Consider the following 57,671-nt stretch of genomic DNA (forward strand, 5'->3'; position numbering starts at 1 on the left):
GACAACCACCGCAATGACTGTGAATAATCCAGCCCAAGTCATACGACAACTGACAATAACAAGTACGACAGGGCCCTTTGATGACAACCACACACACTGTCCAAACCCCCTTCAATCGCCTTCTCCTCACCGGTGCTGCTGGCGGTCTGGGGAAGGTGCTACGCGAAACCCTCAAGCCCTACGCCAGGGTGCTGCGACTTTCAGATATCGCCGCAATGGCTCCTGCTGCCGACAGCCGCGAGGAAGTGTTCATCTGCGACCTTGCCGACAAACAGGCCGTCCACCAGCTGGTTGAAGGGGTAGACGCCATCCTGCACTTTGGCGGTGTCTCGGTGGAGCGCCCGTTCGAAGAGATCCTCGGCCCCAATATCAGCGGCATTTTCCATATCTACGAAGCGGCACGCCGGCATGGCGTCAAACGGGTGATTTTCGCCAGTTCCAACCATGTCATCGGGTTCTACAAACAGGACCAGACCCTGGATGCCCACTCCCCGCGCCGGCCTGACAGTTACTACGGGCTGTCCAAGTCTTATGGCGAAGACATGGCCACCTTCTACTTCGATCGCTATGGCATCGAAACCGTCAGCATCCGCATCGGCTCCTCGTTCCCTGAGCCGCAAAACCGCCGGATGATGAGCACCTGGCTGAGCTTTGCTGACCTTACACAGCTGCTCGAGCGCTCGCTGTACACGCCGGATGTCGGCCACACCGTGGTCTATGGCGCCTCCAACAACCTCAATGTTTGGTGGGACAACCGCTATGCCGCCCACCTGGGTTTTGAGCCCAGAGACACCTCTGAAGTGTTTCGCGACAAGATCGAAGCTCAGCCGATGCCTGCGGCCAATGACCCGAGCATGGTTTACCAGGGCGGTGCCTTCGTGGCTGCCGGCCCGTTTGGCGACGAATAAATACGCCCCTGCCACCAAAACAAGATCACAGAGGTCGAGGCATCATGACAGCTGAACTGATTCTCGATGCACGTAATGCCACCGGCGAAAGCCCGGTCTGGAGCATCGCGGAGCAGGCACTTTACTGGGTGGATATCCCGGCAAAACGCTTGCATCGCTGGAGCCCCGCCGATGGTAAAGAGCACAGTTGGCAAGCCTCGCAAATGCTCGCCTGCATTGCTCAGACAGGTCATGGTAGTTGGATCGCCGCGATGGAAAACGGTCTGTTCGCTATCACCCCTCACGCCGATGGCAGCCTCGACAGTCGTTTGCTGGCCAGCGTGACCCATGCCCTGCCAGGCATGCGCTTCAATGATGGCCGCTGCGACCGCCAGGGCCGCTTCTGGGCGGGCACCATGGTGATGAACATGGCCGCCGGCGCCCCGGTGGGCGCCATGTACCGCTACAACGCAGGCCAGACCGAGCTGCTCAAGGCGCAACTGCAGGGCTTGATCGTGCCCAACGGCCTGGCGTTCAGCCCCGATGGCAAAACCCTGTACCTGTCGGACTCACACCCGGACGTGCAAAAAATCTGGGCTTTTGACTACGACACCGACACGGGTACACCTCACAACCGTCGCCTGTTTGTGGACATGGGCGAGCACCCGGGTCGCCCCGATGGCGCCGCCGTGGATGCCGAGGGCTGCTACTGGATTTGCGGCAACGATGCCGGGCTGATCCATCGCTTTACCCCGCAAGGCAAGCTCGACCGCTCCCTGACCGTACCCGTGAAAAAACCGGCGATGTGCGCTTTTGGCGGCGCTGATCTGGACACCCTGTTTGTGACCTCGATCCGCCCTGCAGGCGATCTCGCCGACCAGCCGTTGGCAGGAGGCGTGTTTGCCCTCCGCCCCGGGGTCAAGGGCTTGCCGGAGCCACTACTGAATAACTGACAACCGATCCAACACCTTGAAATAACAAAAACAATATTTGGAGTGACCCATGGATTTCAAACGCACCCTGCTGATTGCTGCTCTCCCCCTGGCCTTCTGCCTCTCAGGCGTGGCCCAGGCCGAAATCAAGATCAAGTTCGCCGAGGTTCATCCCACTGGCTATCCGCCGGTGCTGGCCGAACAGGAAATGGGCAAAAAGCTTCAGGAACAGAGCAACGGCGATATTTCTTTCAAGATGTTTGCTGGTGGCGTACTGGGTTCAGAGAAAGAAGTAGTCGAACAATTGCAGTCCGGCGCGGTGCAGATGACCCGGGTCAGCCTCGGCATCCTTGGTCCGGTAGTACCGGAAACCAATGCCTTCAACCTGCCGTTCGTGTTCCGCGACCAGGCCCATATGCGCAAGATCATCGACGGCGAAATCGGCCAGGAGATGCTGGATAAAATCACCAACTCCGACTTCAATATGGTCGCGCTGGCCTGGATGGATGGCGGCACACGCAACCTGTACACAAAAAAACCGGTACGTGAGATTGCCGACCTCAAAGGCATGAAAATCCGCGTACAAGGCAACCCGGTGTTTATCGACACCATCAACGACATGGGCGGTAATGGCATCGCCATGGCCACCGGCGAGATTTTCAGCGCCCTGCAGACCGGCGTGATCGATGGCGCAGAGAACAACCCGCCGACCTTCCTTGAGCACAACCACTACCAGAACGCCAAGTACTTCACCTGGACCGACCACCTGATCCTCCCCGAGCCGATCGTGATCGCCAAGACCACCTGGGCCAAACTCAGCCCCGAGCAACAAGCCCTGGTGCAAAAACTGGCCCGTGAAGCGCAAATGGAAGAGCGAGTGATCTGGGACAAAAAATCCGCAGAGAGCGAAACCAAACTCAAAACTGCCGGCGTGGAATTCATCACCCTCACCCCGGAGCAGAAAAAAGCCTTCTACGACGCCACCCAGCCGGTTCGCGACAAGTACGGTGCCAACTACAAAGATCTGATCTCGCGCATCGAAGCCGTCCAATAAGCCAGTCCGATAACGCCGCCGCAACGGGCGCAAGCCCGTTTGCCGCGTAGTGGTGAGCCCCATGAAAAATACCGTACTGCGCTTTAATGACTTGCTGTACAGGGCCTGCATCGGGATCGCCGGTTTGTCGGTGCTGACCATGACCTTGATCATCCCCTGGGGCATTTTTGCCCGCTACGTGCTGGGCAGCGGCTCCAGCTGGCCCGAGCCCACCGCCATTCTGCTGATGGTGGTGTTTACCTTCTTTGGCGCTGCCGCCAGCTACCGTGCCGGTGCCCATATGGCAGTGGCGATGGCGGTCGAGCGCATGCCGGCCCATGTCCGCAAACTGGCCGCGGTGCTGGTGCAAATCCTGATGGTCATCGTCTGCCTGTTCATGACGGTCAAGGGCTTCAAACTGTGCGCGACCACCTGGAACCAGTTTCTTGGCGAAATGCCGGGTTTGCGCGTAGGCATCTCCTATCTGCCTATCCCGCTGGGCGGCATCGTGACCCTGATCTTCGTCCTGGAAAAACTCTTCCTGGGTGACCAAAGCCACCGCCGTGCCGTGCGGTTCGACATTGTAGAAGCCAGCGAAGAGGCCGTATAAATGGACGCTTTCGTATTGTTGGGCAGTTTTATCGCCCTGATCCTTATCGGCATGCCGGTCGCCTACGCGCTGGGCCTGTCGGCACTCGTCGGCGCCTGGTGGATCGATATCCCGTTCGATGCCCTGATGATTCAAGTCGCTGGCGGGGTTAACAAGTTCTCGCTGCTGGCCATCCCGTTTTTTGTCCTGGCCGGTGCCATCATGGCCGAAGGCGGCATGTCACGTCGGCTGGTGGCCTTTGCCGGGGTACTGGTAGGGTTTGTGCGCGGCGGCCTGTCGCTGGTCAATATCGTCGCCTCGACCTTCTTTGGCGCGATTTCCGGCTCTTCCGTCGCCGACACCGCTTCCGTGGGCTCGGTACTGATTCCGGAAATGGAGCGCGCCGGTTACCCCCGTGAGTTCTCCACGGCGGTAACGGTCAGCGGCTCGGTACAGGCTTTGCTCACCCCGCCCAGCCACAACTCGGTGCTGTACTCGCTGGCAGCGGGCGGCACGGTATCGATCGCTTCGCTGTTTATGGCCGGGATCATGCCGGGGTTGTTGCTCAGCGCAGTGATGATGGGCCTGTGCATGATCTTTGCGCGCAGACGTAACTACCCCAAGGGTGAAGTGATCCCGCTGCGCACCGCGCTGAAAATCGCCGGTGAAGCGATGTGGGGCCTGATGGCCATGGTCATCATCCTTGGCGGCATCCTCACTGGCGTCTTCACTGCCACCGAATCGGCGGCGGTCGCGGTGGTGTGGTCGTTCTTCGTCACCATGTTCATTTACCGCGACTACAAGTGGCGTGATCTGCCCAAGCTGATGCATCGGGCGGTGCGTACCATTTCCATCGTGATGATCCTGATCGGCTTTGCTGCCAGCTTCGGTTACATCCTGACGCTGATGGAAATCCCGATGAAGATCACCACCGCGTTCCTGACCCTGTCGGATAACCGCTACGTGATCCTGATGTGCATCAACGTCATGTTGTTGTTGCTGGGCACGGTGATGGACATGGCGCCGCTGATCCTTATCCTCACCCCGATCCTGCTGCCGGTGATTATCGGTATCGGTGTCGACCCGGTACATTTTGGCATGATCATGCTGGTCAACCTGGGCATCGGCCTGATCACACCGCCGGTGGGCGCGGTGCTGTTCGTGGGTGCAGCCGTGGGCAAGGTCACCATCGAAAACACCGTTAAAGCGCTGCTGCCATTCTACCTGGCACTGTTTATGGTGCTGATGCTGGTGACCTACGTTCCGGCCATCTCGCTGTGGTTGCCAAACCTGGTGCTGTAACCCCGCCTTACCCCTGTGGGAGCGAGCAAGCCCGCTCCCACAGGGATATTAAAGCGGCTCTATTTCCAGCCAAGGAGGCTGGTTGCTTATGTCTGCTCCTGCGTTGTTCCCCCGCCATATCGCAGTATTGATTCTGGTACTGCTGGCCTGCGCTTTTGCGGGCAATCATATCGCCGCCCGGATTGCCTTCGACCACGACACCGGTTTGCTGCTGGCGATTCTATGTCGTGCTGGCGTGACCTTGCTGGTATTGACCGGCCTGGTGCTATGGCAACGCGAGCGCCCTCGGCTAACCCCCGCCAACTGGCGTTGGCAATTGCTGTTGGGATTGCTGATCGCAGCACAAAGCTTCTGCATTTATTCAGCCGTGGCCCGTATCCCCGTGGCCCTGGCATTGTTGATCGGCAATATGGCACCGATCCTGCTGGTACTGCTGACCTGGGCCCTGGGCGGTGCGGCACCCACCCTGCGGGCGGCACTGCTGATGGGGCTGATCATGTGCGGCCTGGTGTTTGCCCTCGACGTGCCCGAACGTTTGTCCAGCCAGCACAGTACCGAGGCACAGTGGCTCGAAGGCATCCTCTTCGGCTTTGCTGCCGCTTGCGTGTTTGCCTGTGCGCTATGGATCACCGATCACAAACTCTCGAGCCTGCGCGGTACGGTGCGTAGCATGCTGACCATGCTTATCGTATTTTGTGCGGCAGCCCTGGCCGGAGTCAGCGGGGTGCTGCCGGGCGGGGTGTCGCTGCCCTCCTCGTCTACCGGCTGGACAGCCCTGGCCTTTCTGGTTGCGCTTTACGGGCTGGGCTTCTGCCTGTTGTTTATCTGCATGACGCGGCTGAACATGGCCCGCAACGCACCGGTAATGAACGTCGAACCGGTGGCGAGCCTGCTGTTTGGCTGGCTGATTCTTGACCAGTTGCTCAGCAGCGGCCAGATCATCGGCGGCCTGATTGTGGTCGCGGGCATTGTGATGCTGACCTGGCCGCGCAAAGCATAGATCCAGATCAATAGCCGGGAGCAAGGGCTCGACTACCATCGCGCCTTTTTTGCGAACGAACTGACTATGCGCCTTGCTCCGCCCGAACTCCTCGCCCCTGCCGGCACCCTGAAAAATATGCGCTATGCCTTCGCGTATGGCGCCGACGCGGTGTATGCGGGCCAACCACGCTACAGCTTGCGCGTGCGCAACAACGAATTCGACCACACCAACCTGGCCATTGGCATCGCCGAAGCCCAGGCTCAGGGCAAACGTTTTTACGTGGTGGTCAATATCGCCCCGCACAACGCCAAGCTGCGTACCTTTCTCAAGGATCTGGAGCCGGTAATTGCCATGGCACCGGATGCGCTGATCATGTCCGACCCGGGCCTGATCATGCTGGTGCGCAAAAACTTCCCCCATGTGCCGATTCACTTGTCGGTTCAGGCCAATACCGTGAACTGGGCCAGTGTTGAATTCTGGCGCCAGCAAGGCCTGAGCCGCATCATCCTGTCCCGGGAGTTGTCGCTGGAAGAGATCGAAGAAATCCGTCAGCAAGTACCCGATATGGAGCTGGAGATTTTCGTACATGGCGCGCTATGCATGGCCTACTCCGGGCGCTGCCTGTTATCTGGCTACATGAATAAGCGAGATGCCAACCAGGGCAGCTGCACCAATGCCTGCCGCTGGAAGTACGAGGCCAGACCGGGTACAGAAAACGAGCTGGGCAATATCGTCAATGTGGTCGAGCCAACCCTGGGCGTGGGTGCGCCGACTGACGAAGTGTTTGTGCTGAACGAAGCCAACCGTGCCGATGAACCGATGACCGCGTTCGAGGACGAACACGGTACTTACATCATGAACTCCAAGGATCTGCGTGCTGTACAGCATGTGGCGCGGCTGGCGGAAATGGGCGTGCATTCGCTGAAGATCGAGGGCCGCACCAAGTCGCACTTTTACTGCGCGCGCGCCACTCAGGTGTATCGCAAGGCGATTGATGATGCAGTGGCGGGTCGTGAATTTGATCGCAGCCTGATGACCGATCTGGAGTCCCTGGCCCAGCGCGGCTATACCGAAGGGTTCTTGCGCCGCCATGTACACGATGAATACCAGAACTACCTGCATGGCAGCTCACTGTCCCATCGTCAGCAGTTTGTCGGGGAATTGACCGGCGAACGACGCAATGGCCTGGCCGAAGTCAAAGTGAAAAACCGATTTGCTTTGGGCGATCATCTGGAGCTGATGACACCCCATGGCAACTATCACTTTGATCTGGAGCGGCTGCTTAACAGTGCAGGCTTGCCGACCCAGGTGGCGCCGGGTGATGGCCACACCGTGTACCTGCCGATCCCCGAACAGGTGGACTTGAACTACGGGTTGTTGATGCGGGATTTGACGGTGAGCGAGGTGATGGAACGTTCGGCGTGACCACTGTGGGAGCGGGCTTGCTCGCGATAGCATCGCCCGGTGTTGTCTGACAGACCGAGCCGTCAGCATCGCGAGCAAGCCCGCTCCCACAGACTGTCGTGATTGCGATTAATCGCGAAACACTTCATCCAGCAAGTTATGCATGGCGGTGAACGCCCGACCCGCAGTTTTGGCGTCGTACATCATCTTGCCCGGCACATTGGCGTGGGGGTCAGTGAACGAATGCACTGCGCCGCCATAGCTGGTCAGTTGCCAGTCCACACCCGCCGCGTTCATCTCCGCCTCAAACGCTGGTAGCTGCTCGCTTGGCACCAACGGGTCAGACGCGCCGTGCAACACCAGCACCGAGCCCTTGATGCTCTGGGCATCGATAGGGTTAGGTGTGTCCAGCGTGCCGTGGAATGACACCGCAGCTTGCAACGGTGCACCACTGCGTGCCAGTTCCAGTGAACAGCACCCGCCAAAACAGAAACCAAAGGTTGCCAGCTTGTTGCTGTCGACCTGGGCCAGGCCCTGATTTTTCAGCATGTCATACGCTGCCCACATACGCTTGCGCAGCAAGGCACGGTCATTCTTGAGCGGCATCATCGCCGCACCGGCCTCGTCGGCGTTGCCGGGCCGGGTGCCCTGGCCATACAAATCGGCGATCAGTACCACATAACCCTGTTCTGCCACCGACTTGGCAATCTCTTCGGCGCCTGCGCTGATGCCCATCCAGTTGGGCGCCATCAGCAAACCCGGCAACGGGTCTTCACGGCTCGGATCAAAGGCCAAACGGCCTTCGTAAGGTTGGCCGTCGATTTGATAAGCCACAGAGCTGACCGAAATGGATTTCATCAAAAACTCCTGAATTTGAAACAAAAAAAACCCGCCGAAGCGGGTTTTTATAGCGCGGTTAGACCGACAACTCTACTAACAATTTGTTTAGCCGACGGACATAAGCCGCAGGGTCTTTCAAACTGTCACCGGCTGCCAGGGCTGCCTGATCGAAGAGGATGTGCGACAGGTCGCCAAAACGCTCTTCACTCTGCTCTGCATCGAGTTTCTCGATCAGCGGGTGAGCCGGGTTGAACTCGAAGATAGGCTTGGACTCAGGCACTTTTTGACCGCTGGCTTCGAGGATCTGACGCATTTGCATGCCCAGATCCTGCTCACCAATGGCAAGAATCGCCGGGGAATCAGTCAGACGATGCGACACGCGCACTTCGCTGACGCTCTCGCCCAAGGCAGCCTTGATGCGCTCAACCAGACCTTCTTTGGCCTTGGCCACTTCTTCTGCCGCTTTCTTGTCCTCTTCCGAGTCCAGATTGCCCAGGTCGAGGTCACCACGGGCCACGTCGACAAAGCTCTTGCCGTCGAAGTCGCTGAGGTAGCTCATCAGCCACTCGTCGATGCGGTCGGTCAGCAGCAGGACTTCGATGCCTTTTTTGCGGAAGACTTCGAGGTGCGGGCTGTTTTTAACCTGCGCGTAGGTTTCGCCGGTCAGGTAGTAAATCTTGTCCTGACCTTCCTTGGCGCGGGCCAGGTAGTCGGTCAAGGAAACATTCTGTTCGCCGTCGTCGCCGTGGGTCGAAGCAAAACGCAGCAGACCGGCGATTTTTTCTTTGTTGGCGAAATCTTCGGCCGGACCTTCTTTCATCACCTGCCCGAAGTTTTTCCAGAAGCCCTGATATTTCTCAGGCTCGTTCTTCGCCAGTTTTTCCAGCATGTCGAGTACACGCTTGGTCAGCGCCGTCTTCATCGAGTCGATGATCGGGTCTTTTTGCAGGATTTCCCGCGACACGTTCAGCGACAGGTCGTTGGAGTCGATCACGCCCTTGATAAAGCGCAGGTACAGCGGCAGGAACGACTCGGCCTGATCCATCACGAAGACACGCTGCACATACAGCTTCAGGCCTTTAGGCGCTTCACGCTGGTACAGATCAAACGGTGCACGGGCCGGAACGTAGAGCAGCGAGCTGTATTCAAGCTTGCCCTCAACCTTGTTGTGGCTCCAGGCCAGCGGGTTCTCGTAGTCATGGGCAATGTGCTTGTAGAACTCCTGATATTCCTCGTCCTTTACTTCAGTACGAGGACGGGTCCACAGAGCACTTGCCCGGTTGACGGTTTCCCATTCCAGTGCAGGCGCTTCTTCGCCTTCGGCAACGGTCTGCTCTTTAGGCAGTTCGATAGGCAGGGCGATATGGTCGGAGTACTTCTTGATGATGTTGCGCAGGCGCCAGCCGTCAGCGAATTCGGATTCGCCAGGCTTGAGGTGCAGCACGATTTTGGTGCCGCGGTCGGCCTTCTCGACGGTGGCCACTTCAAACTCGCCTTCGCCCTTCGAAGACCAGTGCACGCCCTCGCTTGCCGGGGTACCGGCACGGCGGCTGTACACGTCAACCTTGTCGGCAACGATAAAGGCCGAGTAGAAACCCACGCCGAACTGACCGATCAGGTGCGAATCTTTTTTCTGGTCGCCGGTGAGGTTTTTCATGAAGTCGGCAGTGCCGGACTTGGCGATCGTACCCAGGTGGGTGATCACGTCATCGCGGTTCATGCCGATACCGTTGTCTTCGAGGGTGACGGTGTTGGCGTCTTTGTCGAAGCTCACACGGATTTTAAGCTCGGCACCGCCCTCCAGCAGATCTGGCTTGGACAGTGCTTCAAAACGTAATTTGTCGACAGCATCAGAGGCGTTCGAGATCAGTTCGCGAAGGAAGATTTCCTTGTTGGAGTACAGCGAATGGATCATGAGGTGCAGCAGTTGCTTGACCTCGGTCTGGAAGCCCAGGGTTTCTTTTTGAGTTTCCACGCTCATTGTTATCAAACTCCGATTGGATGGCAGTGGCCACGCCCGTAAGGGTTAGCGGCGGGATGTGATGAAAGTTGGGGCCAATGATGCAAATTTCAAGGGCCGAACCAGTGGCTCAAGTTTTTTACCAATATTTCCGCCCGCGCTGCTTTACTTATATATGTGTTCGAGCATGGAACTTAAGCCATCAGCCCATGCTCAAACGCCCCGTAGATCTACTCATAAGGAGAAACACCCCATGCGTAATACTTTTGCTGTTGCCTTGATGCTGGCTGCTTCGCTTGGCCTGGCTGCCTGCGACAAAAAATCCGAAGACAAAGCCCAGGACGCTGCCCAGCATTCTGAGCAAGCGCAAGAAAAAATGTCTGAAGCACAAGACAAAGTAAACGACGCGGCCAAAGAGAACGCCGAAGCTGCAAAAGCACAAGCCGAGTCCAATAAAGCCGCTGCTGAAGAAGCCGGCCAGACTGCTCCGGTTGCACCTGCGGCAACTACAGAAAGCAAGTAACACGACTTTCTGCGATATAAAACCAAGCCCGCCAAGTGCGGGCTTTGTTGTATCTGAACGTTAATGGCTAGTGTTTGCATGCTTGAACACACGCCCATTAAAAAAGCCCTGCATCCATTAAGATGCAGGGCTTTTTTATTGACTCGGCAACGCTTTTGGCGAACCGGGTAATTACGCCATTGCTTCAACTCGTTTGCCCAGCAGACGGTCGCAGATAACTGCGCCCAGCAGGGTCACAAGACTAGGCACCAGCCACGCCAGGCCCTGCTCGCTAAATGGCATATTGGCCAATTGGGCCGGAATCCACTCACCCAGGCCAGCACCTTTAAGCGCGTCGATCGAGCCAAAGAAGAACGACACCAGCATGACCGGACCAACGATCCGGCTCTGGGCATTCCACAGGCCTTTGCAGAAACTCAGCGCCACCAACACGATGCAAGGCGGGTAGATCGCCGTCAGCAACGGGATGGAAAACGCAATCAACTGGGTCAAGCCAAGGTTCGACACGGCCAGCGAAAACAGCGCAAGGATGATCACCAGCGTCTTGTAAGACAGTGGCAGCACAGTACTGAAGTATTCAGCGCAGGCACAGGTCAGGCCAACGGCCGTTACCAGGCAAGCCAGTGCAATCAGTACGGCAAGGAAACCGCTGCCCAGCGAACCGAAGGTGTGTTGTACATAGGCGTGCAGTACCGCCGCACCATTGGTTGCACCCGCCGCCACTTCATGGCTGCCCGCACCCAGGCGGAACAGGCTGATGTAGACCAGCGCCAGGCCGACACCGGCGATCAGGCCGGCAATGATGGCGTAGCGGGTAATCAGCTTGGGTGATTCAACACCACGGGAACGGATGGCATTCACGATCACGATACCGAACACCAGCGCACCCAGGGTATCCATGGTCAAGTAGCCATTGATAAAACCCTGGGAGAACGGTGCGGCCACGTACTCGGGGGTCGCGACGCCAACATCACCTGCAGGCAAGGCAACGGCAGCAATGCCGAGAATGGCCAGGGCGATGATCTTCAACGGAGCAAGGAAGCGCCCTACCGTGTCCAGCAGGCGACCCGGGTACAACGACACGAAAAACACGATCAGGAAGTACACCGAGCTGTACAGAAACAGCGCCAGTGGGCTTTCACCGGTCAAAGGTGCCAGGCCGACTTCAAAGGATACGGTGGCGGTACGCGGGGTCGCGAACAACGGGCCAACAGCCAGATAGGCCACGGCTGCCAACAAGCCCCCGGCGATCTTGCCGATCGGGCTGCTCAGTGCGTCCATGCCGCCACCGACCTTGGCCAGGGCAATAACGGTGACTACCGGCAGACCGACTGCGGTGATCAGGAAGCCCAATGCAGCCATCCAGACGTTAGGTCCGGCCTGCAGGCCAACGATTGGCGGGAAAATGATGTTGCCTGCCCCAACGAACAGGGCAAAAGTCATAAACCCAAGTGCCAGGATGTCCTGGCCTTTCAATACTTTCATTACGGAAATACCACACTACTGAATCGGGATTTAGAGGGGAATTTCCCGTGCGGATGTGGGAAATGCTGTCGATCCGTATAAGACCAACCCTTCTAGCGCGTGGCTTCCTTTTGGGATGCACACGCAGAACTGCGGAATGCTGGCAAGATTACCGAGTTTTTTCCTACAGCGCACTGTTAGAGGGCGGACTGTCCGATGAACGAACGCAGTTGTCGCCTGGACGACATCGAAAAATGCTTTGGTGTGGTTTTGCCTGCCCTGGATAGCTCAAAACCGCACGTTGTGGGAGCGGGCTTGCCCGCGATGGTAACGACGCGATTTATCTGAATGACCGCGGCGCCTGCATCGCGAGCAAGCCCGCTCCCACAAGGGTTTTGCTTGACCCCAAACGCACAAAGGCCACCCGAAGGTGGCCTTTGCCTGGTAGAGCAGTCAGTTAAGCGCGAGGCTTACTTCATTGCCCAGCCAGTCAGCTCGGACAGAGCCTTGCCGATGTCTGCCAGCGAACGCACGGTTTTTACGCCTGCGTCTTCCAGGGCAGCAAACTTCTCGTCTGCAGTACCCTTGCCGCCAGAGATGATTGCGCCTGCGTGGCCCATGCGCTTGCCTGGAGGGGCAGTCACACCAGCGATGTAGGAAACAACCGGCTTGGTCACGTTTGCCTTGATGTAGGCAGCCGCTTCTTCTTCAGCCGAACCGCCGATCTCACCGATCATAACGATCGCTTCGGTCTTCGGGTCTTCCTGGAACAGCTTCAGGATGTCGATGAAGTTGGAACCAGGGATCGGGTCACCACCGATGCCTACGCAAGTCGACTGGCCGAAACCGGCGTCAGTGGTTTGCTTTACAGCTTCGTAAGTCAGGGTGCCGGAACGCGACACGATGCCTACTTTGCCTGGCAAGTGAATGTGACCTGGCATGATGCCGATCTTGCATTCGCCTGGCGTGATAACGCCCGGGCAGTTAGGGCCGATCAGGGTAACACCCAGTTCGTCGCACTTAACTTTGCAGTCCAGCATGTCCAGGGTAGGAATGCCTTCAGTGATGCACACGATCAGCTTGATGCCGCCGAACGCTGCTTCAAGGATCGAGTCCTTGCAGAAAGGAGCCGGTACGTAGATAACGCTGGCGGTTGCGCCAGTTGCTTCTACGGCTTCTTTCACGGTGTTGAAAACAGGCAGGTCCAGGTGAGTGGTGCCGCCTTTGCCCGGAGTAACGCCACCAACCATCTTGGTGCCGTATTCGATGGCTTGCTGGGTGTGGAAGCTGCCCTGCGAACCGGTGATGCCCTGGCAGATAACTTTGGTGTCTTTATTGATCAGGACGCTCATTACTTGCCCTCCGCAGCTTTAACAACTTGTTGAGCAGCGTCGGTCAAGCTGGTAGCAGCGATGATGTTCAAACCGCTTTCTGCCAGTACTTTAGCGCCCAGATCAGCGTTGTTGCCTTCAAGGCGCACAACTACCGGGATTTTCACGCCGACTTCTTTCACTGCACCGATGATGCCTTCGGCAATCATGTCGCAACGAACGATGCCGCCGAAGATGTTAACCAGCACTGCTGCGACATTGCTGTCGGACAGGATGATTTTGAACGCTTCGGTAACGCGTTCTTTGGTAGCACCACCGCCAACGTCGAGGAAGTTGGCTGGCTTGCCGCCATGCAGGTTAACGATGTCCATGGTGCCCATGGCCAGACCAGCGCCGTTAACCATGCAGCCGATGTTGCCTTCCAGCGCTACGTAGTTCAGTTCGAACTTGGCAGCGTGCGCTTCGCGCGGATCGTCTTGCGACGGATCGTGGAAAGTTTTCAGCTTAGGCTGACGGTACATGGCGTTTGCGTCGATGTTGATTTTGGCATCGAGGCAGTGCAGATCGCCGTCAGTCTTGATAACCAGCGGGTTCACTTCCAGCAGGGCCAGATCGTGATCCTTGAACAGTTTGGCCAGACCTACGAAGATCTTGGCGAACTGAGCAACTTGCTTGCCTTCCAGACCCAGCTGGAAAGCCAACTCGCGACCCTGGAATGGCTGTGCGCCAACCAGTGGATCGATCGTTGCTTTCAGAATTTTTTCTGGAGTGTCGTGAGCGATTTTCTCGATGTCCACGCCACCTTCGGTGGAAGCCATGAACACGATACGACGGCTCGAACGGTCAACGACAGCGCCCAGGTACAGCTCTTTAGCGATATCAGTGCACGACTCAACCAGGATCTTGGTGACCGGCTGACCATTGGCGTCAGTCTGGTAAGTCACCAGACGCTTGCCCAACCACTGTTGTGCGAATGCTTTAGCGTCTTCTTTGCTGCGAACCAGCTTAACGCCGCCCGCTTTACCGCGACCACCTGCGTGAACCTGGGCTTTTACAACCCATTCGGTCCCACCGATTTTGTCGCAAGCTTCTGCGGCTGCTTCCGGGGTGTCTACTGCATAACCCTTGGATACTGGCAGGCCGTATTCAGCGAACAGCTGCTTACCCTGATACTCGTGAAGATTCATGCTTTTTACCGTCTTCGTTAGGTACTGCGCATTCGGCGCTGCACTACTATTAGTGCCGCACCACCTGTGACTGCTGCTTGTGCTGTTTCAACAAACCCGACATCCGCTTGAGCGGAGCCGGGCCCGGTTAAAACAAGACAAGACTGCGTCCGGCGGAAGTTCCGCGGTGAGGCTTGCTAGCAAGGCTCACGACGGGCAAACCGCCGTGGTTTCTTATTGTCTGGTCTTAACGTTTCTTACGGTTGGCAATGTGGATGGCGCCGCCATTCACAGCCAGTGCTGCTTCGTGCAAGGCTTCGGACAGGGTCGGATGGGAGAAAACCATCATGCCCAGATCTTCAGCGCTGGTGCCGAATTCCATACCGATCGCGCCCTGCTGTACCAGCTCTGCAGCGCTCGGGCCAATCACGTGGACGCCCAGTACGCGGTCAGTTTTGGCATCAGCAATGACTTTGACAAAGCCACCGGTGTCGTTTGCTGCCATGGCACGGCCACTGGCGGCGAACGGGAAGGTGCCGACGTTAACCTCAACGCCTTCAGCTTTCAAGGCCTGCTCGGTTTTACCAACCCACGCGATCTCCGGGTGAGTGTAAATAACCGATGGAATCAGGTCGTAGTTCATCTCGGTCTTGTGACCTTTGATGCGCTCGACAACCATGATGCCTTCTTCGGAAGCCTTGTGTGCCAGCATCATGCCGCGAACCACGTCACCAATGGCGAATACGCCCGGTACGCTGGTTGCGCAATGATCGTCAACAAACACGAAACCGCGCTCGTCGATGGTCACGCCGCTGTCAGCTGCCAGCAACTCGGTAGTCACCGGACGGCGACCCACGGCTACGATCAGCTTGTCGAAGGTGATGGTCTGTTCGCCGTTGGCGTCGGTGTAGGTCACAACGACTTCTTCGCCGTTAACCTTGGAACCGGTAACGCGAGCGCCCAGCTTGATGTCCAGACCTTGTTTGGTCAGGGTTTTGTAGGCTTCTTTCGAAACGGCAGCGTCAGCAGCCATCAAGAAGGTGTCCAGGGCTTCCAGAACAGTCACTTCAGCGCCCAGACGGGACCATACCGAACCCAGTTCCAGACCGATCACGCCAGCGCCGATAACGCCCAGACGTTTTGGCACGGACTGGAATTCCAGGGCGCCGGTCGAATCAACGATCACGTTGTTGTCGACTGGAGCAGGTGGAATGTCGATCGGACGCGAGCCCGAAGCCAGAATCACGTTCTCGGCTTCGATGATTTCAACGCTGCCGTCTGGCTTGGTCAGCTCAACACGCTTGCCGGCCAGCAGTTTGCCGTGGCCTTGCAGGGAAGTAACGCCGTTGGCCTTGAACAGGGTCGCAACGCCGGAAGTCAGACCTTTAACGATGTTGGCTTTACGGCCAACCATCGCAGCAACGTCCATCTTCACTTCACCGGTGGTGATGCCGTGGATGGCGAATGCATCCTTGGCTTCGTGGTACTTCCAGGAGCTGTCCAGCAGCGCCTTGGATGGAATGCAGCCAACGTTCAGGCAAGTACCGCCCAGCGCCAGTTTGCCTTCCTTGTCGGTGTATTTTTCGATGCAAGCAGTCGAAAGGCCCAGTTGCGCGGCCTTGATGGCTGCAACATAGCCGCCAGGGCCCGCACCAATCACTACAACGTCAAATTTCTGAGACATGAAAATAGATCCTCTATTAGCTACAAGCTGTCAGCAGCAAACTGCAAGCCAAAGCCAGACTGCTTTTTCCCGCAGCCTGGCACCTGAAACTTGCAGCAGCTTCTATTAGATATCCAGCAGCAGACGAGCCGGGTCTTCCAGCAGGTTTTTGATTGCTACCAGGAAACTTACAGCTTCTTTGCCATCGATCAAGCGGTGATCGTAAGACAGAGCCAAATACATCATCGGACGGATAACTACCTGACCGTTGACTGCCATTGGACGCTGAAGGATGTTGTGCATGCCCAGGATCGCGGCTTGCGGCGGGTTAACGATCGGGGTCGACATCATCGAACCGAAAGTACCACCGTTGGTGATAGTGAAAGTACCACCGGTCATTTCGTCGATCGACAGTTTGCCGTCACGGGCTTTTTTACCGTAGGCAGCGATGCCGCCTTCGATTTCAGCCAGGCTCATCAGTTCGGCGTTACGCAGAACCGGAACCACCAGACCACGGTCGCTGGAAACAGCTACACCGATGTCGGCGAAGCCGTGGTAAACGATGTCGGAACCGTCGATCGAGGCGTTAACGGCCGGGAAGCGTTTCAGTGCTTCGGTAGCTGCTTTCACGAAGAACGACATGAAGCCCAGGCGTACGCCGTTGTGGGACTTCTCGAACAGATCCTTGTACTTCGAACGCAGTGCCATGATTTCAGTCATGTCCACTTCGTTGAAAGTGGTCAGCATCGCCATGTTCGACTGAGCTTCAACCAGACGCTTGGCCACGGTGGCACGAACGCGGGTCATCGGAACGCGTTTTTCTACGCGGTCGCCAGCAGCGAATACCGGAGCGGCAGCGGCAGGTGCAGCGGCCTTGGCCGGCGCAGCAGCAGGAGCGGCTTTTTTGGCAGCTACCGCAGCAACTACGTCTTCCTTGGTCACACGACCGCCTTTGCCAGTACCGGCAACGGAAGCGATGTTGATACCGTTTTCTTCAGCGATCTTGCGTGCAGCCGGAGCAGCAACAGGATCGTCTTCGCCATCGGCAGCAGGAGCAGCAGCCTGGGCGGCCGGTGCAGCGGCAGCAGCAGGAGCGGCAGCAGCAGCGCCGCCTTCAACGATGGAGCCCAGCACTTCGTCGGACAGAACGGTGTCGCCTTCGTTCTTGACGATAGCGCCCAGCACGCCGTCAGCAGTGGCCAGTACTTCCAGCACTACCTTGTCGGTTTCGATGTCGACAATCAGGTCGTCGCGCTTTACAGCGTCGCCCGGTTGTTTGTGCCAGGTGGCAACGGTGCCATCGGCAACCGATTCCGGAAATGTTGGGGCTTTGATCTCGATAGCCATGTTCTTTGGTTCCTTAAATTCGGTTTCAGTGCGCGAAGGCGTTAAACAGTGAACGCGTCTTGCAACAGTTTTGCCTGTTGCTCAGCGTGCATCGATGCGTAACCACAAGCAGGTGCAGCAGAAGCGTCACGGCCCGCGTACTCGAGTACGAGCGACTTGTCGTGACCGCTGATGATGCGGCGCATGTGATGCTGGCTGCAGTACCAGGCACCCTGGTTCATCGGCTCTTCCTGACACCAGACAATATGCTTGGCGTTTTTGTACGGAGCCAGGACTTCAATCAAGTCGTCCTCAGGGAACGGGTACAGCTGCTCAAGACGCACGATAGCGATGTCATCACGACCTTCGGCACGGCGTTTTTCCAACAGGTCGTAGTAGACCTTGCCGCTACACAGCACGATACGACCGACGTTCGCCGGATCCTGCGCATCGATTTCCGGAATAACGGTCTGGAACGAACCTTCGGCCAGATCTTCCAGGGTCGAGATTGCCAGTTTGTGACGCAGCAACGACTTCGGTGTCAGGACGATCAGCGGCTTGCGCAGCGGACGGATAACCTGACGGCGCAACAGATGGTAGATCTGTGCCGGAGTGGTCGGTACGCACACCTGAATGTTGTGCTCGGCACACAATTGCAGGTAACGCTCAAGACGTGCAGAGGAGTGCTCCGGGCCCTGACCTTCATAACCGTGTGGCAGCAGCATGGTCAGACCGCACAGACGGCCCCACTTGTGCTCACCGCTGGTGATGAACTGGTCGATTACAACCTGGGCGCCGTTGGCGAAGTCGCCGAACTGGGCTTCCCAGATCACCAGCGCGTTAGGCGTGGTGGTGGAATAGCCGTATTCGAACGCCAGGACCGCTTCCTCGGACAGCAGCGAGTCGTACAGGTCAAAGCGAGGCTGACCTTCGAACAGGTGCTTCAGGGGAATATAGGTGCCAGCATCTTTCTGGTTGTGCAACACGGCGTGACGGTGCGAGAACGTACCGCGACCAATGTCCTGACCGGTCATGCGAATCGGGTGACCTTCGAACTGCAGGGTTGCATATGCCATGGTTTCGGCATAACCCCAGTTGATCGGCAGGCCGCCGGCTTGCATTTTTTGACGATCTTCGTAGATCTTCGCAACCTGGCGCTGAACCACAAAGCCTTCTGGAATTTCCAGCAGCTTGGCAGACAGTTCTTGCAGGGTTTTCAGATCGAAACGGGTGTCGTGACGCGCAGTCCAGGCGTGGCCCAGATACGGACGCCAGTCCACGAACAGCTCTTTGTTCGGTTCCTTGACCAGACTTTTCACAACATGCAGGCCGTTGTCCAGCGCGTTGCGGTATTCGTCGATCTTGGCCTGAACGCGTTCTGCGTCCACCACTTTCTCTTGTGTCAGGCGCTCGGCATACAGCTCACGGGTGGTGCGCTGCTTGGCGATCTGCTGATACATCAGCGGCTGGGTACCGTTTGGTTCATCGGCCTCGTTGTGACCGCGACGGCGGTAGCAGAACAGGTCGATCACGACGTCACGCTTGAACTGCATGCGGTAGTCGATAGCCAGCTGAGTCACGAACAATACGGCTTCCGGATCATCACCATTGACATGGAGGATCGGCGCCTGAATCATTTTCGCGACGTCAGTGCAGTACTCGGTAGAACGGGAGTCTTCCGGATTGCTGATGGTGAAGCCGACCTGGTTGTTGATCACCAGGTGAACCGTACCGCCAGTCTTGAAGCCGCGAGTCTGCGACATCTGGAAGGTTTCCATGACCACGCCCTGACCTGCGAAGGCAGCATCACCGTGGATGGAAATTGGCAGTACCTTTTCACCGGTGCTGTCGTTACGACGGTCCTGGCGAGCGCGTACAGACCCTTCAACCACTGGAGAAACGATTTCCAGGTGGGAGGGGTTAAACGCCATTGCCAGGTGAACTTCACCACCGGCAGTCATGACGTTGGAGGAGAAGCCCTGGTGGTATTTAACGTCACCGGAACCCAACTCGATCTTTTTCTTGCCTTCGAACTCGTCGAACAGCTCGCGCGGGTTTTTGCCGAAGGTGTTCACCAATACGTTCAGGCGACCACGGTGGGCCATGCCGATAACGATTTCCTTGGTGCCGTAGTTGCCCGAACGCTGGATCAGCTCGTCCAGCAAAGGAATCAGGCTTTCGCCGCCTTCCAGGCCGAAACGCTTGGTGCCCGGGTATTTGGTCCCCAGGTACTTTTCCAGACCTTCAGCAGCAGTCACGCGCTCAAGCAGATGGCTTTTGACTTCAGCCGAGTAAGTCGGGCGGCCGCGTACGCTTTCGAGGCGCTGTTCAAACCAGTGGCGCTGCTCGGAATCGACGATGTGCGTGAACTCTGCGCCAATGGTGCGGCAATATGTCTGCTGCAACGCTTCGAGAATTTCGCGTAGGCTCGCTTCCTCTTTGCCGATATACAGGTCGCCGGCACGGAAGGTCGTATCAAGATCGGCATTGGTCAAGCCGTAATGATTGATCGACAGGTCTGCAGGTGCAGGACGCTGCCACAGCCCCAGCGGATCAAGCTGGGCTGCCTGGTGGCCGCGCATCCGATAGGCCTGGATCAATCGCAGCACTTCAACCTGCTTCTTCTCGTGCTCACTGCTCACGCTCCCGGCAGAAACCGGTTGAGCGCGGCGCTGGTTCTTTGCCAGCAGCACGAAATGGTCGCGGATTGTGGAGTGCGAAACATCGTTGGCAGAGTTGCCTTCAACAGGCAACGTCTGAAATTTGGTGCGCCATTCTTCTGGCACAGCGTTAGGGTCGTGCAGGTAGAGCTCATAGAGCTCTTCCACATAGGCAGCGTTACCACCTGAAAGATAGCCGCTGTTCCACATGCGCTGCATCACGCTTTCTTGCATGCTTGGTCACCCTCGGTTAGGGGACACCATCGACGAGAACACCAGAGCATGCTTGAGAAAGTCCGAATACAGCGACTAAAACAAGCCACTTAGGATCACGCTGATAGTCCGGGTACCAGCCCGGATGCCCCTGCTGGTCTCATTTCTTCAAAATAAGAGCCGCAGCTTTATGAGCTGTTGCTCAGGTTAAAACTACGGCGCCGGTTGAAGCCTGCGCCGTAGCATCTACGGTTACAGCGGTGCTGCGGTACTGCTTTGGATCACACGCCGCTTTGCAGCAGCATGCTACGCACGTGACCGATGGCCTTAGTCGGGTTCAGGCCCTTCGGACACACGTTTACGCAGTTCATGATCCCGCGGCAGCGGAATACGCTGAACGGGTCATCCAGCGAAGCCAGGCGCTCACTGGTCTTGGTGTCACGGCTGTCAGCCAGGAAACGATAGGCTTGCAGCAGTGCAGCAGGGCCCAGGAACTTGTCCGGGTTCCACCAGAAGGACGGGCACGAGGTCGAGCAGCAAGCGCACAGGATGCACTCGTACAGACCGTCGAGCTTTTCACGCTCTTCTGGTGATTGCAGACGTTCGATGGCCGGAGCCGGCGTGTCGTTCTGCAGGAACGGCTTAACTTTCTCGTATTGCTTGTAGAAGATGCTCATATCGACGACCAGGTCACGGATAACCGGCAAACCTGGCAGTGGACGAACGATCAGCTTGTTGCCTTTAACGACAGCGGACAGCGGCGTTACACACGCCAGGCCGTTCTTGCCGTTGATGTTCATGCCGTCGGAGCCGCAAACGCCCTCACGGCAAGAGCGACGATAGGAGAAACCCTCGTCCTGCTCTTTGATCAGGGCCAGTACGTCCAGCACCATCAGGTCTTTACCGTTGGTATTGACCTCGAATTCCTGCATGAACGGAGCGGCGTCCTGATCAGGGTTGTAACGATAAACACTGACTTTCAACATATCGGCCACCCTTAGTAAGTACGAACCATTGGCTCGAAGGTCGGAACGGTTTTCGGCGAGAAGTTCACCGCACGCTTGGCTACGCGCTTGTCACCCGGGAAGTACAGGGTGTGGCACAGCCAGTTAACGTCGTCACGATCTTCGAAGTCTTCACGGGCGTGAGCACCGCGCGATTCCTTACGAACTTCAGCAGCGATTGCAGTCGCTTCAGCCACTTCGAGCAGGTTTTGCAGCTCAAGGGCTTCGATACGGGCCGTGTTGAACGCCTGGCTCTTATCGTTGATTTTCACGTTGGCGATGCGCTTGCGCAGATCAGCCAGCTGAGCAATACCCTTCTGCATGTATTCGCCGGTACGGAATACACCGAAGTAGTTCTGCATGCAGCTTTGCAGCTCTTTACGCAGGGTTGCCACGTCTTCGCCGTCGGTACGCGAGTTCAGGCCGTCCAGACGTGCCAGGGCAGCGTCGATGTCGGACTGGCGTGGACGAGCGTAATCAACGCCTTCTTTAAGGGTCTGTTCAAGGAACAGGCCGGCAGCACGACCGAATACCACCAGGTCGAGCAGCGAGTTGCCGCCCAGACGGTTGGCACCGTGTACGGATACGCAAGCCACTTCACCTACTGCAAACAGGCCAGGGATGATCTGGTCGTTGCCGTCGGCGTCCTGAGTGATCGCCTGACCATGAATGTTGGTGGCAACGCCGCCCATCATATAGTGGCAAGTCGGAACCACTGGAACCGGAGCCAATACCGGGTCAACGTGTGCGAACGTTTTCGACAGTTCGCAGATACCTGGCAGACGGCTGTGCAGCACTTCCTCACCGAGGTGATCGAGCTTCAGCATTACGTGGTCGCCATCAGGACCGCAACCGTTGCCCGCGATGATTTCCTTAACCATCGAGCGAGCAACAACGTCACGACCAGCAAGGTCTTTGGCGTTCGGAGCATAACGCTCCATGAAACGCTCGCCATGCTTGTTGATCAGGTAGCCACCTTCACCACGGCAACCTTCGGTAACCAGTACACCGGCGCCGGCAATACCGGTCGGGTGGAACTGCCACATTTCGATGTCCTGTACCGGCACGCCAGCACGCAGCGCCATGCCAATACCGTCGCCGGTGTTGATCAGGGCGTTGGTGGTGGACGAGTAGATACGGCCTGCACCGCCAGTCGCCAGTACGGTCGCGTTAGCGCGAACGTAAGAGGTTTCACCGGTTTCGATGCAGATAACGATCATGCCGACGAAATCGCCAGCCTCGTTCTTAACCAGATCGACACCGTAGTATTCGTTCAGGAATACAGTGCCGGCCTTGAGGTTGGCCTGGTACAGGGTGTGCAACAGCGCGTGACCGGTACGGTCGGCTGCAGCGCAAGTACGGGCAGCCTGGCCGCCTTTGCCGAAGTCCTTGGACTGACCGCCGAAAGGACGCTGGTAGATACGACCCTGTTCGGTACGGGAGAACGGCAGACCCATGTGCTCGAGCTCGAACACGGCTTCCGGACCTACGGAACACATGTATTCGATAGCGTCCTGGTCACCGATATAGTCGGAACCCTTGACGGTATCGTACATGTGCCAGCGCCAGTCATCGTTTGGATCTGCAGACGCGATCGCGCAGGTGATGCCACCCTGGGCCGATACGGTGTGCGAACGAGTCGGGAAAACCTTGGTGATTACAGCAGTCTTGTGACCGCCTTGAGCCAGCTGCAGAGCAGCGCGCATGCCGGCACCGCCGCCGCCAATGATGATGGCGTCGAACGAAAGTGTATTTACTGTGTTAGCCATGAATCAGATACCCCAAAGAATCTGCACACCCCAGACGAAGTAAGCGAACATTGCAACGCCGCAGACTGCCTGGAAGAGGAAACGTACTGCTGTGGCGGACTTGCCCAGCGCCATTGGCGTCAGGTAGTCGGTCGCGATGGTCCACATGCCGACCCAGGCGTGTGCGCCCAGAGCAACAAGGGCCAGCAGGCTGAAAATACGCATCCAGTTGCTTGCGAACAGCTCATGCCATTGGGCGTAGCCAATGCCAGGGTTCGCAACGAGGTACCCGATCAGGAAGATGAAATAAGCCGCTAGAACAACCGCAGACACACGTTGTGCCATCCAGTCATAGAGGCCCGAACGCGACAGGTTCGTAACGCTGGTTACCATATCCAAACTCCCGCCAGAACAATCATCACCACGGAAATGACGATTACGATTTTCGAGCCCAGTCGGCCGCCTTCAAGCGTCTCACCGATGCCCATGTCCATGATCAAGTGGCGCACACCGGCAACCAGGTGATACAGCAAGGCAGAGAGCAGGCCCCACGCAACGAATTTGGCCAGCGGACTGGTCAAGCATGCCTTCACCTCGGCATAACCTTCTTCGGAACCCAGGGATTTGCTCAATGCATAAAGCATGATGCCCAGGCCGAGAAAAAGAATGATGCCCGATACACGGTGCAGAAATGACGTAACGCCGGTGATGGGGAGTTTGATGGTCCTTAGGTCTAGGTTTACAGGTCGTTGGCTATTCACGGCTTTTTTCACACTGAAGAGCCCCTAACAATCAGGGCAAGTTTGTTGGGATGCGCACTGGTCAGGTACCCACCACCCGGGAGTGACGACCCCCATCTAAACAGGCCCAAAAGCCTCTGGCGGTCGGCTGCCGAGTATAGACAGTTAGGTTACTAATGACAACGCAAACACCCACCCCCTAATAGCGCATTGCGCTCTTGGCATAAAAGGCGTAAACGGCTGGGATATTCGCGAAAAAACGCTTCTCAAAGCCTTGTACAGCAAGACTTTAGGCAAATTGACATTCGAATTTATCTCACTATAGTGGTGCGGGCCCTGCGTGGGGGGTCTGTCTGATGATTTCAAGCATAAATAGGAGGCCACATGGCTGACAAAAAAGCGCAGTTGATCATCGAGGGCGCAGCCCCCGTCGAGCTGCCCATTTTAACTGGCACCGTGGGTCCCGATGTAATCGATGTGCGAGGCCTGACGGCCACGGGCCGATTCACATTTGACCCTGGCTTCATGTCGACCGCATCTTGCGAGTCGAAGATCACCTATATTGATGGTGACAACGGTATCCTGCTGCACCGTGGCTACCCGATCGAACAGCTGGCTGAACACTCTGACTATCTTGAGACCGCTTACCTGCTGCTGAACGGCGAACTGCCGACCGCAGAGCAGAAGGCTCAATTTGTCAGCACCGTGAAGAACCACACCATGGTTCACGAGCAGTTGAAGACTTTCTTCAACGGCTTCCGTCGTGACGCCCACCCGATGGCGGTCATGTGCGGTGTAGTCGGCGCCCTCTCGGCCTTCTACCACGACTCCCTGGACATCAATAACCCGCAGCATCGCGAAATTTCCGCGATCCGCCTGGTTGCCAAGATGCCGACGCTTGCAGCGATGGTTTACAAGTACTCCATGGGTCAACCCATGATGTACCCGCGTAACGACCTGACCTACGCCGAAAACTTCCTGCACATGATGTTCAACACGCCGTGCGAGATCAAACCGATCAGCCCGGTACTGGCCAAGGCAATGGACAAGATCTTTATCCTGCATGCCGACCACGAACAGAATGCGTCGACCTCTACCGTGCGCCTGGCGGGTTCTTCGGGTGCCAACCCGTTCGCCTGTATTGCTGCCGGTATCGCTGCACTGTGGGGCCCTGCCCACGGCGGCGCCAACGAAGCCGTGCTGACCATGCTCGACGAAATTGGCGATGTGTCCAACATCGACAAGTTCATCGCCAAGGCCAAGGACAAAAACGATCCGTTCAAGCTGATGGGCTTCGGTCACCGGGTTTACAAAAACCGTGACCCACGCGCCACTGTCATGAAAAAGACCTGCGACGAAGTTCTCAAGGAACTGGGCATCACCAACGATCCGCAACTCGAACTGGCCATGCGCCTGGAAGAGATCGCCCTGACCGACCCGTACTTCATCGAACGTTCGCTGTACCCGAACGTCGACTTCTACTCGGGGATCATCCTCAAGGCGATCGGCATTCCGACCAGCATGTTCACCGTGATCTTCGCCCTGTCCCGTACAGTGGGCTGGATCTCGCACTGGAAAGAAATGCTCTCCAGCCCGTACAAGATTGGCCGTCCGCGCCAGCTGTACACCGGCTACGAGCAGCGTGACATCACCAAGCTGGAAGACCGCAAGTAAGGCATATCCCACGATAGTGCCCTGATTGCAGACAATACGGCCTCTATTTATAGAGGCCGTATTTTTTTGTGTGTGCGTCCTGTAGCAGCTGCTACGGAACTTCGCACTTGCACAGCGAGAATAGGCACAAAAAAATCCCCCTGCCTTGCGACAGGGGGATTCGATTAAACATACTGTCTATTAGGGATTAATGATCCACCGCACCGCTCGCCCCCAACCCCGTCTGCGAACGCACAAACTGCGGGAAGAACAACGCACGCTCCTTCTCTGCCGATTTGGACTTGTCCGTAATGGAGAAGAACCAGATACCCGCAAACGCGATGATCATGGAGAACAGCGCCGGGTACTCGTAAGGGAAGATGGCCTTTTCATGATGCAGGATCTGCACCCAGATGGTCGGGCCCAGGATCATCAGGCCAACCGCGCTTACCAGCCCCATCCAGCCGCCTATCATGGCGCCACGGGTGGTCAGGTTTTTCCAGTACATGGATAGCAGCAAGACCGGGAAGTTGCAGCTCGCAGCAATGGAGAACGCCAGGCCCACCATAAACGCGATGTTCTGGCTTTCAAACAAGATACCCAAGCCAATTGCCAGTACCGCCAATGCAATAGTGGTGATCTTCGAGACCCGAATCTCTTCCTTGTCGTTGGCCTTGCCCTTTTTGATCACGCTGGCATACAGGTCATGGGACACCGCAGAAGCGCCCGCCAGGGTCAGCCCCGCAACAACCGCCAGAATGGTGGCGAAAGCCACTGCCGAAATAAAGCCCAGGAACATGCTGCCGCCAACCGCGTCCGCAAGGTGCACAGCCGCCATGTTGTTACCACCCAGCAAGGCGCCAGCCGCGTCCTTGAAGTCCGGGTTGGTACTGACCAGGATGATTGCGCCAAAACCGATGATAAAGGTCAGGATATAGAAGTAGCCAATAAAGCCCGTTGCGTAGAACACGCTCTTGCGCGCTTCCTTGGCATCGCTCACGGTAAAGAAGCGCATCAGGATATGTGGCAGGCCAGCAGTACCGAACATCAGGGCCAAACCGAGGGAGAATGCAGAGATAGGATCTTTGACCAACCCGCCCGGGCTCATGATTGCTTCACCTTTAGGGTGAATCTTCACTGCTTCGGCGAACAGTGCGTTGAAGTCAAAGTTCACATGCTTCATGACCATCACGGCCATGAACGTGGCACCCGACAGCAACATGACCGCCTTGATGATCTGCACCCAGGTAGTTGCCAGCATGCCGCCGAACAACACATACATGCACATCAGGATACCTACCAGGATCACCGCAACGTGGTAATCCAGACCAAACAACAACTGGATCAGCTTGCCGGCACCGACCATTTGCGCAATCAGGTAGAACGCTACCACCACCAGCGAACCACAGGCTGACAACGAGCGAATCTGGGTTTGCCCCAAACGGTACGAGGCCACATCGGCAAAGGTGTATTTGCCCAGGTTACGCAGACGCTCTGCAATCAGGAACAGAATGATGGGCCAGCCCACCAGAAAGCCGATCGAATAGATCAGGCCGTCATAGCCGGACGTGTACACCAGCGCGGAAATACCCAGAAAGGAGGCTGCCGACATATAGTCGCCGGCAATCGCCAGACCGTTCTGGAAACCGGTAATCTTGCCGCCAGCTGCATAGTAGTCGGCTGCCGACTTGTTGCGTTTCGATGCCCAGTAAGTAATGCACAGGGTCGCACCCACAAAGACGACGAACATGATGATCGCCGAAATATTGAGCGGTTGTTTTTGCACTTCTCCAGTCAGGGCCTCCCCCGCCCAAACTGCCGGTGCAAGGGCTGTAGCGCCCAGCGTTGCCAATAAGCGCCCGATCATTGCCCAGCCTCCTTGAGAATTGCATTGTTCAGCTCATCAAACTCGCCATTGGCCCTGCGTACATAGATACCGGTCAGGATAAAGGCCGAAACAATCAGCCCCACACCAATCGGAATACCCCAGGTAATGGACGAATCGGGACTCAGCTTGGTCCCCATGATGTGTGACCCATAAGCAATTAACAGGATAAAAGCGGCATATAACCCGAGCATGATTGCCGAAAGAAGCCAGGCAAAACGTTCTCTCTTTTTTACCAGCTCCTTGAAGCGCGGGCTGTTTTGAATCGAGATATAAATGCTGTCGTTCATTATTTTTGTCCTCGCAGCACAGATGAGATGGAACGTTTTCACTATTAGGGCGGCGCAAATTCTATTCCAGACGACTTTAGTAGTAGAGCCTCTGATTTGCTGCAGCCCCCGGTTTACCTAGTCTGCAAGGACGATGACAACCATTGCCCCGCCCGAAAATGCAAAAACCGCCTGGCGAAAACACCAGGCGGTCTTGTGTACTGCGAGCTAGACGCTTCGCGATTATTTATCGGTCCACTGGGCAACACGCTCCGGGTGTTTGGCAACCCACTCTTTGGCCGCCACTTCAGGCTTGGCACCTTCTTGAATGGCCAGCATCACCTCACCAATTTCGTCTTTTGAATTCCAGGAAAACTTCTCCAGAAATGCCGCAACTTCCGGCGCTTTTTTATTCAGCTCCTTGCTGCCGATGCTGTTAACGGTTTCTGCGGCACCATAAACGCCTTTGGGATCTTCAAGAAAACGCAGTTTCCACTTGGCAAACATCCAGTGCGGCACCCAGCCGGTGACGGCAATCGGTTCGTTCTTGGCATAGGCACGCCCAAGCTCCGAGGTCATGGCCGCCCCGGAACTTGCCTGCAACTTGTAACCCTTGAGGTCGTAATCCTTGATGGCCTCATCGGTTTTAAGCATCACACCCGACCCGGCATCGATACCGACAATTTTGTTTTTAAACTCATCGCTGCCCTTCAAGTCAGCAATCGACTGTGCCTTTACATATTCAGGCACGATCAGGCCAATTTTTGCATCTTTGAAGTTGGGCCCGTAATCGACCACCTTGTCCTTGTTCTTGGTCCAATATTCGCCGTGGGTCACCGGCAACCAGGCGGACAACATGGCATCGAGTTTGCCCGTGGCCACCCCCTGCCACATGATGCCGGTGGCTACCGGCATCAATTTCACGTCATAACCCAGCTTCTGTTTAATCACCTCTGCTGCGACATGGGTGGTGGCCACGCTGTCGGACCAGCCATCCACATAACCTATATTCAGGGTCGGTTTGTTCTGCGCGCTCGCCAGACCCGCACTCATCGCCAGCACCAAGACTGCTCCTGCGCTCAAAATTCGTCGCATCTTCATCTTTGATTCCCCACAGTGCCGGGCCCGACGAGTGCCGGGCCACTTCAAGATTCCTGCAAGGCTTTACAGCCTCGTATCACTTGCTCCGGATAATCAACCGCGCCTGTTTAGCGTCCTGCTCTGACGACGACCCCCATACAACCAGCAGCGACATGGCGATCACAGCCAAATTGATGCGTGCGGACGCTGGACGGCCTGACTGACAAACATTAGATGTCAAAATCATACACAGGCGCTGCGCCTGCTCAATTGCAGGTAAGATGCGCGGCTTTGCTCCCATACGGCCCGACCATGTCTGCGACTGTCCGCTTCCCCGTGCTGCCTTATCTCCTTGCCTGCCTGCTGGGCGCATTTGCCATTGCCGGCTTCTGGTATGGCCTGGGCCAACCGGTGATATTGCCCGATGCAGCAACACCGACCCATAAACTGCAATGTGCATCCTATACGCCGTTCGATAAGGACCAGTCGCCGTTCGACCAGCCTTTTGTGCCACGGGCAGAGCGTCTGGATGCCGATCTGGCGTTGCTGGCCACGCGCTTTCAATGCATCCGCACCTATTCCCAGGCGGGCCTTGAAGCTCTGCCCGAGCTGGCACGCAAACACGGGCTCAAGCTGATGGCAGGCGCCTGGGTCAGCCGCGACCCCGTGGCCACGGAGCAGGAAGTGCAAGCCCTGATCGCTTCAGCCAATGCCAACCCGGATGTGGTCAGCGCAGTGATAGTCGGTAACGAAGCCTTGCTGCGCAAGGAGGTCACTGCCCCGCAGCTGGTCCGGCTGATCGACAAGGTGAAAAGCCAGGTCAAGCAACCGGTGACGTATGCAGACGTTTGGGAGTTCTGGCTGCAACACCCGGAAATTGCCCCGGCCGTGGACTTTCTGACCATCCACCTGCTGCCTTACTGGGAAGATGACCCTGCCGGCATTGACCAGGCGGTACAACATGTAGCGCAGGTTCGCCAGGTATTCGGCAACAAGTTCGCCCCCAAAGATATCCTGATCGGCGAGACCGGCTGGCCCAGCGAAGGTCGCCAGCGGGAAACTGCCCAGCCAAGCCGGGTGAACGAAGCAAAATTCATTCGTGGATTTGTCACCCTGGCCGAACAAAACGGCTGGAAGTACAACCTGATCGAAGCCTTCGACCAACCCTGGAAGCGTGGCAGCGAGGGGGCGGTAGGCGGTTACTGGGGTTTGTTTGATGCCGATCGCCAGGACAAGGGTATCCTCGCCGGCCCGGTATCCAACCTGCCGCACTGGCCGGTCTGGCTGGGCTTTGGCGCCGTCCTGTTTGTGGGCACACTGCTGATTGGCGGCCGGATCCGTACAAAACGCGCCGCTCTGACACTGCCAGCACTGGGTGCGGTGGCGGGATGCAGCATCGTGGCATGGGCCGAGCTGGCGTCAGTCACCAGCCGCTTTGCTGGCGAGTGGCTATGGGCTGGCTTGCTGGTTGGCCTGAACCTGATCGTACTGACCCATGGCGCATTGGCCCTGGGCCAGAAAGACGGCTGGCGAGAACGCCTGTTCAATATGCTGGAGCGCCGTGCGGGCTGGTGGCTGGCAGCCGCCGGGTTTGCCGCAGCGGTGATGATGCTTGGGCTGGTGTTTGAACCGCGATATCGAAGTTTCCCGAGTGCCGCCCTGCTCCTGCCTGCACTGGTTTATCTGCTACGCCCGGTGGGCGGCCCGCGCCGTGAGTTCGGCCTGCTGGCTTTGATCATCGGGGCAGGCATACCGGTGCAGCTGTACCGCGAAGGCCTGCACAATGAACAGGCCTGGATGTGGGCGCTGGTCAGCGTACTGATGGTGATGGCGCTGTGGCGCAGTGTGCGCAAGCGCGCATGACACCTTTCTAGTGCAATCCCCCTGTGGGAGCGAGCCTGCTCGCGAAGGCCTTAAAGACCTTTCGCGAGCAGGCTCGCTCCCACAAATGTTTCAAACTCTTACTTCGCGGCCCGCACCAGGCGCAACCCGGCGATCACCACGGCAAACACTGCGAGGCTGGCGTTATACAACGCCAGTGCGGGCAGGCCGAACAGCAGGGCCAGCACCGCCAGTGCGCAGCCGACACGACCACGCACGCAAAAAGCAATAATCGACAGCACCAGCGCGACCCAGCCCAATACCCGGAAATGAATCAACAAGCCCAGGTTTGCCCGCAACTGGCATTCCCAGCGCACAGCCTCTGCCACACAGGTCCCCACCCACTGCGAGTCCTCCATCAAGCCGTATCGCAGCCCATAACTGGCGAGCAACCATACAGGCAGAGCGATAAGCAGCAAGATCCACGGCAAACGAGGTCGCATAACAAACTCCGATAGGCAAAAACGGCGCCCAGCTTAATCCCCATCTACAGCTATACAAGCCTTGCAATCAGATATCTGTTAACTAAAGTCATTCAGCGTGTATCTTGAGTGACTTTTTGCCTGTTCGGGACTGTTTGGGGAATTATTTAGTGCCATTGAATGGCACTTCAGTACGAGCCCTGTGGTCATAGCCTGCGAAACTTTTGCGCATCTTATTTAGGGATAGCCTCCATGCTCCGTTCTCTGCCCTTCGCTGCCTTACTGGGCGGCCTTATCTTGAGTGCGTCCGCGCAGGCGGTCGATGTCGACCCCGCAACGTATGGCTACCCGATAACCAATCCGTTTGAAGCTACGATCGCCACCACTCCGCCGCAAATGCGCCCGCTGCTGCCCGACGAAGATGATATCAACCAGTCGGACTACACCCTCAACCTGCGCCCTGAACGTGAGCACATACTGCCGGCCAATTTCTGGGCGGTGAAAAAGCTCACTTACCGCATGGCCAAACAGGATCACCCGGCGCCCTTGATGTTCCTGATTGCCGGCACCGGTGCTGCGTACGACAGCAGCCTCAACGAATACCTTAAAAAGCTCTTCTATCAGGAAGGCTATCACGTCGTTCAGCTGTCATCGCCCACCAGCTATGACTTCATGAGTTCGGCCTCGCGCCTGGCCACGCCCGGCATCAGCCAGTACGACGCCGAGGATTTGTATCATGTGATGCAGGCTGTACGCGCCCAACAGGCCAATTTGCCCGTTACCGACTACTACCTCGCGGGTTATAGCCTGGGTGCGCTGGATGCTGCCTTTGTCAGCCACCTGGATGAAACACGCAAAAGCTTCAACTTCAAAAAAGTGTTGATGCTCAACCCGCCGGTCAATCTCTTCACCTCCATCAGCAACCTCGACAAGCTGGTGCAGACCGAGGTCAAAGGCATCAACAACTCCACCACGTTCTACGAACTGGTGCTGGGCAAGCTGACCCGCTACTTCCAGGATAAAGGCCGGGTCGACCTCAATGCGGCACTGGTGTATGACCTGCAAAACTCCAAGGAGCGCCTGACCAACGAGCAAATGGCCATGCTGATCGGCACGGTGTTTCGTTTCTCGTCAGCCGATATCGTGTTCACCTCGGACCTGATCAACCGCCGTGGCCTGATCACCCCGCCGAACTACCCGATCACCGAGGGCACCAGCCTGACACCTTTCCTCAAGCGTTCGCTGCAGTGTGACTTTGACTGCTACCTGACCGAGCAGGTGATCCCCATGTGGCGCGCCAAGACCGATGGCGGCAGCCTGCTGCAGTTGATCGATCAGGTCAGCCTGTACGCCCTGCAGGACTACCTGAAAAACAGCCCGAAGATTGCCGTCATGCATAACGCCGACGACATCATCCTGGGCCCTGGCGACCTCGGATTCCTGCGTAAAACCTTCGGTAATCGCCTGACGGTTTACCCCTATGGCGGCCATTGCGGCAACATCAATTACCGAGTCAACGCTGACGATATGCTGGAGTTCTTCCGTGGCTAAACAATTATTGCTTCTCGCCGCCCTGCTCGGCGCCGGCTTCGCCCAAGCCGACAACAGCAAAGCTCACACGGAACTGACCCCCGATGTCGACGGGTTTACCCAGCCGTTGAAACTGTTGAAGTTCAATCCGGGCCTGGATCAGCGTGAGTTCGAGCGCGCCACCATGAACGCTCTGAGCATCTATGACCCGCTGGAGCCGATCAACCGCAGGATTTACCATTTCAACTACCGCTTCGACCAGTGGGTGTTCCTCCCGGTGGTCAATGGCTATCGCTATGTCACGCCCAGTTTTTTGCGCACGGGTGTGAGCAACTTCTTCAACAACCTGGGGGATGTCCCCAACCTGTTCAACAGCCTGCTGCAGCTCAAGGGCCATCGCTCGATGGAAACCACAGGGCGCTTGTTGCTGAATACGACCATCGGCATCGGCGGGCTGTGGGATCCGGCCACAGCCATGGGCCTGCCCCGTCAAAGTGAAGACTTCGGCCAGACCCTGGGCTTTTATGGCGTACCCGGCGGTGCATACCTGATGCTGCCGATCCTTGGCCCGTCGAACCTGCGCGACACCACGGGCCTGGTGGTCGACTATGGCGTCAACCAGGAGATCAACTTCCTGAACGTGCCGCACGAGAGCACTCGCCATCCCGAGATCTGGGTGCTGGGCGCTGTCGACAAACGCTATACCACCAGCTTCCGTTATGGTCAGTTCGACTCGCCATTCGAATACGACAAGCTGCGTTACATCTACACCGAAGCGCGCAAATTGCAGATCGCCGAGTAAACCTGTAGCCGCTGCAACAGATTGCGATGGGTTGCGCAGCGACCCCGAGGAAGGGCCGGCGGCCCTTATCGCAGCCTGCGGCAGCAGCTACAAAAGCGAGTAGTTCAAACCCGCAAAAACTGGCACAGCGCATCGCGCTTGGCCATCGCATCGCGTCGCCCCAACTCGATCAACTCCCGACAATAACCCGCCTCGAACAGCAGGTAGCTGAGCACCCCTGCACCACTGGTTTTGGTCGCACCGGGGCCACGCAGGAACATGCGCAGCGCGGCCGGCAGCTCATGCCGATGGCGGGCCGCGATTTCGTCTATAGGCTGGCTCGGCGCAATCACCAGCACCTCCACGGGGGACAAACCGAGGTTGTCGGATTGCCTAGGCAGCAGGCGACTGAAGTGATTGAGCCGCTCAAGCAGCTCGATATCGCTTTCCAGGCTGTCGATAAACGTACTGTTGAGCATATGCCCGCCAATTTGCGCCAGCGTCGGTTGTTGAGCGTTGTAGTAGTGCGACTGGCCGGCTTGAAGGTCCGGCCCGCGCGGGTTGCCGCTCACCCCCACCACCAGCACCCGGTTGGCTCCCAGATGCAGCGCCGGACTGATTGGCGCCGACTGCCGCACTGCGCCATCGCCAAAATACTCTTCGCCGATTTTGACCGGGGCAAACAGAAGAGGGATGGCCGAACTGGCCAGCAGATGTTCAACCGTCAAAGCGGTGGGCATGCCGATGCGCCGATGGCGCAACCAGCCATTGATGGTGCCCTTGCCTTGATAAAAGGTCACCGCCTGACTGGAAGAATAGCCAAATGCAGTAACCGCGACGGCCCGCAGGTGATGCCCGGCAATCGCCTGTTCAACGCCGGGGAAGTTGATCCGGTCCTGGAGCAGATCGCGCAAGGGCGAACTGTCGAGCAGCGCCACCGGCACATGCGAGCCTAGCCCGAGCAGACTGTGAGCAAAAAAACGCGTGGCCTGATGCAAAACCCCCGACCAGTCGCTGCGTAGCACGCGCCTGCTTTCAAAGCCCTGCCAGAACAGGGTCAGGTGCTCGACCGCGCGGGTGAAATCCATCGCCCCGCTAGCCAGGCTGACCGCATTGATCGCGCCCGCTGACGTCCCGACAATCACCGGGAACGGGTTGATGGCACCGGCAGGCAGCAACTCGGCAATCGCCGCCAGCACGCCGACTTGATAGGCCGCCCGCGCACCACCACCAGACAGTATCAGGCCCGTCACCGGCGCAACCGCAGTCACGCCAGTGCGGCCGCCTCAGCCGCGTTTGTCGTACAGTTTCGGCTCGCCGGGCGGGCGGGTCTTGAAGCGGCGATGGGCCCACAGATACTGCTCGGGGCATTCACGCACCGCCCGCTCAACCCATTGATTGATTCGCAGGCAATCAGCCTCATCGCTTTCTCCGGGGAAATCCCTCAGTGGCGGATGAATGACCAGCTTGTAACCACTGCCGTCGGCCAGTCTTTGTTGAGTAAAGGGCACAACCTGCGCTTTGCCCAGTTTGGCGAACTTGCTGGTGGCGGTAACAGTGGCCGCCTGGATACCGAACAAAGGCACAAAGATGCTCTGCTTGGCGCCGTAGTCCTGGTCGGGCGCATACCAGATCGCCCGCCCTGAGCGCAGCAGCTTGAGCATGCCGCGCACGTCATCACGTTCGACAGCCAGCGAATCTACATTGTGCCGCTCACGGCCACGACGCTGGATAAAGTCGAACAGCGGGTTTTTATGTTCGCGGTACATGCCGTCGATGGTGTGTTGCTGACCCAGCAAGGCAGCGCCGATTTCCAGGGTGGTAAAGTGAAATGCCATCAGGATTACCCCCTTGCCTTCAAGCTGAGCCTGCTTCAGGTGCTCCAGCCCCTCGACATGGGCCAGCTTGGCCAGACGCGGTTTTGACCACCACCAGCTCATGGCCATTTCAAAGAAGGCGATACCGGTCGAGGCGAAGTTGTCCTTGAGCAACTGCTTGCGCTCGGCGCGGGTCTTTTCAGGGAAACACAATTCAAGGTTGCGCGTGGCAATACGTCGGCGATCACCGGCCACCCGATACATCAGGGCGCCGAGACCACGGCCGATACACAGTTGTACTTTATAAGGCAGTTGCACGACCAGCCACAGCACGCCGAGACCCAGCCATAGCAGCCAGAAACGCGGATGAAAAAAAGCGGCACGAAAACGCGGGCGATCCATTAATGATTCCGGACAGACACAAGGGTCGGCCATTCTACATCGTTAGACCCGGCTTGCGGCCTGCCGGCGTTCTCGTTATAAGTCTCAGCACTTTAAGTGACAAGTCGCGTTAAGCAACCATGAGCCAAACCGAATCGCTAGACCAAGCCCCCGTGTTCCAGCTTAAGGGCAGTATGCTCGCCATCACGGTGCTGGAACTTGCGCACAACAACCTTGAAGCCCTGGACCGCCAACTGGCCGCCAAAGTGGCCCAGGCCCCGAATTTTTTCAGCAATACCCCGCTGGTACTGGCGCTGGACAAGCTGCCCGCCAGTGAAGGCGCCATCGATTTGCCGGGGCTGATGCGCGTCTGCCGCCAACATGGCCTGCGCACCCTGGCCATTCGCGCCAACCGCATCGAGGACATCGCTGCCGCCATTGCCATCGACCTGCCTGTACTGCCACCCTCCGGCGCCCGTGAGCGGCCGATTGATCCGGTTGAAGTGGTGGTCGAGGCAAAAAAACCGGAAAAACCGCCAGAGCCGGCGATCAAGCCGACCAGGATCATCACCAGCCCGGTACGCGGCGGCCAGACGGTGTATGCCGAAGGCTGTGACCTGGTGGTGATCGCTTCAGTCAGCCCCGGTGCGGAACTTATGGCCGATGGCAACATCCATGTGTACGGGCCTATGCGGGGCCGCGCACTGGCCGGGCACAAGGGCAACACCAAGGCACGGATTTTTTGCCAGCAGCTGAGCGCCGAGCTAGTGTCAATTGCGGGCAAGTACAAGGTATCCGAAGACCTGCGTCGGGATCCTCTGTGGGGAACAGGTGTTCAGATCAGTCTGTCAAGTGACATGTTGAACATCACCCGGCTTTAACGGATACTCTCGCCATTTTCCAAGCATCTCAAAATCGTAGTGAAAACAGACTTTTCCTTGTAGGGACAAGCAATCAGGCAGTGTTTACACAGCGTAAACGCGACTTGAACAATGACCCGCCAAGGCTGTTCACCTGCAGTCGTTCATAGAGATGTTATTCAGGGGCTAAAAAGTCCTTTTTCCTTAGGGGTGAAACACCTTGGCCAAGATTCTAGTGGTTACATCCGGCAAGGGTGGTGTGGGTAAGACCACCACCAGCGCCGCTATCGGTACCGGCCTCGCTCTGCGCGGCCACAAAACAGTGATCGTCGACTTTGACGTCGGCTTGCGTAACCTCGACCTGATCATGGGTTGCGAGCGCCGCGTGGTGTATGACTTCGTCAACGTGGTCAACGGTGAAGCCAACCTGCAGCAGGCGCTGATCAAAGACAAGCGCCTGGAAAACCTCTACGTGCTGGCCGCCAGCCAGACCCGTGACAAGGACGCGCTGACCAAGGAAGGCGTCGAAAAAGTTCTTATGGAGCTTAAGGAAACCTTCGAATACGTGGTCTGCGACTCCCCGGCCGGTATCGAAACCGGTGCCCACCTGGCCATGTACTTCGCTGACGAAGCGGTAGTCGTGACCAACCCGGAAGTGTCCTCGGTACGTGACTCGGACCGCATGCTGGGCCTGCTGGCCAGCAAGTCGCGCCGCGCCGAACTGGGCCAGGATCCGATCAAGGAGCACCTGCTGCTGACCCGCTACAACCCTGATCGCGTTTCCAAAGGCGAAATGCTCGGCGTTGAAGACGTCAAAGAGATTCTGGCCGTGGCCCTGCTGGGTGTGATCCCGGAGTCCCAGGCTGTTCTCAAGGCATCCAACCAGGGCGTGCCAGTGATCCTTGACGATCAAAGCGACGCCGGTCAGGCCTACAGCGATGCCGTTGATCGCCTGCTGGGCAAAACCGTGGAGCACCGGTTCCTTGATGTACAGAAGAAGGGATTCTTCGAGCGCCTGTTTGGAGGCAACTAAACAATGAACATTTTTGACTTCTTTCGTACCCGCAAAACGCCAACAACCGCGTCGGTGGCGAAAGAGCGTCTACAGATCATCGTGGCGCACGAGCGTGGCCAACGCAGCACCCCGGACTACCTGCCTGCCCTGCAAAAAGAGCTGGTCGAGGTGATCCGCAAATACGTCAACATCGGCGACGATTCTGTACAGATCGCCCTTGAAAACGAAGGTAGCTGCTCGATTCTGGAACTCAACATCACACTGCCAGATCGTTAATCGATCCGGCGGGCACCACGGCGACCTCGGTGCCTTCCCTGCAGGGGAGGCTCCTTTGTCGCCGTTGGCGTTTTTCAAGAGGCTGTTTTAATGCCGTTGTCCAATATTCACATTATCCATGAGGACGCTGGCGTTCTGGTGGTCAACAAGCCGACCTTGCTGCTTTCGGTGCCGGGCCGGGCCGATGACAACAAGGACTGTTTGATTACCCGCCTGCAAGAAAACGGCTACCCCGAGGCGCGCATTGTCCACCGTCTGGATTGGGAAACGTCCGGTATTATTTTGCTGGCGCGGGACGCTGACACTCACCGTGAGCTTTCCCGCCAGTTTCACGACCGCGAAACCGAAAAGGCCTACACCGCACTAGCCTGGGGCCAGCCCGAGCTGGACAGCGGCAGCATCGATCTGCCCCTGCGCTACGACCCGCCGACCAAACCCCGGCACGTGGTTGACCATGAATTTGGTAAAAACGCACTGACCTTCTGGAAGATCCTGGAGCGGTGTGGCGATTACTGCCGCGTTGAGCTGACACCGATTACCGGCCGTTCGCACCAGTTGCGCGTGCACATGCTGTCAATCGGCCACCCGCTGCTCGGTGATGGCCTTTATGCGCACCCGCAAGCCCTGGCCGCATGGCCGCGTTTGTGCCTGCACGCGAGCATGCTGAGCTTTACCCACCCGCAAACCGGTGAACGCCTGCGCTTTGAGTGCCCGGCACCGTTCTAAATACCTACCACCCCTTGTGGGAGCGGGCTTGCTCGCGATACAGGCGACGCGGTTTTGCAGGAACATCGCACTGATGCCATCGCGAGCAAGCCCGCTCCCACAAGAGCTGCATTAGAGGGCCAAATCTTGCGATCAATGCGCTAAACTCGCGGCCTTGCTGTCTGGAGTAACTTATGCGCGAAGAGTTGAACCAAGGCCTGATCGACTTCCTCAAGGCCTCCCCTACCCCCTTTCATGCCACTGCCAGTCTTGTTCAGCGCCTTGAGGCCGCCGGCTACCAGCGCCTCGACGAGCGCGAAACCTGGTTCACCGAAGCCAATGGCCGCTATTACGTCACCCGTAATGACTCTTCCATCGTCGCCTTCAAGCTGGGTCGCCATTCGCCCCTGCACGGCGGTATCCGCATGGTTGGCGCCCACACAGACAGCCCCTGCCTGCGGGTTAAGCCACAACCCGAACTGCAACGCCAGGGCTTCTGGCAATTGGGCGTCGAGGTCTACGGCGGTGCATTGCTCGCGCCCTGGTTCGACCGTGACCTGTCCCTGGCCGGGCGCGTCACTTTCCGCCGCGATGGCCAGGTCGAAAGCCAGCTGATCGATTTCAAGGCGCCGATTGCGACTATCCCCAACCTGGCGATCCACCTCAACCGTACTGCCAACGAAGGTTGGGCGATCAACCCGCAGACCGAACTGCCGCCGATCCTGGCCCAGGTGGCCGGTGATGAGCGCGTTGACTTCCGCGCGTTGCTCACCGACCAGTTGGCCCGCGAGCACGGCCTCAATGCCGACGTGGTGCTGGACTACGAGCTGAGTTTCTACGACACCCAAAGCGCTGCGGTGATCGGCCTCAACGGCGACTTTATCGCCGGTGCGCGCCTGGATAACCTGCTGTCCTGCTACGCAGGCCTGCAAGCCCTGCTCACCACCGAGACCGAAGAAACCTGTCTGTTCGTGGCCAACGACCACGAAGAAGTCGGCTCGTGCTCGGCCTGCGGCGCCGATGGCCCGATGCTGGAGCAAATCCTGCAACGCCTGTTGCCTGAGGGCGACGAGTACGTACGCACGATCCAGAAATCTCTGCTGGTCTCGGCAGACAACGCCCACGGCGTTCACCCCAACTATGCTGACAAGCACGATGCCAATCACGGGCCCAAGCTCAATGCCGGGCCGGTGATCAAGGTCAACAGCAACCAGCGCTACGCCACCAACAGCGAAACCGCCGGATTCTTCCGCCACCTGTGCATGGCCGTGGAAGTCCCGGTGCAAAGTTTTGTGGTGCGCAGCGACATGGGTTGCGGTTCGACCATTGGCCCGATCACTGCCAGCCACCTGGGCGTGCGCACCGTGGATATCGGCCTGCCGACCTTCGCCATGCACTCGATCCGCGAACTGGCCGGCAGCCATGACCTGGCTCACCTGGTCAAAGTGCTGAGCGCGTTCTACGCCAGCAACCAGTTGCCGTAAGGCATATTCCTTGAAGCCGCTGCCGCAGGCTGCGATAAGGGCCGCAGGACCTTCGATAAAGCAGGGTCGCTGCGCAACCCGTCGCAGACTGCGGCAGCGGCTTCAAGGTTCTGCGTCTGGCTGATTCATTTTTGATACACATCACCACACATCTGCGCAAACCGACCTAGACTTGGGGCACTCACTTGCACAGGTCCCTCTCACCATGTTTGAAACCACTGCCTTCCACTCCATGATGATTCCAATTATCTGCGGCATGCTGCTGCTGACCATTGGCTTCAACTTTCGCGAACGCAGTAGTGGCATCGGCGTGCTGATGATCTGGGCTGGCATGCTGCTGATATTCGGCACCATCATCTTCAAAATCCTCGCCAAACTGAATGAGTAGCCCCGACATTTTCCCGCCCCGGGCCCGCGATCATTTATTTATGTGACAAGAAATGAATGATCACGGGGCCTAGCGTACACTCGGCCAATTCGCTCCCCCTCGAGGTTGATCGCCCAGTGTTTTCCCGTCTTGTCGCCCTGCCCTGTTTCCTGCTGGTTTGCCTGCTGACGCTCTTGCCCATGACCTCTGCGCAGGCCGTCGGTTTGCCGGGCATGCTGGGCAGTTCGGACAAAATCCAGGCACAACCTACCGAGCCACTGGGCCAATCGCTGGACGAGGTGATCAAGAACCTCGAAAACGATCAGCAGCGCAGCAAGCTGTTGGCCGACCTGAAAAAACTTCGCGATGCCACCAAAAAAGCCCAGCCCGAAGCCGAGATAGGCGTTCTGGGGTTGATCGGCAGCACCCTGGCTGATCTCGAAAAGCAGTTTTCCGGCGATGACAGTCCAACCTATCGCTGGACCAAGGAAATCTCCCAGGCCAAGGAAGAACTTTCTGCATTGATGCTGCCAGCCAATGAATGGCTGCCGATCATTTTTGGCTTTGCCCTGGTCATCATGATCTGGAGCCTGCTGGCCGCCCTGCTGATCTGGGTCAGCCACCGGGTGCGATTGCGATTTGGCCTGAGCGAGGAATTGCCGCAACACCCCAAGGCCGTCGACATGCTGCGCTTTGCCTTGCGCAAGCTGGGGCCGTGGATGGTCGCGCTGATGATCACGGTGTACATGAGTTACTCCCTGCCGTCTTCGCTGGGCAAGGACCTGGCAATGGTGCTGGCGTACGCGCTGGTTATTGGCACCTGTTTCTCGGCCATCTGCGTGATCCTTTTCTCGCTGCTCGATGGCCCCCACCGGCACCGCGCCCTGCATATCCTGCGGCACCAGGCATTTCGCCCGCTGTGGTGGATCGGCAGCTTCGCAGCCTTTGGCGAAGCACTGAGCGATCCGCGGCTGGTGGCCACCCTCGGGGTTCACCTGGCGCATACCGCGGCGACCTTTGCCAATGTGATGGCGGCGCTGTCCACCGGCCTGTTTATCATCCGTTTCCGCCGCCCTATCGCCCACTTGATCCGCAATCAACCCCTGTCGCGCCGCCTGACCCGTCGCGCCCTGAGCGACAGCATCGAGATCCTCGGCACTTACTGGTATGTCGCGGCGCTGATTCTGGTGGGCATCTCGCTGGCGGCCACGTTTATCTCGGCAGGCGACACCAGCACCGCGCTGCGCCAGTCGCTGATCTGTACCGTGCTGGTGGTGTTGTGCATGGTGATCAACGGGCTGGTGCGCCGTCATGCGCAAAAGCCGCAACGTGGCCACAAGCGCCATGCGCTGTATTCCGAGCGCCTGAAAAGTTTCGTCTACACCCTGGCCCACCTGATTGTGTGGCTGGTGTTTATCGAGCTGGGGCTGCGGGTGTGGGGTATGTCGCTGATCGGCTTTACCGAGGGTGAGGGTCACGAGATCAGCGTCAAGCTGTTCGGCCTTGGCGGTACGCTGCTGTTTGCCTGGCTGATCTGGATTCTCGCCGACACCGCCATCCACCATGCCCTGACCCGCTCGCGCAAGGGCCTGGCCAATGCCCGCGCGCAAACCATGATGCCGCTGATTCGCAACATCCTGTTTGCCGCGATCTTCATCATTGCGCTGATCGTCGCCCTGGCCAATATGGGCATGAACGTCACCCCCCTGCTTGCGGGTGCCGGCGTAATCGGTCTGGCCATCGGTTTTGGTGCTCAGTCACTGGTTGCCGACCTGATCACGGGCCTGTTTATCATTATCGAAGATTCCCTGGCCATCGACGACTACGTCGATGTCGGCGGGCATCTGGGCACGGTTGAAGGGCTGACCATTCGTACCGTGCGCCTGCGCGATATCGACGGCATCGTGCATACCATCCCGTTCAGTGAAATCAAAAGCATCAAAAACTACTCCCGGGAATTTGGCTACGCCATCTTCCGCGTCGCCATCCCCTACAACATGGAAATCGACGACGCCATCAAGCTGATGCGTGAAGTCGGGCAAAAGATGCGCACCGACCCGCTGCAGCGGCGCAATATCTGGTCGCCGCTGGAGATTCAGGGGGTCGAGAGCTTCGAATCCGGCAGCGCCATTTTGCGTGCCCGCTTCAAGACAGCACCGATCAAGCAATGGGAAGTGTCGCGGGCGTTCAACCTGTCGCTCAAGCGTCACCTGGATGAGGCCGGGCTGGACCTGGCCACCCCGCGCTTGAGTGTGCAGGTGGTAACAGCGGGCAGCGGTATCCTGCAAAAGGATTGAGCCAAAAACTTGTGGGAGCGAGCCTGCTCGCGATGATATCGGCCCGGCTCTCCTGACAGACCGCGCAGTATGCATCGCGAGCAGGCTCGCTCCCACAAAAGCAGGTTTGTTCAACGCTCCTGCACATCCACCCCGACATGAATCGCATCATGTCGCCAATACTCCAGATCACAGTCGATCAGCCGTTCGTGCTGGTCGTAATTGACCCGCGCAATGCGCAAACCCGGGCTGCCGGTTGATACCTTGAGCGTCGCTGCAGCCTCTACCGGCAGCGCCGTAGGCACAATCTCAAAACGCACCCGGCCGTAATGCAAATCGTAATGCCGGGCATACAGCTCAGTAATCGACTGCGTCAGATCAAGGTCAAGGATCTGCGGGAAGTACTGCGGATTCAGGTAGTGCTCCACATACAGCACCAGCCGCCCGTCAATCCGCCGGCCCCGGCAGATCTGGATCACGCTGGATAACGCTGGTAACTGCAAGCGCTCACACACCGCAGCCGTGGCCGGCAGCAGGCGCGCCGAGATCACCTCGGTGGTTGGCACTCGCCCCTGGGCCGTGACCATGGCATGAAAGTGGCTGCGCTGCATCAGGTTGTACGCCAGACGCGGCGGCGAAATAAACCAGCCGCGCCGCTCCTCCCGATACACCAGCCCCAGGGATTCAAGCTGTAACAACGCTTCGCGCACGGTGACGCGGGTGGTGGCGAATAACTCGCTGAGTTTGCGCTCGGCCGGCAGCTGACTGCCTCCCGCCAGTAGACCGTGCTCAATCTGCTCTTGCAGCGTGCGACTTATCGCTGTTACCGCCTTGGGTGCACCTTCTCGCATCAACGTTACCTGGCTGGACTAGTCCAGCACCAAAAGTGGGCAAACATGGCCGTCAAACGGTCACTCCCTGAACCTGTCAGCCTAGGCAGAACATATGACTGTTCGATGACAAGAGGGCGCTCATATACCCGTCAAAATGCGCCAAACCCCTTGCCAGCCGGGGCCTTCCCGATGGTCTACGCTTAGCCGGAACACACACGCTGGCTGGCGATATGCCTTGCACAACCAATGCCGACATTAAAGTGTCATCTGCCGGGCTTAAATTGGCTCAGGTATTGCTGACCTAGACCAACCCACCGCAAAAGAGCAATAAAACCCAGCGTTGAAAACGCCCAAGGAGCTTCGGATGAAACAGTTTTTCCTCGCATCACTGTTAGGTTCAAGCATTGCCCTGTGCACATCGGCCATGGCCGCCGATGTCGATTTAAAAGCCCTGGAAGCCGCAGCAAAGGCTGAAGGCACGGTCAACAGCGTCGGCATGCCCGATGACTGGGCCAACTGGAAAGGCACTTGGGCCGATCTGAACAAGCTCTACGGCCTCAAGCACATCGACACTGATATGAGTTCGGCCCAGGAAGTGGCCAAGTTTGCCGCGGAAAAAGACAACGCCAGTGCCGACATCGGTGACGTGGGCGCCGCCTTTGGCCCGATTGCCGTGGCCAAAGGCGTAACCCAGCCGTACAAGCCAACCACCTGGGAACAGATCCCGGACTGGGCCAAGGATAAAGACGGCAACTGGGCTCTGGCCTACACCGGCACCATTGCGTTTATCGTCAACAAGAAGCTGCTGCACGGCTCTGAAGTGCCGACCAAATGGGCTGACCTGAAGTCGGGTAAATACAAGGTCTCGATCGGTGATGTCAGCACCGCGGCCCAGGCCACCAATGGCGTGCTGGCTGCAGCCATTGCCAATGGCGGCGATGAAAAGAACGTGCAACCGGCCCTGTTGATGTTTGCCGACATCGCCAAGCAAGGCCGCCTGTCACTGGCCAACCCGACCATCGCCACGATGGAGAAAGGTGAAGTGGAAGTCGGCGTGGTCTGGGATTTCAACGGCTTGAGCTACAAAGCCAAAATGGCCAACCCGGATGACTATGTGGTGCTGATCCCGTCCGACGGTTCGGTGATCTCGGGCTACACCACCATCATCAACAAATACGCCAAACACCCGAACGCCGCCAAGCTGACTCGCGAATTCATCTTCAGCGATGCCGGGCAAACCAACCTGGCGCGGGGCAATGCACGGCCGATTCGTGCCGAGCACCTGAAGCTGCCGGCTGACGTGCAGGCCAAGCTGCTGTCCAACGACCAGTACAAAAATGTCACCCCGATCAAAGACGCCGACGCCTGGGAAAAGACCTCCAAGGCCTTGCCGCAGCTGTGGCAGGAAGAAGTCATCATCAATATGCAGTAACCCTGCGCCTTGATCTGCGTGGGAGCGGGCTTGCTCGCGATGCCATCGACTCGATCCATCTGATGTGCCGGGTTGTACCCATCGCGAGCAAGCCCGCTCCAACAACAGCTTTTGCGCTGCGCCAGCGGAGTCTTACATGAAACACAACGTCATTCTGGTAGTGCTCGACGGCTTGAACTTTGAGGTCGCCCGCCTTGCCATGGGCCATCTGCAGGCCTATGTCAGTGCAGAACGGGCCGCACTGTACAAGCTCACCTGCGAGTTGCCAGCCCTGTCGCGCCCGCTCTACGAGTGCATCCTCACCGGCGTGCCGCCGATTGAAAGCGGCATTGTCCACAATAATGTCTCGCGCCTGTCCAACCAGCGCAGCGTGTTCCATTACGCTCGCGATGCCGGGTTGAGCACAGCGGCAGCGGCCTATCACTGGATCAGTGAGCTCTATAACCGCTCGCCATTCGTGATTGCCCGGGATCGCCATACCCTGGCTGGGGACTTACCAATCCAATACGGGCATTTCTACTGGAGTGATCATTACCCTGACTCCCACCTGTTCGCCGACGCAGAAAGCCTGCGGGTGGCACACAAGCCGAATTTTTTACTGGTCCACCCCATGAATATCGACGATGCCGGACACAAACACGGCCTCGATACCGCGCAATACCGCAACAGTGCGCGTTCGGCCGACATTATCCTGGCCGACTATCTGCAAGGCTGGCTGCAGGCCGGCTACCAAGTTCTGGTCACTGCTGACCACGGCATGAACAACGATCGCTCCCATAACGGCTTGCTGCCCGAAGAGCGTGAAGTGCCACTGTTTGTGCTGGGCGATGCGTTCAGCCTGAACCCGGATGTCATGCCAAAACAGCTCGAGTTGTGCGGCACGATCTGCGAGTTGCTTGGCGTAGCTCACGACAAACCGCTGTGCCGCGAGCTGCTGAGGCCCGCGCCATGACCCGGGGCAAATGGCTTGCAGTCCTGTGCCTGGTGCCCTTCGCGGTATTTTTTATCGTATTTCAGATCGCCCCGCTGGTGTGGGTGCTGATCCACAGTGTGCAATCGGAAGAAAGTGGCTGGGGCCTGGCCAACTTCATCAAGATCTTCAACTCTAAATTCTATCTGCAGGCCATCCAACACAGCCTGGAGATCAGTTTCTGGTCCAGCCTGTTCGGCATCATCATTGCCATACTGGGCAGCTATTCGCTGCGCAAGGTGGATTCGCGGCTGCGCAATTTCGTCAACGCATTCGCCAACATGACCAGCAACTTCTCCGGCGTACCGCTGGCCTTCGCATTCATCATTTTGCTGGGCTTTAACGGCAGTATCACGATCATGCTCAAACAGGCAGGGATCATCGAGGATTTTAACCTCTACTCGAAAACCGGCCTGATCATCCTGTACACCTACTTCCAGATCCCCCTCGGCGTACTGCTGCTTTACCCTGCCTTCGATGCCCTGCGCGAGGACTGGCGCGAATCGGCCTCCCTGCTGGGCGCCAACAGCTGGCAGTTCTGGCGGTTTATCGGCCTGCCGGTACTGACCCCGGCACTGCTCGGCACCTTCGTTATCCTGCTGGCCAACGCCCTGGGGGCCTATGCCACGGTGTATGCCTTGACCACCGGCAACTTCAACGTGCTGCCCATCCGCATTGCCGCGATGGTGTCAGGCGATATCAGCCTGGACCCGAACATGGCCAGCGCCCTGGCCGTGATCCTGGTGGGGCTGATGACCCTGGTAACCCTGGTGCATCAGTGGCTGTTAAAGAGGAGCTACCATGTCGCGCGCTGAAACCACTTCCGCCAGCCTGTACCACCGCAGTGTGGTCTGGCTGCTGTTTCTGATTTTGTTGCTACCGCTGCTGGGCACGTTTATCTACTCGATCGCCAGCAGTTGGTCAGCCACGGTGTTACCCAGCGGTTTTACCTTCAAGTGGTATGACCAGCTGTGGAGCGACCCGCGCTTCCTCAAGGCCTTCGGCCAGTCGCTGCTGGTCTGCGTCGCCGCACTGGTGCTGTCCGTGGTGCTGATCCTGCCGCTACTGTTTGTGGTGCATTACCACTTCCCCAAGCTGGATGCGCTGATGAACATCCTGATCCTGCTGCCCTTCGCCGTGCCGCCGGTGGTGTCATCGGTAGGCTTGCTGCAACTCTATGGTTCCGGCCCGCTGCAAATGGTCGGTACGCCGTGGATCCTGATCGGCTGTTATTTCACCGTCGCACTGCCGTTCATGTACCGCGCGATCACCAACAACTTGCAGGCGATCAACCTGCGCGACTTGATGGACGCGGCCCAACTGCTGGGTGCCAGCACCTGGCAGGCGGCATTTTTGGTGGTGCTGCCCAATTTGCGTAAAGGCCTGATGGTAGCCCTGCTGCTGTCATTCTCGTTCCTGTTTGGCGAGTTTGTGTTCGCCAATATCCTGGTCGGCACCCGCTACGAGACCTTGCAGGTATTCCTGAACAATATGCGCAACAGCAGCGGCCACTTCACCAGCGCGCTGGTCATATCCTATTTCCTCTTTGTACTGGTGCTGACCTGGGTTGCCACCTTCCTGAACAAGGACAAAAGCCAATGAGCTTCGTCAGCGTTGAACACCTGCAAAAATCCTATTCCGGCACCCCGGTATTCAGTGATATCAACTGCAGCATCGCCAAGGGTGAATTCGTCACCCTGCTCGGTCCGTCCGGTTGCGGCAAGTCCACGCTGCTGCGCTGTATCGCCGGGTTGACGCCGGTAGATGGCGGTAAGATCCTGCTCGATGGCCAGGACATCGTGCCAGTGAGCCCGCAAAAACGTGGCATCGGCATGGTGTTTCAGAGTTATGCGCTGTTCCCCAACATGACTGTCGAACAAAACGTGGCCTTCGGCCTGCGCATGCAGAAGGTCAAGGCCGATGACAGCCACAAACGCGTGGCCGAAGCCTTGCAACTGGTGGAGCTGAATGACTTCGCCAAGCGCTATCCGCACCAGTTGTCCGGTGGTCAGTGCCAACGTGTGGCCCTGGCCCGCTCACTGGTGACGCGTCCGCGCCTGCTGCTGCTGGATGAGCCGCTGTCGGCGCTGGATGCGCGAATTCGCAAGCACTTGCGCGAGCAGATCCGCACCATCCAGCGCGAGCTGGGCCTGACCACTATCTTCGTGACCCACGATCAGGAAGAAGCACTGGTGATGAGCGACCGCATTTTTCTGATGAACAAGGGTCATATCGTGCAGAGCGGCAATGCTCAGACCCTCTATGCAGCCCCGGCAGATGCCTTCGCCGCAGGTTTTATCGGCAACTACAACCTGCTGGACGCGCAAACTGCCAGCCGCCTGTTGCAGCGCCCGGTCAGCAGCCGCATCGCCATTCGCCCGGAAACCCTGGGGTTGAGTGTGCAGGGTGAGCCGGACGGGGTGATTCTCAGCCACAGCTTGTTGGGTAACGTGATCCGCTATCGCGTCGAGGTGCGTGGCGTGCAATTGATCGTCGACGTACTCAACCGTGCGCCCGGCGATTTGTACCCGGACGGCCAAGCCGTTGCGCTATCCATCGATTCGAGCACCCTTTGTGAGGTAGCCTGATGTTCCTGAATTCACTGAAGAGAGAGTTGCGCTGATGGCCCTGGCAATTTTTGATCTGGACGAAACCCTGATTCATGGCGACTGCGCCACCCTCTGGAGCGAGCAGATGGGCCGCCTGGGCTGGGTCGACCCGGTGTCGTTCATGCAGCGCAACAACGAACTGATGGCCGCCTACAGCCGGGGCGAGCTGGCCATGGAAGACTATATGGCTTTCAGCCTGGAGCCGCTGATCGGCCGCAGCCCCGAAGAAGTCGCGCACCTGGTCGAGCCCTGGGTTGAAGACTATATCGAACCGATCATCTTCAGTGACGCAACCAGAACCATTGCCGCGCACCGCAAGGCGGGCGACCGGATCCTGGTCATTTCGGCCTCGGGCACCCACCTGGTCAAACCCATTGCCGAGCGCCTGGGTATCGATGAAGTGCTGGGCATTGAGCTGGAAGTGGCTCACGGCTTTTATACCGGGCACACGGTGGGCACTTTGACTTACCGCGAAGGCAAGATTACGCGCCTGCTGGAGTGGCTGGATGAGCAGGAAGAAAACCTGGAAGGCGCGAGCTTTTACTCCGATTCGCGCAACGACTTGCCGCTGCTGCTCAAGGTCGATCACCCCCATGTGGTAAACCCGGACCCGGTGCTGCGCGAACAGGCTGAAAAGGCCGGGTGGCCGATTCATCACTGGAAATGACCCCCTGAAACTGTGGGAGCGGGCTTGCTTGCGATGGCATCACCGCGATTTGCCTGCCAGACCCTATCGCCTGTATCGCAGGCAAGCCAGCTCCCACAGGTTTTGTGGCGCCCTCAAGGCCTGATGCCGGCCAGCTCTCGGCAAACGCCGCCCTGAAACTGTGGGAGCGGGCTTGCTCGCGATGGCATCACCGCGATTGACCTGCCAGACCCTATCGCCTGCATCGCAGGCAAGCCAGCTCCCACAGGTTTTGTGGCGCCCTTAAGGCCTGATGCTGGCCAGCTCTCGGCAAACGCCGCCCTGAAACTGTGGGAGCGGGCTTGCTCGCGATGGCATCACCGCGATTTGCCTGCCAGACCCTATCGCCTGTATCGCAGGCAAGCCAGCTCCCACAGAGGATCAGGTTAAGCTGCTGTCGATCACCAGCACCAGCTTGCCCGACACCTGGTTGCTGGCCAGTTCGGCAAACGCTGCCTGCGCGTCCTCAATCGGGAAGGTCTTGGCCAGTTGCGGACTCAGGCGGCCTTCGGTAAACAATGGCCATACCTGCTGCCCCAGATCACTGAGCAAATCCGCCTTGAACTGATCGCTGCGGCTGCGCAGGGTCGAGCCCAGCAACTGAATACGCTTGCCCAGGACCAGCGCCAGATCCAGCTCGGCCTTGCGCCCGCCCATCAGGCCAATCAACACCCAGCGCCCGTCCTGGGCCAGCAGTTTGAGGTTGGATTCGGCATAGTTGGCCCCCACAGGGTCCAGCACCACGTCGAAAGGCCCCAGCGCCTTGAGACTGTCCAGCCCCTCGGTACGCACCACGCCACCCTGGGCACCCAGCGCCTGGCAGTAAGCCAGGCGCTCGGCCGAGCCCACGCTCACCCAGCACGGGCTGCCAAAGGCTTTGCACAGCTGAATGGCCGCTGAACCAACACCACTTGCCCCCGCGTGCAGCAATACTTTTTCGCCCGGCTTGAGCGCGGCCAGTTGAAACAGGTTCAGCCATGCCGTGCTGTACACCTCGGGCAATGCCGCAGCCTCCAGCAGCGACAAACCTTCAGGCACCGGCAGTGCATGACGGGCATCAACCACCACTTCCTCGGCCATGCCACCCCCGGCCAGCAAGGCACAGACGCGATCACCCACTTGCCAGGACGACCCTGGCCCTACTTCGCTGACCACACCTGAACACTCCAGGCCCAATACCTCACTGGCCCCCGGCGGCGGCGGATAGAGTCCGGCGCTTTGTAACAGATCGGCCCGATTGAGTCCGGCTGCCGCCACACGAATACGGATTTGCCCTACATCACAGGTGGGGCTTGGCTCTTCAACCCACTTCACTTGACCTTCAACGCCTTGCAATGCTTTCACAGTGCCTCCATAGTGAGTCTGGACTGAGCCCGGAGCTGTTGCACCGGGCTTTTTGCATTATGCGACCGGTCCTTGATGGAACCGGCGACTTCAAAGACGGCCTAATATGCGTTATCAATTGCCCCCGCGTCGAATCAGCATGAAGCATTTATTCCCTAGCACCGCACTTGCCCTATTCATTGGCCTAGGCGTTTTGCCGTTTTCGGCCAATACGTTCGCCGCTAACAGTTGGGATAACCTTCAGCCCGATCGTGATGAGGTAATTGCCAGTCTTAACGTTGTTGAGCTGCTCAAGCGCCATCATTACAGCAAGCCGCCACTGGATGATGCCCGCTCGGCAATCATCTATGACAGCTATCTGAAGCTGCTCGACCCTTCGCGCAGTTACTTTCTGGCCAGCGATATTGCCGAATTCGACAAATGGAAATTCCAGTTTGACGACTTCCTCAAAAGCGGCGATCTGAACCCCGGTTTCATTATCTACAAACGCTATCTGGATCGCGTCAAATCGCGCCTGGACTTTGCGCTTGCCGAGTTGAACAAGGGCGTTGACTCGCTGGACTTCAATGCCAAGGAAACCCTGGAGATCGACCGCAAGGACGCTCCATGGCTCAAGACCGAAGCCGAACTCAACAACCTGTGGCGCAAACGCATCAAGGATGAAGTCCTGCGTCTGAAAATCGCCGGCAAAGAGCCTGCGAAAATCCAGGAACTGTTGACCAAGCGCTACAAGAATCAATTGTCGCGCCTTGACCAGACCCGCAGCGAAGACATCTTCCAGGCGTATATCAACACCTTCGCCATGTCTTACGATCCGCACACCAACTATCTGTCGCCAGATAACGCGGAAAACTTCGATATCAATATGAGCCTGTCGCTGGAAGGCATTGGCGCCGTGTTGCAGAGCGATAACGACCAGGTAAAAATTGTCCGTCTGGTGCCGGCAGGCCCGGCCGATAAAACCAAGCAGGTCGCACCGGCCGACAAGATCATCGGCGTTGCCCAGGGCGACAAAGAGATGGTCGACGTGATCGGCTGGCGTCTGGATGAAGTGGTCAAGCTGATTCGTGGCCCTAAAGGCTCCGTGGTGCGCCTGGAAGTGATTCCGGCGAGCAACGCACCCAATGACCAGACCAGCAAGATCGTGTCCATCACCCGTGAAGCGGTGAAGCTTGAAGAGCAGGCGGCGAAAAAGTCGATCCTCAACCTCAAGCAGGATGGCAAGAACTACAAGCTGGGCGTGATTGAAATTCCGGCGTTCTACCTGGACTTCAAGGCGTTCCGTGCTGGCGACCCGAACTACAAGAGCACCACCCGTGACGTTAAAAAACTGCTGACCGAGTTGCAGAAAGAAAAAGTCGATGGCGTGATTATCGACCTGCGCAACAACGGTGGCGGCTCGTTGCAGGAAGCCACCGAACTGACCAGTCTGTTTATCGACAAGGGCCCGACCGTGCTGGTGCGTAATGCAGACGGCAAGGTCGACGTGCTTGAAGACGAAAACCCGGGGGCGTTCTACAAAGGCCCGATGGCATTGCTGGTCAACCGCCTGTCGGCTTCGGCTTCGGAGATCTTCGCCGGTGCCATGCAGGACTACCACCGCGCGCTGATTATCGGCGGCCAGACGTTCGGCAAGGGCACGGTGCAAACCATCCAGCCGCTGAATCACGGTGAGCTGAAACTGACCCTGGCCAAGTTCTACCGGGTTTCCGGCCAGAGCACCCAGCATCAGGGCGTTCTGCCTGACGTCGCCTTCCCGTCGATTATCGACACCAAGGAAATCGGCGAAAGCGCACTGCCCGAAGCCATGCCGTGGGACACTATCCGTCCTGCGATCAAGCCCGCCGTCGACCCGTTCAAGCCTTATATCGACAAGCTCAAGGCCGAGCACGAAGCCCGGGTGGCCAAGGATGCCGAGTTCATCTTTATCCGGGACAAACTGGCCCTGGCCGAGAAGCTGATGGCCGAAAAGACCGTCAGCCTCAACGAAGCCGAGCGTCGCGCCCAGCACGCCGATATCGATGCCAAGCAGTTGGTGATGGAAAACGCCCGCCGCCAGGCCAAGGGCGAAGCGCCGCTCAAGGAAATGAAGAAAGAAGACGAAGATGCACTGCCGGTCGAGCCTGAAAAGACCAAGCCGGAAGATGACGCCTATCTGAGTGAAACCGGGCGGATTCTGCTGGACTACCTCAAGCTCACCTCACAGGTGGCCAAGAAGTAAGTCAGGCAGGTAAAAAAAGGGCGGCCCGCATGATGCGGGCCGCCCTTTTTATTGGCTAACGGTAAAGCCTGGCCATCTGCGGGTCAGCCATCAACCCCGGGCCACCCTGTTGATACAGCACCGCCAGCTTGTGCCCTGCCAGCGGGTGCCCGGCTTTTGCCGCCATCGTCCACCAGCGTGCAGCCTCGGCAGCGTCAGGCGTCTTGCTCAGCGTCCCTGCCAGGCTGAAAACGCCTACCTGGTAGGCTGCCTTGGCGTCACCACTGAGTGCCGCCAGACGCAACAAACGCACCCCCTCCTCCCTGGCGCCCATCCCTTGACCGCGAAAGGCCAGGATATGGCCGTAGAAACTTTGGGCACTGGTGCTGCCGAGGTTGGCCATGCGTGCGAACTGGCCCTCCATCCAGCGCCAGATACGCGGCTGACGGACACACCATGGCCAGTGAAACAACTTGCGCGCCAGCCAGTAACTCAGGCGCGCCTTGAGCCGCCAGAGCACTCAAGCCTCCTCGTGCTCGTAAACATACTCGAACACCCGCACCACCTCTGAGGCATGCCAGGACGCAGCGGCAATCCCGTCCGGCGGGCCGGGGAAACGCCCGAGGCGCTCCACGCATTCGAAAAAACCGGTACGTGGCAGACGGCTTGCACCCTGGCTGATCACCAACGAACTGCGCATTGGCTGATCGGCCTTGGCATCCATCGCCGCCAGATGTTCAAGTGCGGCGGTGAGGGTCAACATGGCGGGGCTCGGCAATTGCAACCGTTCCAGTAATGCACGGTAAGTCAGCAAGTGGCGCTGTCGACGCGCCTGATCGAGTTCAGCCAACAACCCATCCCAGTGTTGACGACTGATGCGCACGTTCATGATGCTTCCCTCCAGCCTGCGATACCAAGCTCCCAGGCCAAGCTGCGACGGATAGCGAGGTCTGGCAGACGCTCGCCGGTTTCGATCATTCCCAGATATGACGGACTAATGCCTACCGTGCGTGCCAGCACCTCAAGGGCCAGGCCCTTGTTCTCGCGCAAGTGACGCAACTGATCGAGTCCGGGGTGCACCTGCTCGGGTGCCGGTGGCTGCAGATCCTTGTCAGGCTCGGCAACTGGCTCCTGGACTCCAGCAGCCTTGAGCAGTGCCTGATAACTCTCCCATGAAAGAACGGCGTATTCAGGCTCACCATTACGCTTGATGATTTGAAGATCCATTACTAAACCCCGTCAGACTTTTTTCGTAAATCGAGTCAGAACTTTCCCTTTGAGCTTAATCCTATCAGCCGCGAAGGTCTCTGGGGTTTTCACTCAAAAGTGAATAATTTGTGAAAAGAACCGAAAAAGCCGTCATTTGCTGAAAATGTTATCCACACAAATTGTGGATAACCTTGTGAACAGAGCTGTTTTTCAACCCTGAAAGGCCCGTCCCATAAGGGCTGTACTCAGATCGGGCATTTTTTACACACATAAAAAAACCCATAAATTCATTGACTTGGCAGTCAGCAACTACTAGCCAAAAGAACTTATGGGTATTGAAAATACTGCAGGACAAAGCCTACAGAAACAAAAGGTGGACTACATAAACGACAACGCCCCGTCGAGACGGGGCGTTGCCTGTACCAGAAGCTGCTTACTGGGCAGCGTCTTGTGCCGGTTTTGCAGGGTCTTTGATGCCCAGCAGCTCCAGGTCGAATACCAGCACCGAATTGGCCGGGATAGCCGGGCTCGGGCTTTGCGCGCCGTAAGCCAGTTCGCTAGGGATATACAGCTTGTACTTCTCGCCAACGTGCATCAGTTGCAGGCCTTCAACCCAACCCGGGATCACGCCGCTAACCGGCAGATCAATCGGGCTGCCGCGCTCAACCGAGCTGTCGAACACCTTGCCGTCGATCAGTTTGCCTTCGTAGTGAACAGTGACTACGTCGGTAGCTTTTGGCTGAGGGCCATCGGCTTTCTTGATAACTTCGTACTGCAAGCCGGAAGCGGTAGTGACAACACCGGCCTTCTTGCCATTTTCTTCGAGGAATTTTTTGCCTGCCGCAGAGGCTTCTTCACTCATTTTGGTCAGACGTTCTTCGGCACGTTTTTGCAGGGCTGCGAACGCTTCGATCAGTTCGTCATCCTTGAGCTTTTGCTCTTTTTTGCCGACGGCATCTTCGATGCCCTGGGCTACGGCCTTGGAATCCAGATCATCCATGCCTTCTTGAGCCAGGCTCTTGCCCATGTTCAGGCCAATGCCGTACGAGGCTTTTTGCGCCGGAGTTTTCAGCTCTACGCTGGTCTGCGAATCACAACCCGCCAGTACCAGGCTTACCAGGGCCACAGCTGCCGCCAACCGATGCTGTTTCATGCTATTTCCTTGTTCATGCGCCAAATGGGCAATCGAATAAAGCCGCGAGCTTATCAGGCGGCCGCGACCAATGGCTACCGGCATAAGAGAGGCAATTGGTGGATAAGTTCATGCATTAATAACAATTCATTTTAGCCGCAACTTTTGTTAACACATCGGTAAACCCGGCAATGCACCCCCCTGCTCTCTTGATGCCTGACCGCAGCTGAGGCATAAGGCTGTAATTATTTTTACAAGGAGCGTTACTGTGCGTCTGTTTTACCGTGTTCTGCTGGGGCTGCTGGTGGCTGTAGCCATGGGCCTTGGCCTGGTGATCTATTTTGTCGCCAATCCAAAACTGCCAGCCTACCAGCCTGTGCAGCAACTGCACTACCTGGATCAGTGGAGTCCTGCTGAGCGCCAGACCTACTACTACACCCCCCAGGGCACTCAGGTTAAAGGCCTGCATTACGACTGGTTCAGCGCCCTGGAGCTGCCGTTTTCCAAACAACCCTTCGCGGCCCCCGAGTACCTGGCGCGCTTCGGCTTTCTGGTGGACCCCAAGCAGCAGGCCAGTGCTGCCAACCCGGGTAACCTGCCAGTAGGCTTTACCCGCCACCAGAACCCCGGCAGCAACGTGGAGTATCTGGATATCACCTGCGCGGCCTGCCACACCGGCGAATTGCGTTTCAAAGGCCAGGCGGTGCGCATTGACGGGGCTCCGGCACAGCATGTGCTGCCATCGAGCGTGCCAACCCTGCGCGGCGGCAGCTTCGGCCAGGCGCTGGTCGCCAGCCTCGCAGCGACCTACTACAACCCGTGGAAATTCGAACGATTCGCCCGCACCGTACTGGGCGATCAATATGATGCGCAGCACCAGCAACTGCGCAAGGACTTCAAGGTATCCCTGGACACCTTCCTTGGCGTGGCCTGGAACGATACCCATCGCGGCCTTTATCCGACACTCGAAGGCCCGGGCCGTACCGATGCCTTCGGCCGGATCGCCAACGCCAGTTTCGGCGACGCTATTTCCCCCGACAACTATCGCGTGGCCAATGCCCCGGTAGACTATCCGCATCTGTGGGACATGTGGACCTTCGACTGGGTGCAGTGGAACGGGTCAGCCAAGCAGCCGATGGCACGCAACATCGGTGAGGCGCTTGGCGTGGGCGCGATCCTGAACTTTTTCGACAAACATGGCCAACCCCTGCAGGGCGATGCCCGTTATCCGTCCAGTGTTCGCGTCAACGATCTGCACCTGATCGAAGAAACCCTGCAAAAGCTCAAACCACCGGTCTGGCCTGAAGCGCTGTTCGGTAAAATTGACCGCCCACTGGCGGCCAAGGGTCGAACCCTGTTCAGCGAAAACTGCGCCGGTTGCCATGTGCCGCCTGAAGTTGAAGAAAACGGGCGGATGGTCAAGCAACTCAAGTTGCTGCCTGTGGAAGTGATCGGTACCGACCCCAATACCGCCAATAATATCGCCGACAACCGCTACGACCTCAGTGCGCTGCAATGGGACGCAGAGGAGCTGGCCAGGATGAACGTCGACCTGTACCCCAGGACCGACGCACCTCTGGACATGAGCAAGCTGTCTGTGGCCAAGGGCCTGGCCTATGTCACCGCCTTTGTTGAAAAGCGTGCCTATCACGATGCCAATATCGGCCCCGAAGAACAGGATCGCCTCAACGGCTTTGGCTTGCCGATCGGCGTATTGGAGGTGCGTGCCTACAAGGCGCGGCCGCTGGACGGGATCTGGGCCACAGCACCCTTCCTGCACAATGGTTCGGTGCCTACGGTGTACCAATTGCTCTCGCCTCAGGCCGAGCGTGATCAGACCTTTTATCGCGGCAGTTTTGAATATGACCCGCGCCACCTGGGCTATCGCACCGAGGCCTTTGACGGCGGTTTTGTACTCGATACCCGCATCAGCGGCAACCACAACAGCGGTCACGAGTTCCGCGCCGGCCCTCGCGGCAACGGGGTCATCGGGCGGCTGCTGCAACCCGAAGAACGCTGGGCATTGCTGGAGTACCTGAAAGTGCTCGGCGGCCCTCTCGAGCAGGAATTGCCACAGCCATGAAAGATCTCCGTCATCTGAAAAAAATCGCTAAAAGGATGTTTGCATGCTGACCACTTTCTGGCTTCGACTCGGCAAATGGCTGGGCAAGCTGCTTTTACTGCTCGTTGCCCTGGGCTTGCTCGGTTGGGCGCTGGCCTCCGGCTGGTACGCCTGGCAACATCGCGGGCCGGTTTCGGCGCGCGAGCAGATCCCGGACGGTGAAGCCGCCATGACCCGGGACACCATCCAGACCGCAATCCGCATCGTCGACCAGCACCGCGAAAACACCCGCTACTTGCGCGATGCCCATGCCAAGGCCCACGGCTGCGTCAAGGCCGAAGTCGAGGTACTAGCCGACCTCGACCCGGCGCTGCGCCAGGGTGTGTTTGCCACGCCGGGCAAAACCTGGCAAGCGGTGATGCGCCTGTCCAATGGCAACGCCTACCCACAGTTTGACAGCATTCGCGATGCCCGCGGCATGGCCATCAAGTTGCAGGACGTGCCCGGCACTCAACTGATGCCAGGCCAGCAAGGGCGCACCGAGCAGGACTTTGTGATGTTCAACCATCCCAATTTCTTTGTCAGCGATGTCGCTGAATACCGCCAGAACATCGGCGCGCAGGCTGATGGCAAAAAGGTCCTGGCGTTTTTCCCGTCCTGGGACCCGCGCAGCTGGCAAGTGCGCCATCTGTTTATCGCCCTGGCTACCCTGGCGCCTGCCCCGACCAGCCCGACACAAACGACAT

52 protein-coding genes (1 of these 52 cut by a window edge) are annotated in these 57,671 nt (G+C 57.9%); 28 read left to right on the top strand and 24 right to left on the bottom strand.

From position 1 onward, the window contains the following. The first annotated feature begins 80 nt into the window (after positions 1-80). The 7 genes from QN377_RS01590 (at position 81) to yegQ (ending at position 7,150) form a co-directional block, all read left to right on the top strand. Positions 81-908, top strand: coding sequence for an NAD-dependent epimerase/dehydratase family protein (locus QN377_RS01590; protein WP_095002105.1), 828 nt, complete (start codon positions 81-83; stop codon positions 906-908). A gap of 44 nt (positions 909-952) precedes the next feature. Beyond that, a complete protein-coding gene (locus QN377_RS01595; RefSeq protein WP_095019116.1) occupies positions 953-1,840 on the top strand; it encodes a glucurono-1,5-lactonase in 888 nt (295 codons plus the stop codon). A 49-nt stretch (positions 1,841-1,889) separates the two neighbouring features. Next, positions 1,890-2,873 (top strand): TRAP transporter substrate-binding protein, encoded by a 984-nt coding sequence (locus tag QN377_RS01600; RefSeq protein ID WP_095002107.1) that lies wholly within the window; start codon positions 1,890-1,892, stop codon positions 2,871-2,873. 61 nt (positions 2,874-2,934) lie between these two features. Further along, positions 2,935-3,462, top strand: a complete 528-nt coding sequence (locus QN377_RS01605; protein WP_095002108.1) for a TRAP transporter small permease — start codon at positions 2,935-2,937, stop codon at positions 3,460-3,462. Beyond that, on the top strand, positions 3,463-4,743 hold the full coding sequence (locus tag QN377_RS01610; protein WP_095002109.1) for a TRAP transporter large permease: 1,281 nt from the start codon (positions 3,463-3,465) through the stop codon (positions 4,741-4,743). Positions 4,744-4,831: 88 nt separating this feature from the next. Continuing rightward, entirely contained in the window at positions 4,832-5,743 is a 912-nt protein-coding gene (locus QN377_RS01615) for an EamA family transporter (protein WP_095019115.1), read from the top strand. Positions 5,744-5,809: 66 nt separating this feature from the next. Then, a complete protein-coding gene (gene yegQ, locus QN377_RS01620) occupies positions 5,810-7,150 on the top strand; it encodes a tRNA 5-hydroxyuridine modification protein YegQ (protein ID WP_095019114.1) in 1,341 nt (446 codons plus the stop codon). A gap of 108 nt (positions 7,151-7,258) precedes the next feature. Here yegQ and QN377_RS01625 read toward each other — a convergent pair whose 3' ends face one another. Next, on the bottom strand, positions 7,259-7,987 hold the full coding sequence (locus QN377_RS01625) for a dienelactone hydrolase family protein (protein WP_095019113.1): 729 nt from the start codon (positions 7,985-7,987) through the stop codon (positions 7,259-7,261). A gap of 58 nt (positions 7,988-8,045) precedes the next feature. Then, a complete protein-coding gene (gene htpG / locus QN377_RS01630) occupies positions 8,046-9,950 on the bottom strand; it encodes a molecular chaperone HtpG (protein ID WP_016780177.1) in 1,905 nt (634 codons plus the stop codon). A gap of 232 nt (positions 9,951-10,182) precedes the next feature. Here htpG and QN377_RS01635 point away from each other — a divergent pair, with 232 nt between their 5' ends. Then, positions 10,183-10,452 (top strand): hypothetical protein, encoded by a 270-nt coding sequence (locus QN377_RS01635; protein ID WP_095019112.1) that lies wholly within the window; start codon positions 10,183-10,185, stop codon positions 10,450-10,452. 171 nt (positions 10,453-10,623) lie between these two features. On the opposite strand, the gene brnQ is transcribed toward QN377_RS01635, so the two are convergent. The 10 genes from brnQ to sdhC form a co-directional block, all read right to left on the bottom strand. Next, positions 10,624-11,937 (bottom strand): branched-chain amino acid transport system II carrier protein, encoded by a 1,314-nt coding sequence (brnQ, locus tag QN377_RS01640; RefSeq protein ID WP_095002113.1) that lies wholly within the window; start codon positions 11,935-11,937, stop codon positions 10,624-10,626. A 449-nt stretch (positions 11,938-12,386) separates the two neighbouring features. Further along, the gene (gene sucD / locus QN377_RS01645) at positions 12,387-13,268 is read right to left on the bottom strand and encodes a succinate--CoA ligase subunit alpha (protein ID WP_095002114.1); all 882 of its coding nucleotides are present in this window, start codon (positions 13,266-13,268) and stop codon (positions 12,387-12,389) included. Further along, positions 13,268-14,434 (bottom strand): ADP-forming succinate--CoA ligase subunit beta, encoded by a 1,167-nt coding sequence (sucC, locus tag QN377_RS01650; RefSeq protein ID WP_016780173.1) that lies wholly within the window; start codon positions 14,432-14,434, stop codon positions 13,268-13,270. Before sucC ends, sucD begins: the two co-directional genes overlap by 1 nt. Before the next feature lie 226 nt (positions 14,435-14,660). Beyond that, positions 14,661-16,097, bottom strand: coding sequence for a dihydrolipoyl dehydrogenase (gene lpdA, locus QN377_RS01655; protein ID WP_016780172.1), 1,437 nt, complete (start codon positions 16,095-16,097; stop codon positions 14,661-14,663). A 105-nt stretch (positions 16,098-16,202) separates the two neighbouring features. Continuing rightward, positions 16,203-17,423, bottom strand: coding sequence for a 2-oxoglutarate dehydrogenase complex dihydrolipoyllysine-residue succinyltransferase (odhB, locus tag QN377_RS01660; RefSeq protein WP_083369842.1), 1,221 nt, complete (start codon positions 17,421-17,423; stop codon positions 16,203-16,205). 41 nt (positions 17,424-17,464) lie between these two features. Then, positions 17,465-20,296 (bottom strand): 2-oxoglutarate dehydrogenase E1 component, encoded by a 2,832-nt coding sequence (locus QN377_RS01665; protein ID WP_020467780.1) that lies wholly within the window; start codon positions 20,294-20,296, stop codon positions 17,465-17,467. Between the two features lie 260 nt (positions 20,297-20,556). Then, complete coding sequence (locus QN377_RS01670; RefSeq protein ID WP_016780169.1) at positions 20,557-21,261, bottom strand: succinate dehydrogenase iron-sulfur subunit; 705 nt, start codon at positions 21,259-21,261, stop codon at positions 20,557-20,559. Between the two features lie 11 nt (positions 21,262-21,272). Then, positions 21,273-23,048, bottom strand: coding sequence for a succinate dehydrogenase flavoprotein subunit (sdhA, locus tag QN377_RS01675; protein ID WP_016780168.1), 1,776 nt, complete (start codon positions 23,046-23,048; stop codon positions 21,273-21,275). Positions 23,049-23,051: 3 nt separating this feature from the next. Next, the gene (sdhD, locus tag QN377_RS01680) at positions 23,052-23,420 is read right to left on the bottom strand and encodes a succinate dehydrogenase, hydrophobic membrane anchor protein (protein ID WP_003446906.1); all 369 of its coding nucleotides are present in this window, start codon (positions 23,418-23,420) and stop codon (positions 23,052-23,054) included. Then, complete coding sequence (gene sdhC / locus QN377_RS01685; protein ID WP_019828563.1) at positions 23,414-23,800, bottom strand: succinate dehydrogenase, cytochrome b556 subunit; 387 nt, start codon at positions 23,798-23,800, stop codon at positions 23,414-23,416. The genes sdhD and sdhC overlap by 7 nt, the downstream gene beginning before the upstream one ends. Before the next feature lie 351 nt (positions 23,801-24,151). Here sdhC and gltA point away from each other — a divergent pair, with 351 nt between their 5' ends. Beyond that, positions 24,152-25,441 (top strand): citrate synthase, encoded by a 1,290-nt coding sequence (gltA, locus tag QN377_RS01690; protein WP_095002115.1) that lies wholly within the window; start codon positions 24,152-24,154, stop codon positions 25,439-25,441. A 187-nt stretch (positions 25,442-25,628) separates the two neighbouring features. On the opposite strand, the gene QN377_RS01695 is transcribed toward gltA, so the two are convergent. The 3 genes from QN377_RS01695 to QN377_RS01705 form a co-directional block, all read right to left on the bottom strand. Continuing rightward, on the bottom strand, positions 25,629-27,287 hold the full coding sequence (locus QN377_RS01695; RefSeq protein ID WP_095002116.1) for a cation acetate symporter: 1,659 nt from the start codon (positions 27,285-27,287) through the stop codon (positions 25,629-25,631). Then, positions 27,284-27,595 carry a DUF485 domain-containing protein gene (locus tag QN377_RS01700; RefSeq protein WP_095002117.1) on the bottom strand — a complete coding sequence of 104 codons (312 nt, stop codon included), beginning with the start codon at positions 27,593-27,595 and terminating at the stop codon, positions 27,284-27,286. Before QN377_RS01700 ends, QN377_RS01695 begins: the two co-directional genes overlap by 4 nt. Positions 27,596-27,817: 222 nt before the next feature. Beyond that, complete coding sequence (locus tag QN377_RS01705) at positions 27,818-28,675, bottom strand: glycine betaine ABC transporter substrate-binding protein (RefSeq protein WP_095019110.1); 858 nt, start codon at positions 28,673-28,675, stop codon at positions 27,818-27,820. Between the two features lie 291 nt (positions 28,676-28,966). Between QN377_RS01705 and QN377_RS01710 the strand changes: the two genes are divergently transcribed. Continuing rightward, positions 28,967-30,517, top strand: coding sequence for a glycosyl hydrolase family 17 protein (locus tag QN377_RS01710; protein WP_095002119.1), 1,551 nt, complete (start codon positions 28,967-28,969; stop codon positions 30,515-30,517). 98 nt (positions 30,518-30,615) lie between these two features. Here the strand turns inward: QN377_RS01710 and QN377_RS01715 are convergent, their stop codons facing one another. Next, positions 30,616-30,978, bottom strand: coding sequence for a hypothetical protein (locus QN377_RS01715; protein WP_095020258.1), 363 nt, complete (start codon positions 30,976-30,978; stop codon positions 30,616-30,618). 231 nt (positions 30,979-31,209) lie between these two features. Here QN377_RS01715 and QN377_RS01720 point away from each other — a divergent pair, with 231 nt between their 5' ends. Together QN377_RS01720 and QN377_RS01725 are read left to right on the top strand one after the other, a co-directional pair. Next, the gene (locus QN377_RS01720; RefSeq protein WP_095020259.1) at positions 31,210-32,508 is read left to right on the top strand and encodes a serine/threonine protein kinase; all 1,299 of its coding nucleotides are present in this window, start codon (positions 31,210-31,212) and stop codon (positions 32,506-32,508) included. Beyond that, positions 32,501-33,289 (top strand): VacJ family lipoprotein, encoded by a 789-nt coding sequence (locus tag QN377_RS01725; protein ID WP_095002122.1) that lies wholly within the window; start codon positions 32,501-32,503, stop codon positions 33,287-33,289. Before QN377_RS01720 ends, QN377_RS01725 begins: the two co-directional genes overlap by 8 nt. Positions 33,290-33,393: 104 nt before the next feature. Here QN377_RS01725 and QN377_RS01730 read toward each other — a convergent pair whose 3' ends face one another. Both QN377_RS01730 and QN377_RS01735 read right to left on the bottom strand, forming a co-directional pair. Next, positions 33,394-34,539, bottom strand: a complete 1,146-nt coding sequence (locus QN377_RS01730; protein ID WP_095002123.1) for a patatin-like phospholipase family protein — start codon at positions 34,537-34,539, stop codon at positions 33,394-33,396. 15 nt (positions 34,540-34,554) lie between these two features. Further along, on the bottom strand, positions 34,555-35,487 hold the full coding sequence (locus QN377_RS01735) for a lipid A biosynthesis lauroyl acyltransferase (RefSeq protein ID WP_095002124.1): 933 nt from the start codon (positions 35,485-35,487) through the stop codon (positions 34,555-34,557). A gap of 119 nt (positions 35,488-35,606) precedes the next feature. Between QN377_RS01735 and minC the strand changes: the two genes are divergently transcribed. From minC to QN377_RS01770, 7 genes are all read left to right on the top strand, one after another. Then, positions 35,607-36,347 (top strand): septum site-determining protein MinC, encoded by a 741-nt coding sequence (minC, locus tag QN377_RS01740; protein ID WP_095002125.1) that lies wholly within the window; start codon positions 35,607-35,609, stop codon positions 36,345-36,347. A 199-nt stretch (positions 36,348-36,546) separates the two neighbouring features. Next, a complete protein-coding gene (gene minD / locus QN377_RS01745; RefSeq protein ID WP_029611321.1) occupies positions 36,547-37,359 on the top strand; it encodes a septum site-determining protein MinD in 813 nt (270 codons plus the stop codon). Between the two features lie 3 nt (positions 37,360-37,362). After that, on the top strand, positions 37,363-37,617 hold the full coding sequence (gene minE / locus QN377_RS01750; RefSeq protein WP_016780154.1) for a cell division topological specificity factor MinE: 255 nt from the start codon (positions 37,363-37,365) through the stop codon (positions 37,615-37,617). A gap of 90 nt (positions 37,618-37,707) precedes the next feature. Further along, positions 37,708-38,343, top strand: a complete 636-nt coding sequence (locus tag QN377_RS01755) for an RluA family pseudouridine synthase (protein WP_095002126.1) — start codon at positions 37,708-37,710, stop codon at positions 38,341-38,343. A gap of 173 nt (positions 38,344-38,516) precedes the next feature. After that, a complete protein-coding gene (locus QN377_RS01760) occupies positions 38,517-39,806 on the top strand; it encodes a M18 family aminopeptidase (protein ID WP_095002127.1) in 1,290 nt (429 codons plus the stop codon). 205 nt (positions 39,807-40,011) lie between these two features. Next, a complete protein-coding gene (locus tag QN377_RS01765) occupies positions 40,012-40,194 on the top strand; it encodes a hypothetical protein (RefSeq protein ID WP_095002128.1) in 183 nt (60 codons plus the stop codon). Between the two features lie 116 nt (positions 40,195-40,310). Continuing rightward, positions 40,311-42,470 carry a mechanosensitive ion channel domain-containing protein gene (locus QN377_RS01770; protein ID WP_323567608.1) on the top strand — a complete coding sequence of 720 codons (2,160 nt, stop codon included), beginning with the start codon at positions 40,311-40,313 and terminating at the stop codon, positions 42,468-42,470. A gap of 110 nt (positions 42,471-42,580) precedes the next feature. Here the strand turns inward: QN377_RS01770 and QN377_RS01775 are convergent, their stop codons facing one another. Then, on the bottom strand, positions 42,581-43,300 hold the full coding sequence (locus QN377_RS01775; protein ID WP_095002129.1) for a UTRA domain-containing protein: 720 nt from the start codon (positions 43,298-43,300) through the stop codon (positions 42,581-42,583). A 346-nt stretch (positions 43,301-43,646) separates the two neighbouring features. On the opposite strand from QN377_RS01775, the gene QN377_RS01780 reads away from it, so the two are divergent. The 6 genes from QN377_RS01780 (at position 43,647) to QN377_RS01805 (ending at position 48,960) form a co-directional block, all read left to right on the top strand. Beyond that, complete coding sequence (locus QN377_RS01780) at positions 43,647-44,714, top strand: ABC transporter substrate-binding protein (protein WP_095002130.1); 1,068 nt, start codon at positions 43,647-43,649, stop codon at positions 44,712-44,714. 136 nt (positions 44,715-44,850) lie between these two features. After that, positions 44,851-45,666, top strand: coding sequence for an alkaline phosphatase family protein (locus QN377_RS01785; protein WP_095019108.1), 816 nt, complete (start codon positions 44,851-44,853; stop codon positions 45,664-45,666). After that, positions 45,663-46,499, top strand: coding sequence for an ABC transporter permease (locus QN377_RS01790; RefSeq protein ID WP_095019107.1), 837 nt, complete (start codon positions 45,663-45,665; stop codon positions 46,497-46,499). The genes QN377_RS01785 and QN377_RS01790 overlap by 4 nt, the downstream gene beginning before the upstream one ends. After that, entirely contained in the window at positions 46,486-47,286 is an 801-nt protein-coding gene (locus QN377_RS01795) for an ABC transporter permease (protein WP_095002133.1), read from the top strand. The genes QN377_RS01790 and QN377_RS01795 overlap by 14 nt, the downstream gene beginning before the upstream one ends. Beyond that, complete coding sequence (locus QN377_RS01800) at positions 47,283-48,272, top strand: ABC transporter ATP-binding protein (RefSeq protein WP_095002134.1); 990 nt, start codon at positions 47,283-47,285, stop codon at positions 48,270-48,272. Before QN377_RS01795 ends, QN377_RS01800 begins: the two co-directional genes overlap by 4 nt. A gap of 34 nt (positions 48,273-48,306) precedes the next feature. Continuing rightward, positions 48,307-48,960, top strand: coding sequence for an HAD family hydrolase (locus QN377_RS01805; RefSeq protein ID WP_095002135.1), 654 nt, complete (start codon positions 48,307-48,309; stop codon positions 48,958-48,960). A 399-nt stretch (positions 48,961-49,359) separates the two neighbouring features. On the opposite strand, the gene QN377_RS01810 is transcribed toward QN377_RS01805, so the two are convergent. Then, positions 49,360-50,322 (bottom strand): NAD(P)H-quinone oxidoreductase, encoded by a 963-nt coding sequence (locus tag QN377_RS01810; RefSeq protein ID WP_095002136.1) that lies wholly within the window; start codon positions 50,320-50,322, stop codon positions 49,360-49,362. Positions 50,323-50,461: 139 nt separating this feature from the next. On the opposite strand from QN377_RS01810, the gene QN377_RS01815 reads away from it, so the two are divergent. After that, the gene (locus tag QN377_RS01815; RefSeq protein ID WP_169916690.1) at positions 50,462-52,543 is read left to right on the top strand and encodes a carboxy terminal-processing peptidase; all 2,082 of its coding nucleotides are present in this window, start codon (positions 50,462-50,464) and stop codon (positions 52,541-52,543) included. Between the two features lie 55 nt (positions 52,544-52,598). Here the strand turns inward: QN377_RS01815 and QN377_RS01820 are convergent, their stop codons facing one another. From QN377_RS01820 to QN377_RS01835, 4 genes are all read right to left on the bottom strand, one after another. After that, the gene (locus QN377_RS01820; RefSeq protein ID WP_095019105.1) at positions 52,599-53,042 is read right to left on the bottom strand and encodes a tetratricopeptide repeat protein; all 444 of its coding nucleotides are present in this window, start codon (positions 53,040-53,042) and stop codon (positions 52,599-52,601) included. Further along, on the bottom strand, positions 53,043-53,411 hold the full coding sequence (locus QN377_RS01825; RefSeq protein ID WP_095019104.1) for a hypothetical protein: 369 nt from the start codon (positions 53,409-53,411) through the stop codon (positions 53,043-53,045). Beyond that, on the bottom strand, positions 53,408-53,749 hold the full coding sequence (locus QN377_RS01830; protein ID WP_095019103.1) for a helix-turn-helix domain-containing protein: 342 nt from the start codon (positions 53,747-53,749) through the stop codon (positions 53,408-53,410). Before QN377_RS01830 ends, QN377_RS01825 begins: the two co-directional genes overlap by 4 nt. A gap of 415 nt (positions 53,750-54,164) precedes the next feature. Beyond that, positions 54,165-54,884 (bottom strand): FKBP-type peptidyl-prolyl cis-trans isomerase, encoded by a 720-nt coding sequence (locus tag QN377_RS01835; protein WP_095002141.1) that lies wholly within the window; start codon positions 54,882-54,884, stop codon positions 54,165-54,167. Positions 54,885-55,131: 247 nt separating this feature from the next. Between QN377_RS01835 and QN377_RS01840 the strand changes: the two genes are divergently transcribed. Beyond that, entirely contained in the window at positions 55,132-56,946 is a 1,815-nt protein-coding gene (locus tag QN377_RS01840; protein WP_095019102.1) for a di-heme-cytochrome C peroxidase, read from the top strand. 43 nt (positions 56,947-56,989) lie between these two features. Next, on the top strand, positions 56,990-57,671 hold the 5' portion of the coding sequence (locus tag QN377_RS01845; RefSeq protein WP_095019101.1) for a catalase family protein. It continues 458 nt past the right edge of the window; 682 of the gene's 1,140 nt are visible here — the first part of the coding sequence; its start codon is at positions 56,990-56,992; its stop codon lies off the right edge, out of view.

Source organism: Pseudomonas sp. CCC4.1 (assembly GCF_035019225.1).
Taxonomy (GTDB): Bacteria; Pseudomonadota; Gammaproteobacteria; order Pseudomonadales; family Pseudomonadaceae; genus Aquipseudomonas; species Aquipseudomonas bubulae.

Coding starts and splice junctions, on each gene's coding strand:
- yegQ (WP_095019114.1), top strand. CDS start 5,810: ATGCGCCTTGCTCCGCCCGAACTCCTCGCCCCTGCCGGCACCCTGAAA.
- QN377_RS01635 (WP_095019112.1), top strand. CDS start 10,183: ATGCGTAATACTTTTGCTGTTGCCTTGATGCTGGCTGCTTCGCTTGGC.
- QN377_RS01760 (WP_095002127.1), top strand. CDS start 38,517: ATGCGCGAAGAGTTGAACCAAGGCCTGATCGACTTCCTCAAGGCCTCC.
- QN377_RS01815 (WP_169916690.1), top strand. CDS start 50,462: ATGAAGCATTTATTCCCTAGCACCGCACTTGCCCTATTCATTGGCCTA.
- sdhD (WP_003446906.1), bottom strand. CDS start 23,420: ATGGTAACCAGCGTTACGAACCTGTCGCGTTCGGGCCTCTATGACTGG.
- QN377_RS01600 (WP_095002107.1), top strand. CDS start 1,890: ATGGATTTCAAACGCACCCTGCTGATTGCTGCTCTCCCCCTGGCCTTC.
- htpG (WP_016780177.1), bottom strand. CDS start 9,950: ATGAGCGTGGAAACTCAAAAAGAAACCCTGGGCTTCCAGACCGAGGTC.
- QN377_RS01785 (WP_095019108.1), top strand. CDS start 44,851: ATGAAACACAACGTCATTCTGGTAGTGCTCGACGGCTTGAACTTTGAG.
- QN377_RS01830 (WP_095019103.1), bottom strand. CDS start 53,749: ATGGATCTTCAAATCATCAAGCGTAATGGTGAGCCTGAATACGCCGTT.
- sucD (WP_095002114.1), bottom strand. CDS start 13,268: ATGAGCGTCCTGATCAATAAAGACACCAAAGTTATCTGCCAGGGCATC.
- QN377_RS01790 (WP_095019107.1), top strand. CDS start 45,663: ATGACCCGGGGCAAATGGCTTGCAGTCCTGTGCCTGGTGCCCTTCGCG.
- minC (WP_095002125.1), top strand. CDS start 35,607: ATGAGCCAAACCGAATCGCTAGACCAAGCCCCCGTGTTCCAGCTTAAG.
- QN377_RS01800 (WP_095002134.1), top strand. CDS start 47,283: ATGAGCTTCGTCAGCGTTGAACACCTGCAAAAATCCTATTCCGGCACC.
- lpdA (WP_016780172.1), bottom strand. CDS start 16,097: ATGTCTCAGAAATTTGACGTTGTAGTGATTGGTGCGGGCCCTGGCGGC.
- QN377_RS01780 (WP_095002130.1), top strand. CDS start 43,647: ATGAAACAGTTTTTCCTCGCATCACTGTTAGGTTCAAGCATTGCCCTG.
- QN377_RS01670 (WP_016780169.1), bottom strand. CDS start 21,261: ATGTTGAAAGTCAGTGTTTATCGTTACAACCCTGATCAGGACGCCGCT.
- QN377_RS01715 (WP_095020258.1), bottom strand. CDS start 30,978: ATGCGACCTCGTTTGCCGTGGATCTTGCTGCTTATCGCTCTGCCTGTA.
- QN377_RS01605 (WP_095002108.1), top strand. CDS start 2,935: ATGAAAAATACCGTACTGCGCTTTAATGACTTGCTGTACAGGGCCTGC.
- minE (WP_016780154.1), top strand. CDS start 37,363: ATGAACATTTTTGACTTCTTTCGTACCCGCAAAACGCCAACAACCGCG.
- QN377_RS01695 (WP_095002116.1), bottom strand. CDS start 27,287: ATGATCGGGCGCTTATTGGCAACGCTGGGCGCTACAGCCCTTGCACCG.
- QN377_RS01735 (WP_095002124.1), bottom strand. CDS start 35,487: ATGGATCGCCCGCGTTTTCGTGCCGCTTTTTTTCATCCGCGTTTCTGG.
- QN377_RS01700 (WP_095002117.1), bottom strand. CDS start 27,595: ATGAACGACAGCATTTATATCTCGATTCAAAACAGCCCGCGCTTCAAG.
- sdhA (WP_016780168.1), bottom strand. CDS start 23,048: ATGGCTAACACAGTAAATACACTTTCGTTCGACGCCATCATCATTGGC.
- QN377_RS01610 (WP_095002109.1), top strand. CDS start 3,463: ATGGACGCTTTCGTATTGTTGGGCAGTTTTATCGCCCTGATCCTTATC.
- QN377_RS01775 (WP_095002129.1), bottom strand. CDS start 43,300: ATGCGAGAAGGTGCACCCAAGGCGGTAACAGCGATAAGTCGCACGCTG.
- QN377_RS01625 (WP_095019113.1), bottom strand. CDS start 7,987: ATGAAATCCATTTCGGTCAGCTCTGTGGCTTATCAAATCGACGGCCAA.
- QN377_RS01720 (WP_095020259.1), top strand. CDS start 31,210: ATGCTCCGTTCTCTGCCCTTCGCTGCCTTACTGGGCGGCCTTATCTTG.
- QN377_RS01615 (WP_095019115.1), top strand. CDS start 4,832: ATGTCTGCTCCTGCGTTGTTCCCCCGCCATATCGCAGTATTGATTCTG.
- sucC (WP_016780173.1), bottom strand. CDS start 14,434: ATGAATCTTCACGAGTATCAGGGTAAGCAGCTGTTCGCTGAATACGGC.
- QN377_RS01795 (WP_095002133.1), top strand. CDS start 46,486: ATGTCGCGCGCTGAAACCACTTCCGCCAGCCTGTACCACCGCAGTGTG.
- QN377_RS01755 (WP_095002126.1), top strand. CDS start 37,708: ATGCCGTTGTCCAATATTCACATTATCCATGAGGACGCTGGCGTTCTG.
- QN377_RS01590 (WP_095002105.1), top strand. CDS start 81: ATGACAACCACACACACTGTCCAAACCCCCTTCAATCGCCTTCTCCTC.
- brnQ (WP_095002113.1), bottom strand. CDS start 11,937: ATGAAAGTATTGAAAGGCCAGGACATCCTGGCACTTGGGTTTATGACT.
- QN377_RS01835 (WP_095002141.1), bottom strand. CDS start 54,884: ATGAAACAGCATCGGTTGGCGGCAGCTGTGGCCCTGGTAAGCCTGGTA.
- QN377_RS01765 (WP_095002128.1), top strand. CDS start 40,012: ATGTTTGAAACCACTGCCTTCCACTCCATGATGATTCCAATTATCTGC.
- gltA (WP_095002115.1), top strand. CDS start 24,152: ATGGCTGACAAAAAAGCGCAGTTGATCATCGAGGGCGCAGCCCCCGTC.
- QN377_RS01825 (WP_095019104.1), bottom strand. CDS start 53,411: ATGAACGTGCGCATCAGTCGTCAACACTGGGATGGGTTGTTGGCTGAA.
- QN377_RS01705 (WP_095019110.1), bottom strand. CDS start 28,675: ATGAAGATGCGACGAATTTTGAGCGCAGGAGCAGTCTTGGTGCTGGCG.
- QN377_RS01665 (WP_020467780.1), bottom strand. CDS start 20,296: ATGCAAGAAAGCGTGATGCAGCGCATGTGGAACAGCGGCTATCTTTCA.
- QN377_RS01805 (WP_095002135.1), top strand. CDS start 48,307: ATGGCCCTGGCAATTTTTGATCTGGACGAAACCCTGATTCATGGCGAC.
- QN377_RS01595 (WP_095019116.1), top strand. CDS start 953: ATGACAGCTGAACTGATTCTCGATGCACGTAATGCCACCGGCGAAAGC.
- QN377_RS01710 (WP_095002119.1), top strand. CDS start 28,967: ATGTCTGCGACTGTCCGCTTCCCCGTGCTGCCTTATCTCCTTGCCTGC.
- odhB (WP_083369842.1), bottom strand. CDS start 17,423: ATGGCTATCGAGATCAAAGCCCCAACATTTCCGGAATCGGTTGCCGAT.